The organism is Serratia nematodiphila DZ0503SBS1 (assembly GCF_000738675.1).
In the GTDB taxonomy this organism is placed as follows: domain Bacteria; phylum Pseudomonadota; class Gammaproteobacteria; order Enterobacterales; family Enterobacteriaceae; genus Serratia; species Serratia nematodiphila.
In genome coordinates, this window is record NZ_JPUX01000001.1 from 2,009,376 (window position 1) to 2,067,046 (window position 57,671).

The 57,671-nt window shown below is 58.4% G+C and carries 47 protein-coding genes, 1 tRNA gene and 3 rRNA genes (2 of these 51 cut by a window edge); 39 read left to right on the forward strand and 12 right to left on the reverse strand.

The genetic code is table 11. The features are described 5' to 3' along the window. The 4 genes in view from JL05_RS09175 to JL05_RS09190 are tightly spaced (at most 60 nt apart) and all read left to right on the forward strand, a layout consistent with a single transcriptional unit that may run on beyond the window. A protein-coding gene (locus tag JL05_RS09175) for an alpha-2-macroglobulin family protein (RefSeq protein ID WP_033632244.1) crosses the window boundary here: on the forward strand, window positions 1-887 show its end. It extends 5,089 nt beyond the left edge of the window; 887 of the gene's 5,976 nt are visible here — the last part of the coding sequence; the start codon falls outside the window, past its left edge; the stop codon is at window positions 885-887. Window positions 888-936: 49 nt separating this feature from the next. Next, window positions 937-3,285 carry a penicillin-binding protein 1C gene (gene pbpC, locus JL05_RS09180; protein WP_033632245.1) on the forward strand — a complete coding sequence of 783 codons (2,349 nt, stop codon included), beginning with the start codon at window positions 937-939 and terminating at the stop codon, window positions 3,283-3,285. A gap of 60 nt (window positions 3,286-3,345) precedes the next feature. Next, the gene (truC, locus tag JL05_RS09185) at window positions 3,346-4,116 is read left to right on the forward strand and encodes a tRNA pseudouridine(65) synthase TruC (protein ID WP_033633590.1); all 771 of its coding nucleotides are present in this window, start codon (window positions 3,346-3,348) and stop codon (window positions 4,114-4,116) included. Window positions 4,117-4,149: 33 nt separating this feature from the next. Beyond that, window positions 4,150-4,602: a flavodoxin gene (locus JL05_RS09190; protein WP_016929894.1), complete on the forward strand. Its 453-nt coding sequence runs from the start codon at window positions 4,150-4,152 to the stop codon at window positions 4,600-4,602. A gap of 57 nt (window positions 4,603-4,659) precedes the next feature. On the opposite strand, the gene JL05_RS09195 is transcribed toward JL05_RS09190, so the two are convergent. From JL05_RS09195 to map, 4 genes are all read right to left on the reverse strand, one after another. Continuing rightward, complete coding sequence (locus tag JL05_RS09195) at window positions 4,660-5,049, reverse strand: DUF3461 family protein (RefSeq protein WP_004931929.1); 390 nt, start codon at window positions 5,047-5,049, stop codon at window positions 4,660-4,662. A gap of 129 nt (window positions 5,050-5,178) precedes the next feature. Next, on the reverse strand, window positions 5,179-6,003 hold the full coding sequence (gene dapD, locus JL05_RS09200) for a 2,3,4,5-tetrahydropyridine-2,6-dicarboxylate N-succinyltransferase (RefSeq protein ID WP_004931932.1): 825 nt from the start codon (window positions 6,001-6,003) through the stop codon (window positions 5,179-5,181). Between the two features lie 42 nt (window positions 6,004-6,045). Continuing rightward, window positions 6,046-8,700: a bifunctional uridylyltransferase/uridylyl-removing protein GlnD gene (gene glnD / locus JL05_RS09205; RefSeq protein WP_033632246.1), complete on the reverse strand. Its 2,655-nt coding sequence runs from the start codon at window positions 8,698-8,700 to the stop codon at window positions 6,046-6,048. 73 nt (window positions 8,701-8,773) lie between these two features. Further along, window positions 8,774-9,568 carry a type I methionyl aminopeptidase gene (map, locus tag JL05_RS09210; protein WP_004931936.1) on the reverse strand — a complete coding sequence of 265 codons (795 nt, stop codon included), beginning with the start codon at window positions 9,566-9,568 and terminating at the stop codon, window positions 8,774-8,776. Window positions 9,569-9,913: 345 nt separating this feature from the next. Between map and rpsB the strand changes: the two genes are divergently transcribed. From rpsB to JL05_RS09335, 25 genes are all read left to right on the forward strand, one after another. Then, window positions 9,914-10,639, forward strand: coding sequence for a 30S ribosomal protein S2 (rpsB, locus tag JL05_RS09215; RefSeq protein ID WP_004931937.1), 726 nt, complete (start codon window positions 9,914-9,916; stop codon window positions 10,637-10,639). Window positions 10,640-10,768: 129 nt separating this feature from the next. Then, window positions 10,769-11,620 (forward strand): translation elongation factor Ts, encoded by an 852-nt coding sequence (tsf, locus tag JL05_RS09220; protein ID WP_033632247.1) that lies wholly within the window; start codon window positions 10,769-10,771, stop codon window positions 11,618-11,620. Window positions 11,621-11,768: 148 nt separating this feature from the next. Further along, window positions 11,769-12,494, forward strand: a complete 726-nt coding sequence (gene pyrH / locus JL05_RS09225; protein WP_004931940.1) for a UMP kinase — start codon at window positions 11,769-11,771, stop codon at window positions 12,492-12,494. A gap of 118 nt (window positions 12,495-12,612) precedes the next feature. After that, window positions 12,613-13,170, forward strand: a complete 558-nt coding sequence (gene frr / locus JL05_RS09230) for a ribosome recycling factor (protein WP_004931943.1) — start codon at window positions 12,613-12,615, stop codon at window positions 13,168-13,170. Between the two features lie 157 nt (window positions 13,171-13,327). Continuing rightward, window positions 13,328-14,524 (forward strand): 1-deoxy-D-xylulose-5-phosphate reductoisomerase, encoded by a 1,197-nt coding sequence (gene ispC / locus JL05_RS09235; RefSeq protein ID WP_033632248.1) that lies wholly within the window; start codon window positions 13,328-13,330, stop codon window positions 14,522-14,524. A gap of 277 nt (window positions 14,525-14,801) precedes the next feature. Next, window positions 14,802-15,560: a (2E,6E)-farnesyl-diphosphate-specific ditrans,polycis-undecaprenyl-diphosphate synthase gene (ispU, locus tag JL05_RS09240; protein ID WP_033632249.1), complete on the forward strand. Its 759-nt coding sequence runs from the start codon at window positions 14,802-14,804 to the stop codon at window positions 15,558-15,560. Window positions 15,561-15,569: 9 nt separating this feature from the next. Next, window positions 15,570-16,412 (forward strand): phosphatidate cytidylyltransferase, encoded by an 843-nt coding sequence (gene cdsA / locus JL05_RS09245; RefSeq protein ID WP_004931949.1) that lies wholly within the window; start codon window positions 15,570-15,572, stop codon window positions 16,410-16,412. A 27-nt stretch (window positions 16,413-16,439) separates the two neighbouring features. Then, on the forward strand, window positions 16,440-17,795 hold the full coding sequence (rseP, locus tag JL05_RS09250; protein WP_004931952.1) for a sigma E protease regulator RseP: 1,356 nt from the start codon (window positions 16,440-16,442) through the stop codon (window positions 17,793-17,795). A gap of 35 nt (window positions 17,796-17,830) precedes the next feature. Then, window positions 17,831-20,257, forward strand: a complete 2,427-nt coding sequence (gene bamA, locus JL05_RS09255; RefSeq protein ID WP_004931955.1) for an outer membrane protein assembly factor BamA — start codon at window positions 17,831-17,833, stop codon at window positions 20,255-20,257. Window positions 20,258-20,413: 156 nt separating this feature from the next. Next, on the forward strand, window positions 20,414-20,911 hold the full coding sequence (gene skp / locus JL05_RS09260; RefSeq protein ID WP_004931958.1) for a molecular chaperone Skp: 498 nt from the start codon (window positions 20,414-20,416) through the stop codon (window positions 20,909-20,911). 3 nt (window positions 20,912-20,914) lie between these two features. Beyond that, on the forward strand, window positions 20,915-21,937 hold the full coding sequence (gene lpxD / locus JL05_RS09265) for a UDP-3-O-(3-hydroxymyristoyl)glucosamine N-acyltransferase (protein WP_004931959.1): 1,023 nt from the start codon (window positions 20,915-20,917) through the stop codon (window positions 21,935-21,937). A 160-nt stretch (window positions 21,938-22,097) separates the two neighbouring features. Further along, on the forward strand, window positions 22,098-22,553 hold the full coding sequence (gene fabZ / locus JL05_RS09270) for a 3-hydroxyacyl-ACP dehydratase FabZ (RefSeq protein ID WP_004931962.1): 456 nt from the start codon (window positions 22,098-22,100) through the stop codon (window positions 22,551-22,553). A gap of 3 nt (window positions 22,554-22,556) precedes the next feature. After that, window positions 22,557-23,345 carry an acyl-ACP--UDP-N-acetylglucosamine O-acyltransferase gene (gene lpxA, locus JL05_RS09275; RefSeq protein WP_004931964.1) on the forward strand — a complete coding sequence of 263 codons (789 nt, stop codon included), beginning with the start codon at window positions 22,557-22,559 and terminating at the stop codon, window positions 23,343-23,345. Window positions 23,346-23,348: 3 nt separating this feature from the next. Next, complete coding sequence (gene lpxB / locus JL05_RS09280) at window positions 23,349-24,497, forward strand: lipid-A-disaccharide synthase (protein WP_033632250.1); 1,149 nt, start codon at window positions 23,349-23,351, stop codon at window positions 24,495-24,497. After that, window positions 24,494-25,087 (forward strand): ribonuclease HII, encoded by a 594-nt coding sequence (gene rnhB / locus JL05_RS09285; RefSeq protein WP_015378890.1) that lies wholly within the window; start codon window positions 24,494-24,496, stop codon window positions 25,085-25,087. The genes lpxB and rnhB overlap by 4 nt, the downstream gene beginning before the upstream one ends. Before the next feature lie 77 nt (window positions 25,088-25,164). Further along, entirely contained in the window at window positions 25,165-28,653 is a 3,489-nt protein-coding gene (gene dnaE, locus JL05_RS09290) for a DNA polymerase III subunit alpha (protein ID WP_004931970.1), read from the forward strand. A gap of 12 nt (window positions 28,654-28,665) precedes the next feature. Continuing rightward, the gene (gene accA, locus JL05_RS09295) at window positions 28,666-29,625 is read left to right on the forward strand and encodes an acetyl-CoA carboxylase carboxyl transferase subunit alpha (RefSeq protein ID WP_033632251.1); all 960 of its coding nucleotides are present in this window, start codon (window positions 28,666-28,668) and stop codon (window positions 29,623-29,625) included. A 111-nt stretch (window positions 29,626-29,736) separates the two neighbouring features. Continuing rightward, window positions 29,737-31,881: a lysine decarboxylase LdcC gene (locus tag JL05_RS09300; RefSeq protein WP_004931974.1), complete on the forward strand. Its 2,145-nt coding sequence runs from the start codon at window positions 29,737-29,739 to the stop codon at window positions 31,879-31,881. Between the two features lie 105 nt (window positions 31,882-31,986). Further along, window positions 31,987-32,376: a VOC family protein gene (locus tag JL05_RS09305; RefSeq protein ID WP_015378887.1), complete on the forward strand. Its 390-nt coding sequence runs from the start codon at window positions 31,987-31,989 to the stop codon at window positions 32,374-32,376. An 89-nt stretch (window positions 32,377-32,465) separates the two neighbouring features. Further along, window positions 32,466-34,022 carry a lysine decarboxylation/transport transcriptional activator CadC gene (gene cadC / locus JL05_RS09310; RefSeq protein ID WP_033632252.1) on the forward strand — a complete coding sequence of 519 codons (1,557 nt, stop codon included), beginning with the start codon at window positions 32,466-32,468 and terminating at the stop codon, window positions 34,020-34,022. A 370-nt stretch (window positions 34,023-34,392) separates the two neighbouring features. Then, complete coding sequence (gene cadB / locus JL05_RS09315; RefSeq protein WP_033632253.1) at window positions 34,393-35,736, forward strand: cadaverine/lysine antiporter; 1,344 nt, start codon at window positions 34,393-34,395, stop codon at window positions 35,734-35,736. A gap of 95 nt (window positions 35,737-35,831) precedes the next feature. Beyond that, complete coding sequence (gene cadA, locus JL05_RS09320) at window positions 35,832-37,970, forward strand: lysine decarboxylase CadA (protein ID WP_033632254.1); 2,139 nt, start codon at window positions 35,832-35,834, stop codon at window positions 37,968-37,970. Window positions 37,971-38,038: 68 nt separating this feature from the next. After that, window positions 38,039-39,490, forward strand: coding sequence for a dipeptide permease DtpD (gene dtpD / locus JL05_RS09325; RefSeq protein WP_033632255.1), 1,452 nt, complete (start codon window positions 38,039-38,041; stop codon window positions 39,488-39,490). A gap of 56 nt (window positions 39,491-39,546) precedes the next feature. Next, window positions 39,547-40,878, forward strand: coding sequence for a tRNA lysidine(34) synthetase TilS (gene tilS / locus JL05_RS09330; protein ID WP_033632256.1), 1,332 nt, complete (start codon window positions 39,547-39,549; stop codon window positions 40,876-40,878). Then, on the forward strand, window positions 40,878-41,192 hold the full coding sequence (locus tag JL05_RS09335; protein ID WP_033632257.1) for a c-type cytochrome: 315 nt from the start codon (window positions 40,878-40,880) through the stop codon (window positions 41,190-41,192). Before tilS ends, JL05_RS09335 begins: the two co-directional genes overlap by 1 nt. A gap of 50 nt (window positions 41,193-41,242) precedes the next feature. Here JL05_RS09335 and rof read toward each other — a convergent pair whose 3' ends face one another. Together rof and JL05_RS09345 are read right to left on the reverse strand one after the other, a co-directional pair. Next, the gene (rof, locus tag JL05_RS09340; RefSeq protein ID WP_004931991.1) at window positions 41,243-41,506 is read right to left on the reverse strand and encodes a Rho-binding antiterminator; all 264 of its coding nucleotides are present in this window, start codon (window positions 41,504-41,506) and stop codon (window positions 41,243-41,245) included. Then, entirely contained in the window at window positions 41,493-41,693 is a 201-nt protein-coding gene (locus JL05_RS09345; RefSeq protein ID WP_004931993.1) for a YaeP family protein, read from the reverse strand. Before JL05_RS09345 ends, rof begins: the two co-directional genes overlap by 14 nt. Window positions 41,694-41,907: 214 nt before the next feature. Here JL05_RS09345 and JL05_RS09350 point away from each other — a divergent pair, with 214 nt between their 5' ends. From JL05_RS09350 to nlpE, 3 genes are read left to right on the forward strand one after another with little or no spacing between them, the layout of a single operon-like run. Then, window positions 41,908-42,456 (forward strand): YaeQ family protein, encoded by a 549-nt coding sequence (locus JL05_RS09350; protein WP_004931995.1) that lies wholly within the window; start codon window positions 41,908-41,910, stop codon window positions 42,454-42,456. Between the two features lie 3 nt (window positions 42,457-42,459). After that, on the forward strand, window positions 42,460-42,873 hold the full coding sequence (arfB, locus tag JL05_RS09355; RefSeq protein ID WP_004931997.1) for an alternative ribosome rescue aminoacyl-tRNA hydrolase ArfB: 414 nt from the start codon (window positions 42,460-42,462) through the stop codon (window positions 42,871-42,873). Window positions 42,874-42,902: 29 nt separating this feature from the next. Beyond that, window positions 42,903-43,586 (forward strand): envelope stress response activation lipoprotein NlpE, encoded by a 684-nt coding sequence (nlpE, locus tag JL05_RS09360; protein ID WP_033632258.1) that lies wholly within the window; start codon window positions 42,903-42,905, stop codon window positions 43,584-43,586. Between the two features lie 61 nt (window positions 43,587-43,647). On the opposite strand, the gene proS is transcribed toward nlpE, so the two are convergent. The 6 genes from proS to metN form a co-directional block, all read right to left on the reverse strand. After that, window positions 43,648-45,366, reverse strand: coding sequence for a proline--tRNA ligase (proS, locus tag JL05_RS09365; RefSeq protein ID WP_033632259.1), 1,719 nt, complete (start codon window positions 45,364-45,366; stop codon window positions 43,648-43,650). A 120-nt stretch (window positions 45,367-45,486) separates the two neighbouring features. Further along, a complete protein-coding gene (gene tsaA / locus JL05_RS09370) occupies window positions 45,487-46,194 on the reverse strand; it encodes a tRNA (N6-threonylcarbamoyladenosine(37)-N6)-methyltransferase TrmO (RefSeq protein WP_033632260.1) in 708 nt (235 codons plus the stop codon). After that, window positions 46,191-46,595, reverse strand: coding sequence for an Rcs stress response system protein RcsF (rcsF, locus tag JL05_RS09375; RefSeq protein WP_004932006.1), 405 nt, complete (start codon window positions 46,593-46,595; stop codon window positions 46,191-46,193). Before rcsF ends, tsaA begins: the two co-directional genes overlap by 4 nt. A 114-nt stretch (window positions 46,596-46,709) precedes the next feature. Then, window positions 46,710-47,525: a MetQ/NlpA family lipoprotein gene (locus JL05_RS09380; protein ID WP_033632261.1), complete on the reverse strand. Its 816-nt coding sequence runs from the start codon at window positions 47,523-47,525 to the stop codon at window positions 46,710-46,712. 39 nt (window positions 47,526-47,564) lie between these two features. Beyond that, window positions 47,565-48,218, reverse strand: a complete 654-nt coding sequence (locus JL05_RS09385; protein WP_004932010.1) for a methionine ABC transporter permease MetI — start codon at window positions 48,216-48,218, stop codon at window positions 47,565-47,567. Continuing rightward, window positions 48,211-49,242, reverse strand: coding sequence for a methionine ABC transporter ATP-binding protein MetN (gene metN / locus JL05_RS09390; protein ID WP_016929862.1), 1,032 nt, complete (start codon window positions 49,240-49,242; stop codon window positions 48,211-48,213). Before metN ends, JL05_RS09385 begins: the two co-directional genes overlap by 8 nt. 188 nt (window positions 49,243-49,430) lie before the next feature. Here metN and gmhB point away from each other — a divergent pair, with 188 nt between their 5' ends. From gmhB to JL05_RS09425, 7 genes are all read left to right on the forward strand, one after another. Then, window positions 49,431-49,994, forward strand: coding sequence for a D-glycero-beta-D-manno-heptose 1,7-bisphosphate 7-phosphatase (gmhB, locus tag JL05_RS09395; RefSeq protein WP_015378880.1), 564 nt, complete (start codon window positions 49,431-49,433; stop codon window positions 49,992-49,994). A 392-nt stretch (window positions 49,995-50,386) separates the two neighbouring features. Beyond that, a 16S ribosomal RNA gene (locus JL05_RS09400) occupies window positions 50,387-51,928 on the forward strand. Between the two features lie 88 nt (window positions 51,929-52,016). Beyond that, window positions 52,017-52,092, forward strand: a tRNA-Glu gene (locus JL05_RS09405). Window positions 52,093-52,331: 239 nt separating this feature from the next. Then, window positions 52,332-55,238: ribosomal RNA gene (locus JL05_RS09410) — 23S ribosomal RNA — on the forward strand. 99 nt (window positions 55,239-55,337) lie between these two features. Beyond that, window positions 55,338-55,453: ribosomal RNA gene (gene rrf, locus JL05_RS09415) — 5S ribosomal RNA — on the forward strand. Together the 16S, 23S and 5S rRNA genes with 1 tRNA gene alongside form the textbook arrangement of a ribosomal RNA operon. Before the next feature lie 166 nt (window positions 55,454-55,619). Continuing rightward, the gene (gene tnpA / locus JL05_RS09420) at window positions 55,620-56,057 is read left to right on the forward strand and encodes an IS200/IS605 family transposase (RefSeq protein ID WP_033633558.1); all 438 of its coding nucleotides are present in this window, start codon (window positions 55,620-55,622) and stop codon (window positions 56,055-56,057) included. A 456-nt stretch (window positions 56,058-56,513) separates the two neighbouring features. After that, window positions 56,514-57,671 carry the 5' portion of an MFS family transporter gene (locus JL05_RS09425; protein ID WP_033632262.1) on the forward strand. Its footprint extends 153 nt past the window's final position, so 1,158 of the gene's 1,311 nt are visible here — the first part of the coding sequence; the start codon lies at window positions 56,514-56,516; the stop codon falls past the right edge of the window.

Sequence of the window (57,671 nt, forward strand, 5' to 3'; positions counted from 1 at the left end):
CGCAGAACTATTTCGATCCGCTGGTGCAGGATGCGACGCGGCTGTATTTGATTACCCGTCACTTCCCTGAGAAGGTGACGTCGATTCCGCCGCAGGTGCTGGAGAATATGGTCAAGGCACTGAAAGAAGAGCGTTACACCACCTACTCCTCTGCAATGAGCATCCTGGCGCTGGAAAGCTATTCGGCCCAGGTGGCGGCGCAATCCGCCAATGCGGACGCGTTAGGCATCGTGCAGGTGGGCAAAAGCGGCGGCGACCCGCAGCGCATCAGTGAGCTGCAGGGGCTGTTCGTTCAGGGGCAGTTCAATGCCGATGCCACCGCGGTGCGCTTCACCAACGGCGGCAGCGCGCCGGCCTGGTATGTGGTGACGCAGGCCGGTTACGATCTGAATGCGCCGCAAAAAGCGCTGTCGCGCGGGATTGAGATCGTCCGCGATTACACCGACGAACAGGGCAAGCCGGTGACGCAGGTGACACTGGGGCAGAAGATCAACGTCCATCTGAAGGTGCGCGCCAACTCGAAAGAGGGGCAGAGCAACCTGGCGATCGTCGATCTGCTGCCGGGCGGGTTCGAAGTGGTGCAGCAGACGCCGCCGGAGCCGGCCGACGCCGGCGAGGAGAGCGACGAGCATGGCGGCTGGCAGTCGCCGCTGGCCGCATCTGGCTCCACCTGGGCGCCGGACTACAGCGATATCCGTGAAGATCGGGTGATCATCTACGGCAGCGCCAGCACTGAGGTGCAGGAGTTCGTTTATCAAATCAAAGCCACCAATACCGGCAGCTTTATTGTTCCACCGGCCTACGGCGAAGCCATGTACGACCGTGAAGTGCAGGCCATGTCGGCCGGCGGCGGCAAGCTGGCGGTGGTGCCGGCGGGCAACGACTAGACCATATCCGGCGCCAGGCCAGCGTCTGGCGCCGGAATGCTGAGAACGTATGAAGATCCTGACCGGGCGCGTGCTGCAAAACGGCTTGATGGCGGTGTTTTTACTGGCGCTGCTGTTGACCGCAATTCGGCTGTGGCCGCATCCGCCCCTGTGGCAGGGGCTGCCGCAGTCTTCTGTTTATTACGACAGGCACGGCGCGCTGCTGCGCATTACGCTGGCCAACGACGATCGCTACCGGCTGTGGACCCCGCTGGAGCAAGTGTCGCCGCTGGCGGTGCGCGGCTTGCTGCTGCACGAAGATCGCTGGTTCTACTATAACCCCGGCTTTAACCCCGTCAGCCTGATGCGCGGTTTCTGGCGCAGCTATGTCGCCGGCGGCAAAATGCAGGGCGGTTCGACCATCAGCATGCAGCTGGCGCGCATGCGCTGGCATCTCAATACCCGTACGCCGGGCGGCAAGCTGCTGCAGGTGCTGCGTGCGGTGCAGCTGGAACTGAGCTACTCCAAGCGCGATATCCTGGAAGCCTATCTGAATTACGCGCCCTACGGCCGCAACATTGAAAGCATCGGCGCCGCCAGCCTGATCTATTTCGCCAAGTCGCCGCGGGAGTTGACTCTGCCGGAGGCGCTGACGCTGGCGGTGTTGCCGCAGTCACCCAGCTACCGTCTGGAGCCGAAAACCGGCGTGCTCGGCGCCGCATTGACGCAGGCGCGCAACCGTCTGTTCCTGCGCTGGCAACAGGTTTACCCTACCGACGCCAGCCAGCAAACGCTGTTCCGCCTGCCGTTGGCGCTGCGGCAGCCTGAACAAGTGCCTTATATCGCACCGCACTTTATCGAACAGCTGCGCCTGCAGACGCAGCAACTGGTACAGCGCGATACCCGCGTCGACACCACGCTGGACGCCGGGCTGCAGCGGCTGGTCGAACGACAGGTCAACGCCTTTATCGCCCGCAACCGCAGCCGCGGCATCCAAAACGCCGCGGTGCTGCTGGTGGACAGCCGCGATATGGGGGTGCGCGCGCTGGTGGGATCGGCGGACTATTACAGCCGTCCGATTCAGGGGCAGGTGAACGGCACCAACGCCAAGCGTTCGCCGGGATCGACGCTGAAGCCGTTCATCTACGCGCTGGGCATGGAGCAGGGCGTGCTGCATCCGATGACCATTCTTAAAGACGTGCCTTCGTCGTTCGGCGCCTATGCGCCGGAAAACTTCGATCGGCGCTTTCTCGGCCCGGTGACCGCCACCGACGCGTTAAATTTCAGCCGCAATATTCCGGCGGTCTATGTCGCTTCACAGCTGCGTCAGCCAACCTTTTATCAGTTCTTGCGCCTGACCGGCGTCGCCAATATGGCCAACGAGAGCCACTACGGACTGTCGCTGGTGTTGGGCGGCGGCGAGGTAACGGCGCAGGAATTGGCGAAGCTGTATGCGCTGCTGGCGAACCGCGGCGAGCTGCGGCCGCTTCGCATGCAGCTGAACCAGGCCGAATCGACGCCGGTACGGCTGCTGAGCGAGGAGGCCAGTTTCATCACGCTGGATATGCTGCGCCAGCACCGGCGGCCGGGCGATACGCTGGCGCAGCGTTCTTCGTCGCTGCCGGTGTACTGGAAGACCGGCACCTCATGGGGCTTTCGCGACGCCTGGAGCGTCGGGATTTTCGGCCCTTATGTGCTGGTGGTGTGGGAAGGCAACTTCGACGGGCGCGGCAACAATGCGTTGGTCGGCGCCGAGGCGGCCGCGCCGCTGTTCTTCAACATCATCGACAGCGTCAACGCCAGTTACCCCGGCCTGCGGGAACCGAAGCATCCGTTCCCCAAACGGCTGCGGCGGGTGGACATTTGTCTCGCCAGCGGCGATCTGCCGACGCCGTGGTGCCAGCAAAAGGGCAAGACCTGGTTCATTCCCGGCAAGTCGCCGATCAAGGTCGACAGCGTTTACCGGCCGGTGGTGCTGGATATTCACAGCGGTGAGGTCGTTTGCCCGCCGTATGATGCGGCGCAGACCCGCACCGAAATCTTTGAGTTCTGGCCTTCCGATCTGGCCAATGTGTTCGCTCAGGCCGGGTTGCCGAAGCGGGCGCCGCCGATCAATCGCTGCAAGGACAACGGCATCGCCGTCGGCGGCAGCGCGCCGCGCATCACTTCACCGCTGAAAAACACCACCTATACCCTGCGCCAGTCGCAGCAGGGACGGGACAAAATCGCCTTCAATGCGGTGACGGACGCCGACAGCAAGACGGTGTACTGGTTCGTCGACGATATCTATCTCGGCAGCAGCGCCAGCAAAAAGCCGATCGACTGGCGGCCGATCGACAACGGGCGCTACCGCATTCGGGCGGTGGACGAGCGCGGCCGCGCCGATACGCGGCTGGTGACCATCGAATGGGTGAACTAGCGTTGCGTCTCATGCCTGTTATACTCGCGCCCGAAACGGCTATTGACCTGGGAACGTGATGTGATTGAGATTTTGTATCAGGATGAACACCTGGTGGCGGTGAACAAGCCGTCGGGTTGGTTGGTGCACCGCAGTTGGCTGGATCGTCATGAAACCCGCTTTATGATGCAGACGGTGCGCGATCAGCTCGGGCAGCACGTTTTTACCGTGCACCGTCTCGATCGTCCGACCTCCGGCGTGCTGCTGATGGCGCTGTCCAGCGAGGTGGCGCGCCTGCTGTCGCAGCAGTTCGAACAACATCAGGTGCAGAAAACCTACCATGCGGTGGTGCGGGGTTACGTGCAGGAGGGGGCGACCCTCGATTATCCGCTGACGGCGGAGCTGGACAAAATCGCCGATAAACATGCCGATGCCGATAAGGGGCCGCAGCCGGCGGTAACGCATTACCGGCCGTTGGCGCAGGTGGAGATGCCGGTGGCCGTCGGCCGCTACGACAGCGCACGGTACAGCCTGGTGGAACTGCAGCCGGAAACCGGCCGCAAACATCAGCTGCGGCGCCATATGGCGCACCTGCGCCATCCGATCATCGGCGACAGCAAGCACGGCGATCTGCGGCAGAACCGCGGGATGGCGCAGCATTTCGGCTGCCCGCGCCTGATGCTGCACGCCAGCCATCTGCAGCTGACGCACCCGGTGACCGGCGAGCCGCTGCAGGTGACGGCGCGCTGGGACGAAGCCTGGCAAGGGGTGATGGCGCAGTTCGGCTGGGCGGGGGTATTCCCTGAACTTGCCGGGGTTGAGTTTAGCGCGGCTAACGGTCAGGATAGCTGACAATTTTTAAAGGTAATGAAGGGAGTAGGAGCCATGGCTCAGGTTGGTATCTTCGTGGGAACGGTCTACGGCAATTCGCTGCTGGTGGCGGAAGAGGCGCAAAATATCCTCAGCGAGCAGGGCCATGAGGTCAAACTGTTCGAAGAGGGCACGCTGGAGGCCTGGCAGTATTATCGTCAGCACTACGCGCTGGTGATCACCTCCACCACCGGGCAGGGCGATCTGCCGGACAGCATCGCGCCGCTGTTCCACGCTATCCGCGATCAGGTTGGCTATCAGCCGGAGCTGCGCTATGGGCTGATCGCCCTCGGCGACAGCAGCTATGACAACTTCTGCGGCGCCGGGCGCGCGTTCGACGCGCTGCTGCAGGAGCAGGGCGCCACCCGCGTTGGCGAAGTGCTGGAGATCGATGCGATGGAACAGCCGGAACCGGAAGTGGCCGCCTGCCCGTGGGTCGAGCAGTGGGGCACGCTGCTGCAATCGTAAAGTAAAAAGGCGCCGCAAAAGGGCGCCTTGGCGATGATGCGGGTCAACCGATCCGCATTATTTGCCGCGGGTGAGTTTTTCCAGATCGGCTTCGATCTCGGCAATCTTGTGCGACACTACGCCTTCGAGATGGCGCAGGTCGTCGAGGATTTTACGCTTCAGATCCACTTCCACCTGATCGCGCTGGCACAGCTGATCCAGCTCGTCGATCACGTAACGCAGGTTCGGGTTGATCTCGTGAATTTCCTTGTAGCCCTGGCCGGCGTTGTCCGCCACCACGGTTTTACGCTGGCGCGGATACTTGAACTTCACGCTCTTGGCGAAGAACTCGCCCTTGTCCTTGCGGAAATAGATCTTGAGGATGTCGTTGTTCGCCTCTTGACGCAGGCTATAGCGATCGACGTCTTCCGGTTGATTGATGCCCAAACTCTTCAAGTTATCGTACATACTGCGCCCTCTTTAGATGTGATCGTTATATTCCACGACTGCGATTATGGCGGAAAGCGAGATCTGCGACTGTGACTGCCAGCGAAACGCAGACAAAAAAATAGCGGGTGAATCACCCGCTATTTCAATTTAGTCGATAGTGCGCAATAACTCATTAATGCCGACTTTACCGCGCGTTTTGGCGTCGACCTTCTTGACGATCACCGCGCAGTACAGGCTGTAAGAACCGTCTTTCGACGGCAGGTTGCCGGAAACCACCACTGAACCCGCCGGCACGCGGCCGTAATGGATTTCGCCGGTCTCGCGGTCATAGATGCGGGTGCTCTGGCCGAGGTAGACGCCCATTGAAATCACCGAACCTTCTTCCACGATCACGCCTTCCACCACTTCGGAGCGCGCGCCGATAAAGCAGTTGTCTTCGATGATGGTCGGGTTGGCCTGCAGCGGCTCCAGCACGCCGCCGATGCCGACGCCGCCGGACAGGTGAACGTTTTTGCCGATCTGCGCGCAAGAACCGACGGTCGCCCAGGTGTCGACCATGGTGCCTTCGTCGACGTAGGCGCCGATGTTAACGTAAGACGGCATCAGCACGGTGTTGCGCGCGATGAACGCGCCCTGGCGCACGGTGGCCGGCGGCACGACGCGGAAACCTTCCTTCTGGAAGCGCGCTTCGTCGTAGTCGGCGAATTTCATCGGCACTTTGTCGTAGTAGCGGGTTTCCGCGCCGTCCATCACCTTGTTGTCGTTGATGCGGAAAGAGAGCAGCACGGCTTTCTTCAGCCACTGATGGGTGACCCATTGACCGTCGATCTTCTCGGCGACGCGCAGGGCGCCGCTGTCCAGCAGGCCGATCACCTGGTTTACCGCTTCGCGCGTTACGGTGTCTACGTTCGCCGGAGTGATGTCCGCACGGCGTTCGAAGGCGCTTTCAATAACGTTCTGTAATTGCTGCATGCTGTTCTCTTTCCTGATGTTGTCGGTAAAAAGTTACTTGTATCACATTTTATCGTTTGGGGTGAGGGCCTCTGTCAACCGTTGCTCCAACTTTCTGCGCGTTTCTTGGTCGAGCGCGCGCCGCTCGCCGTCGGCCAGGATAAACAAATCCTCGACCCGCTCGCCGATGGTGGAAATGCGCGCGCCGTGCAGCGACAGCCCCAGATCGGCGAACACTTCGCCCACCCGCGCCAGCAGGCCGGGTTGATCGAGCGCGGTCAGCTCCAGGTAGCTGCGGCGATCGGTGTGGGTCGGCAGGAAGGTGACCTCGGTCGGCACGCTGAAGTGGCGCAGCTTGGATGACGGCCGGCGCACGCGCGGCGGCTGGTACTCCCGCTGGGTGATGGCCTGCAACAGCGCCTGGCGGATCGCCGCGTGGCGATCCTGCGCCAGCGGGCTGCCGTCCGGCTCCAGCACGATAAAGGTGTCCATCGCCATACCGTCGCGGTTGGTGAAGATCTGCGCGTCGTGCACGCTCAGGTTGCGGCGATCCATCTCTCCGGCGACGGCGGCGAACAGGTAAGGGCGATCCGGGCTCCAGATGAAGATCTCGGTGCCGCCGCGCGTCGCCTGGCGGCTGACCAGCACCAGCGGCTGGGTGGAGTCGTGGGCCAGCAGGTGGCGGGCATGCCAGGCCAGCTGATTCGGCGAGTGGCGCAGGAAGTAATCGGCGCGGCAGCGGCTCCAGATGCGGTGCAGCGCCTCTTCGTCAATGTTGTCCATGCGCAGCAGCGCCAGCGCCTGCAGGCGATGGTGGCGCACGCGTTCGCGCAGATCCGGGCTGTTTTGCATGCCGCGGCGCAGCTGTTTTTCGGTGGCGAAATACAGCTCGCGCAACAGGCTCTGCTTCCAGCTGTTCCACAGGGTTTCGTTGGTGGCGCAGATATCCGCCACCGTCAGGCACACCAGATAGCGCAGGCGGGTTTCGCTCTGCACTTCGCTGCTGAACTGCTGGATCACCGTCGGATCCTGAATATCGCGGCGCTGCGCGGTGACCGACATCAGCAGGTGGCAGCGCACCAGCCAGGCCACCAGCTGGGTTTCTCGCGAGTTGAGGCCGTGCAGTTCGGCGAACTCCACCACGTCTTCCGCGCCGAGGATCGAGTGATCGCCGCCGCGCCCTTTGGCGATATCGTGGAACAAGGCCGCCAGCAGCAGCAGTTCCGGGTGCGGCAGGCGCGGGTACAGTTCCACGCACAGCGGATGGCGCGGCCGGGTTTGCGGATCGGCGAAGCTCTCCAGCTTCTGCAGCACGCGGATGGTGTGTTCGTCGACGGTATAGGCATGGAACAGGTCGAACTGCATCTGCCCGACGATCTTGCCCCACTGCGGCATATAGGCCCACAGCACGCTGTGACGGTGCATCGGCACCAGCGCGCGCGACACCGCGCCGGGGTGGCGCAGGATGGCCATAAACAGATCGCGCGCTTCCGGGATGGTGCACAGCGGCTGTTTCAGGTGGCGGCGCGCGTGGCGCAGCTGGCGCACGGTGGTGGAGTAAATGCCTTTGATCTCGCGGTTGCGCACCATCAGGTAGAACATGCGCATGATGGCTTGCGGCTCGCGGATGAACAGCGTTTCATCGCGCAGATCGATCAGATCGCCGCGCAGCTGGAAATCGTCGTTCAGCGGGCGCGGTTTTTCGGTGGCGTCCAGCGCCAGGATGGCTTCGTCGAACAGCTGCAGCAGCATGTGGTTCAGCTCGCTGACGCGGCGCGTCATGCGGTAGAAGTCTTTCATCATGCGCTCGACCGGCTCGTTGCCTTCGCCTTCATAGCGCAGCAGCTGCGCCACGCTGAGCTGACGATCGAACAGCAGACGGTTGTCGTAACGCGGCAGCACCAGATGCAGCGCGAAACGGATGCGCCACAGGAAGCTCTGGCATTCGTTCAGCTCGTTGCGTTCGGCCTGGGTGAGGAAACCGAAGCCGACCATTTCGTCCAGCGAGGTGGCGCCGAAGTGGCGACGCGCCACCCACAGCAGCGTGTGGATGTCACGCAGGCCGCCGGGGCTGCTTTTGATATCCGGTTCCAGGTTATAGCTGGTGCCGTGGTAGCGCTGATGACGCTCCTGTTGCTCGCTGATCTTGGCGTGGAAGAACTGCGGCGAAGGCCAAAAGCCGTCGCTGAAGATATGCTTCTGCATTTGCAGGAACAGCGCAACGTCGCCGCAGATCATGCGCGATTCGATCAGGTTGGTGGCCACGGTCAGATCCGCCAGCCCTTCCAGCAGGCACTCTTCCAGGGTGCGCACGCTGTGGCCCACTTCCAGCTTGAGATCCCACAGCAGGGTGATGAATTCGCCGACCCGCTGCGACTGTTGCTCCGTCAGCCGGCGCTGGCTGAGCACCAGCACGTCGATATCCGACAGCGGATGCAGCTCGCCGCGGCCGTAGCCGCCGACCGCCACCAGCGCGGTTTCCGGGATATCTTCAAAGCCGTAGAACGTCCACAGCCGGCGCAGCAGGCGATCGATGAAGTCGCTGCGCGCTGCCACCAGGCTTTCGGCGCTGGATCCGGCGTCGAACGCCGCCGCCAGCCACAGCTGGAAATGCTCCAGCCGCTGTTTCAGCAGCGGGCAGGTGAGCTCGTCGTCGCCGTAGACGCTGGGAGAGGCGGGCGGCATCGGCACGGCCGGTTGAAGGAGATTGTCAGACATAGTGCGCAGCCCATAAAAAAGGCCGGCATAAGCCGGCCTGGTGACATTCTGCACGCGGCGTGCGCCGCAGTGCTTACATCTCGTGCGTAATGATGTTGGGGATGGTGTCATCCTTGCGCAACGTCATTATCTCGCAGCCGTTATCAGTGACCACAATAGTATGCTCATACTGCGCCGACAAGCTGCGATCTTTGGTTTTTACCGTCCAGCCGTCTTTCATGGTGCGGATGCGGTAGTCGCCGGCGTTGACCATCGGTTCGATGGTGAAGGCCATGCCCGCCTGCAGCACCACGCCGCCGTCGTCCGCGTCATAGTGCAATACCTGCGGCTCTTCATGGAACACTTCGCCGATGCCGTGGCCGCAGTACTCGCGCACCACGGAGAATTTCTCGGCCTCGACGAATTGCTGGATGGCCTTGCCCAGGGTGCGCAGACGGATGCCCGGTTTGACCATCTTCAGCGCCAGATACAGGCTTTCCTGAGTGACGCGGCACAGGCGTTCGCCCAGAATGGTCGGTTTGCCGACGATGAACATCTTCGAGGTGTCGCCGTGGAAACCGTCTTTAATCACGGTCACGTCGATGTTGACGATGTCGCCGTCTTTCAGCGTTTTGTCGTCGCTCGGGATGCCGTGGCACACCACTTCGTTCACCGAGATGCACACGGATTTCGGGAAGCCGTGGTAGCCGAGGCAGGCGGAGATGGCCTGCTGCTCGTTGGTGATGTACTCGTGACAGATACGGTCCAGTTCGCCGGTGGTCACGCCAGGTTTGACGTGCGGCTCGATGATCTCCAGCACTTCGGCGGCCAGGCGGCCGGCCACGCGCATTTTTTGGATGTCATCAGGTGTTTTAATTGAGATTGCCATGAAATTCGTCCGCAGGTGTCGTTATCGTCGACAATAAGAAGCAGTGACTTATGGTATCAGCCCGGCCGGGGGCTGCCAAATTTCATTTCCTGACGCCCGGCGAAACGCAACAAAAGTTGGTGTCGGCGGCGGGTTTATGGTATAAAGCGCGCCGGCGATCCGCGACTTGGTTCTTGTGACCTGGCGGAAATCGGCCGAAAATACTTTAACTGCACTCATTTTGTGTAAATAACACACACGTATCGGCACATCCGCCGGGGTGCCCTGAGGTGACTTGTCGCCGCCAGGGTCGGCGTTATGGGATACGTGGAGGCATAACCCCAATTAATCTATAGAGGTTTAATCATGGCAACTGTTTCCATGCGCGACATGCTCAAGGCTGGTGTTCACTTTGGTCACCAGACCCGTTACTGGAACCCGAAAATGAAGCCTTTCATCTTCGGTGCTCGTAACAAGGTTCACATCATCAACCTGGAGCAGACCGTACCAATGTTCAACGCCGCTCTGGCTGAACTGACCAAGATCTCTTCCCGTAAAGGCAAGATCCTGTTCGTTGGTACCAAGCGCGCAGCAAGCGAAGCGGTAAAAGACGCTGCGAACAGCTGTGACCAGTTCTTCGTGAACCACCGCTGGTTGGGCGGTATGCTGACTAACTGGAAAACCGTTCGTCAGTCCATCAAGCGTTTGAAAGATCTGGAAATCCAGTCTCAAGACGGCACCCTGGACAAGCTGACCAAGAAAGAAGCGCTGATGCGCACTCGTGAACTGGCCAAGCTGGAAAACTCCCTGGGCGGTATCAAAGATATGGGCGGTCTGCCAGACGCACTGTTCGTTATCGATGCCGATCACGAGCACATCGCGATCAAAGAAGCCAACAACCTGGGTATCCCGGTATTCTCTATCGTTGATACCAACTCCAACCCAGACGGCGTTGACTTCATCATCCCTGGTAACGACGACGCAATCCGTGCAGTAAACCTGTACCTGACTGCTGTTGCTGCCGCTGTGCGTGAAGGTCGTTCTCAAGATCTGGCCGTTCAGGCGGAAGAAGGCTTCGTAGAAGCTGAATAATAAGGCAAGCTCGTCACTGAGCCCTTATTAACCAGGTATTGACATATGTTGGTTAGGGGGGCCTGTTAAGGCCCCCTTTGCTTATCTGAATGAGAACTGTCTCCACGCGAGATAACCGAGGAAAAAGAAATGGCTGATATTACCGCTGCCCTGGTAAAAGAACTGCGCGAGCGTACCGGCGCTGGCATGATGGATTGCAAGAAAGCGCTGGTTGAATCCAACGGCGACATCGAACTGGCAATCGAAAACATGCGTAAGTCCGGTGCGATCAAAGCCGCTAAAAAAGCAGGCAACGTGGCTGCTGACGGCGTGATCAAAACCAAGATCGAAGGCAACTACGGCATCATTCTGGAAGTTAACTGCCAGACTGACTTCGTAGCAAAAGACGCCGGTTTCCAGGCGTTCGCCGACAAAGTGCTGGATGCCGCTGTTGCTGGCAAAATCACTGACGTTGACGTGCTGAAAGCGCAGTTCGAAGAAGAGCGCGTAGCGCTGGTGGCAAAAATCGGCGAAAACATCAACATTCGTCGCGTTGCTTCCCTGGAAGGCGAAGTGCTGGGCAGCTACCTGCACGGCGCGCGTATCGGCGTTCTGGTTGCGGCTAAAGGCGCTGACGAAGAGCTGGTTAAGCAAATCGCAATGCACATTGCGGCGAGCAAGCCAGAGTTCGTGAAGCCAGAAGACGTGTCTGCTGAAGTGGTAGAAAAAGAGTACCAGGTTCAGCTGGACATCGCCATGCAGTCCGGCAAGCCGAAAGAAATCGCAGAGAAAATGGTTGAAGGCCGCATGAAGAAATTCACCGGCGAAGTTTCTCTGACCGGTCAGCCTTTCGTTATGGATCCGAGCAAATCCGTTGCTCAGGTGCTGAAAGAGCACAACGCTGACGTGACCAACTTCATTCGCTTCGAAGTGGGCGAAGGCATCGAGAAAGTCGAAACCGACTTCGCTGCTGAAGTTGCCGCGATGAGCAAACAGTCTTAATGACTGTCGATGGAACCGCCGTCTGGCGGTTCCATACTATCCAGCCAGAATTACACCGGTGGCAAGCCCTGCAGCGTGATACTCACCTCAGGCGCGTTTCATCGGCTGAAATCCCCAATACTAATACTGCTTCTTAGGACAGAACACCATGGCAACCAATGCAAAACCCGTATATCAGCGTATTCTGCTTAAACTGAGTGGCGAAGCCCTGCAAGGTGCAGAAGGTTTTGGTATCGACGCCAGCGTTTTGGATCGCATGGCTCAGGAAGTGAAAGAGCTGGTCGAACTGGGAATTCAGGTCGGTGTAGTTATTGGCGGCGGGAACCTGTTCCGCGGCGCGGGCCTGGCGCAAGCCGGCATGAACCGCGTAGTGGGCGACCACATGGGAATGCTGGCTACCGTGATGAACGGCCTGGCTATGCGTGATGCACTGCACCGTGCCTATGTGAACGCCCGCCTGATGTCGGCGATCCCGCTGAACGGCGTGTGTGACAATTACAGCTGGGCAGAGGCGATCAGCCTGCTGCGCAACAACCGCGTGGTGATCTTCTCCGCCGGTACCGGCAACCCGTTCTTCACCACCGATTCCGCCGCTTGCCTGCGCGGCATCGAGATCGAAGCGGACGTGGTGCTGAAAGCCACCAAAGTGGATGGCGTCTACTCCGCCGATCCGGTGAAAAACCCGGATGCGACTCTGTATGAACAATTAACCTATCAGGACGTGCTGGAGCGCGAGCTGAAAGTGATGGATCTGGCGGCGTTTACGCTGGCTCGCGATCACGGTCTGCCGATCCGCGTGTTCAACATGAACAAGCCTGGCGCGCTGCGCCGCGTGGTGATGGGTGAGAACGAAGGTACGCTGATCAGCAAATAAGGCTGTTCACACCCCTTTTCGGAGCGCGTGACGCCCGGCGCCGCGCGCTCTCCGAGTACGATTACGGGCTATACTTGAGTATCGCCTGCCAAGTAACCAGCTTCCAAGGGTTTGCAACGTGACTAATGAAATCAGAAAAGATGCTGATTCACGCATGGAAAAAAGCGTAGAAGCATTCAAAAACCAAATCAGCAAGATCCGCACCGGCCGCGCTTCGCCAAGCATTCTGGACGGCATCATGGTGGAATACTACGGTGCCGCTACGCCGCTGCGTCAACTGGCCAACGTGACCGTGGAAGACTCCCGCACGCTGAAAATCAACGTGTTCGACCGCAGCCTGAGCCAGGCCGTTGAGAAAGCGATCATGAGCTCCGATCTGGGCCTTAACCCGTCTTCCGCCGGTTCTGACATTCGCGTTCCGCTGCCTCCGCTGACCGAAGAACGCCGTAAGGATCTGATCAAGATCGTACGCGGCGAAGCCGAGCAGGGCCGCGTAGCGGTGCGTAACGTGCGTCGCGACGCCAACGACAAGGTCAAGGCGCTGCTGAAAGACAAAGAGATCAGCGAAGACGAAGAACGTCGTTCACAAGACGAGATTCAGAAAATGACCGACGCTTACATCAAGCTGGTCGACGCCGCGTTGGCGGAGAAAGAAAAAGAGCTGATGGATTTCTAATCAGCATCGCGCAGAAAAAAAGCGTCGCCTGGGCGGCGCTTTGTTTTTTGTGGCGCAGATCCCGTTTCATCGTACTGAAAGATCATGGACAAGCGCTGTCCAAGGTTCCACACTGGAGCACCTCCGATCTCATCAGACAGTTATTCAGAGTGAACTCATGAAGCAACTGACCATTCTTGGCTCGACCGGCTCGGTAGGGACCAGCACCCTGGCCGTGGTCAGGGCGAATCCCGAGCGTTTTGCGATCAAAGCGCTGGTGGCCGGCCGCAACGTCGCGGTTATGGCGCAGCAATGCATCGAATTCCGGCCCGCCTTCGCCGCGATGGCGGATGAAAGCGCCGCCCGCGAGCTGCGCGCCATTCTGGCGGAAAACGGCGTCGCTACCGAGGTATTGGCCGGGGAGCAAGCGGCCTGCGAACTGGCGGCTTTGGACGACGTCGATCAAGTGACGGCGGCTATCGTTGGCGCTGCGGGGCTGTTGCCGACGCTGGCGGCGATCCGCGCAGGCAAGCAGGTGCTGCTGGCCAACAAAGAGTCGCTGGTCACCTGCGGCCGCCTGTTTATGGACGCGGTGCGGCAAAGCCAGGCGCAACTGCTGCCGCTCGACAGCGAGCACAACGCGATTTTTCAGAGTTTGCCTGAGAGTATTCAGCGCCAGTTGGGATACTCTTTACTGGACAGTCATGGTGTTTCGCGCATCGTACTTACCGGCTCCGGCGGCCCGTTCCGCACCACGCCGCTGGAACAGTTCGCCGCGATGACGCCGGATCAAGCCTGCGCCCACCCGAACTGGTCGATGGGGCGCAAGATCTCGGTGGATTCCGCCACCATGATGAACAAAGGTCTGGAATACATTGAGGCCCGCTGGCTGTTTAACGCCTCGGCCGAGCAAATGGAAGTGATCCTGCACCCGCAGTCGGTGATTCACTCGATGGTGCGCTATGCCGACGGCAGCGTGCTGGCGCAGCTGGGTACGCCGGATATGCGCACGCCGATCGCCCACGCGATGGCGTATCCGCAGCGCGTGAACTCCGGCGTGGAAGCGCTGGACTTCTGCCGCATCGGTTCGCTGACCTTCGCTGAACCGGAACGCGAGCGTTATCCTTGCCTGTATTTGGCGATCGAAGCGTTCGAGGCCGGCCAGGCGGCGACCACCGCGCTGAACGCGGCCAATGAAATCGCCGTGGCGGCATTTTTGCAGCAGCAGATTCGTTTCACCGACATTGCGGCGGTCAACCGCCAGGTGGTGGAGCGTCTCGCGCTGCAGGAACCGACCTGCATCGAAGCGGTCTTAGACATTGACCGCCAGGCGCGCGCCGCCGCCGAGGAACGCGTTCGCGCGTTGTGCGGCTGATCACGGCGATTATCCGATTTTGCTCGTAATTCGCGCGTGCCGCCGCGGGGCCGTTTGTTCATGCCCCGCTGAGGTGGTATAGTCTGCGCCACCTGTCAGCGGTTATACCGTTGAATTATGGCTCGATTGGCGCCTTGTGCGCCAATGGCGACCCGGCTGCGTCGGGTATCGCGAGGGCAGGCTGAAAGCCGTGTCGGGCACACGGCTTTTTTTGCGCGTAAGGGTCTGATGTTCCGGAAAGGCAGTTATATTTCTATTGAGGAAATAAGTACGAGTTATGTCGTCCGCAAACCAACAAGAGGCTAATCCATCTTCCCCGGGGCCGCGCCATGTCGCCATTATCATGGACGGTAACGGACGCTGGGCCAAACGTCAGGGCAAGTTACGTGTCTTCGGTCATAAAGCAGGGGTGAAATCGGTTCGCCGCGCGGTCAGTTTTGCCGCCAGCCACCATTTAGATGCACTCACGCTTTATGCCTTCAGCAGCGAAAACTGGAACCGTCCGGTGCAGGAAGTATCCGCCCTGATGGAGCTTTTTGTCCGCGCTTTGGATAGTGAAGTAAAAAGCCTGCATAAACATAACGTCAGGTTGCGGGTAATCGGCGATATCAGCCGGTTCAGCGCGCGTTTGCAGGAGCGGATCCGCCGCTCTGAAACACTGACGGAAAATAACGATGGCCTGACGCTCAATATCGCTGCCAACTACGGCGGCCGTTGGGATATCATTCAGGGAGTAAGGGAACTGGCCGAGCAGGTACGGGGCGGGGAGTTGCACCCGGATCAGATCAGCGAGGAATTATTGAGCGAACGGGTTTGCATGAGCGACCTGGCGCCGGTGGATCTGGTTATCCGCACCGGTGGCGAGCATCGCATCAGTAACTTCCTGCTGTGGCAAATCGCCTATGCTGAACTTTACTTTACTGATGTGCTCTGGCCTGATTTCGATGAACTTGTCTTTGAAGGTGCGCTGAATGCATTTGCACAACGTGAGCGCCGCTTCGGGGGAACAACACCTATCGGCGCCGATGCGTCCTAGGGAGAACTTTTGCTGAAGTATCGCCTCATAACTGCTCTGATTTTAATCCCGATCGTTATCGCGGCGCTGTTCCTGTTGCCGCCGCTGGCCTTTGCTCTGGTAACGCTCGTCGTGTGCATGTTAGCAGCCTGGGAGTGGGGCCAACTGGCCGGTTTTACCTCCCGTTCGCAGCGCATCTGGCTGGCGATACTGTGCGGTTTTCTGCTGGCGCTGATGATGCTCAGCGTTCCCGCCTACCATCAATCCGTGCCGCAGGTAAGCGGCTCGCTGTGGCTATCGCTGGCCTGGTGGCTGGCGGCGCTGCTGCTGGTGCTGTTTTACCCCGGCTCGGCCGCCATCTGGCGCAATTCGCGCCCGCTGCGCCTGCTGTTTGGCCTGCTGACCATCGTGCCGTTCTTCTGGGGCATGCTGGCGCTGCGCCAGTTCGGCTATGAGCAAAACCCGTTTACCGGCGCCTGGTGGCTGCTGTACGTGATGCTGCTGGTGTGGGGCGCGGATTCCGGTGCCTATATGTTCGGCAAGCTGTTCGGCAAGCATAAGCTGGCGCCGAAGGTCTCGCCGGGTAAAACCTGGGAAGGGTTGATCGGCGGGCTGCTGACATCGGCGGTCATTTCCTGGCTGTTCGGCCGCTACGCGCCGCTGAACGTGGTGCCGACCACGCTGTTGGCCTGTTCGGTGATCGCCGCGCTGGCTTCGGTGCTGGGCGATTTGACCGAAAGCATGTTCAAACGCGAAGCGGGCATCAAGGACAGCGGTCATTTGATTCCCGGCCACGGCGGCATACTGGATCGTATCGACAGCCTGACCGCGGCGGTGCCGGTGTTTGCCTGCCTGATGCTGTTGGTGTTTTAATCCGTCAATGACGGAAAGTGAGGGATGATGGTCAGCGTGCTTTGGAACCTGGTGGCGTTTCTGATTGCGCTCGGTATTTTGATTACCGTGCACGAGTTCGGACACTTTTGGGTTGCCCGTCGTTGCGGCGTGCGCGTTGAACGCTTCTCCATCGGCTTCGGCCGGGCGCTGTGGCGCCGCACCGATCGCCAGGGCACCGAGTACGTCATCGCTTTGATTCCGCTCGGTGGCTACGTGAAGATGCTGGACGAGCGCGTGGAGTCGGTGGCGCCGGAAATGCGCCATCAGGCCTTTAACAACAAAACCGTCTGGCAGCGCGCGGCCATCATCAGCGCCGGCCCCATCGCCAACTTCCTGTTTGCTATCCTTGCCTATTGGCTGGTGTTCATCATCGGCGTGCCGAGTTTCCGCCCGGTGATCGGCGAAATCGCGCCGCAATCCATCGCCGCCAAGGCCGAAATTTCGTCTGGCATGGAACTAAAGTCGGTTGACGGCATCGAAACGCCTGATTGGGAGTCAGTTCGTCTGGCGCTGGTGGCGAAGATTGGCGATGCGCAAACCGAAGTCGGCGTCGCGCCGTTCGGTTCTTCGCAGGTGGTGACCAAAACCCTGGATTTGCGCCAGTGGAACTTTGAACCGGACAAGCAGGATCCCGTTGTCGCGCTGGGCATTATGCCGCGCGGCCCGCAGATCGAATCCGTGTTGGCGGAAGTACAGCCTAACTCGGCGGCGCAAAAGGCGGGTTTACAAGCGGGGGACAGGATCGTTAAAGTCGATGGTCAGCCGTTGGGTCGTTGGCAGACGCTGGTGAAGCGTATCCACGATGGCCCGGGGCAACCGCTGGCTTTGGAGATTGAAAGAAACGGCGCCCCCTTGTCTTTGACGCTGATACCGGATACAAAGCCGGTGGGAAAAGACAAATCGGTGGGGTTTGCAGGCATCATTCCAAAAGTGCTGCCGCTGCCGGACGAGTATAAAACGATTCGCCAGTATGGACCGTTCCCGGCGCTGTATCAGGCCGGCGACAAGACCTGGCAGCTGATGCGGCTGACGGTCAACATGCTGGGCAAATTAATAACCGGTGATGTAAAGCTGAACAACCTGAGTGGCCCGATCTCGATTGCACAGGGAGCTGGGGCGTCAGCCGGAGTCGGGTTCGTGTATTATCTGATGTTCCTGGCGTTGATTAGCGTCAACCTGGGTATCATCAACCTGTTCCCATTACCGGTGTTAGATGGTGGGCATCTCCTCTTCCTGGCGATAGAAAAGCTGAAGGGTGGGCCGGTTTCCGAGCGAGTACAGGACTACAGCTACCGCATAGGTTCGATCGTGCTGGTGTTGTTGATGGGTCTTGCACTTTTCAATGATTTTTCCCGCCTCTAGGGGCGGGGATAGGTTAGGAAGAACGCATAACAACGATGGCGATGAAAAAGTTGCTCATAGCGTCGCTGCTGTTTGGCAGCGCCACCGTATACGGTGCAGACGGGTTCGTAGTGAAAGACATTCATTTCGAAGGCCTGCAGCGAGTCGCCGTCGGTGCGGCGTTACTCAACATGCCGGTTCGCGTCGGCGATACCGTCACTGACGATGACATCAGTAATACCATCCGTGCCTTGTTTGCCACCGGCAACTTCGAGGACGTGCGCGTGCTGCGCGATGGTAATACCTTGATCGTTCAGGTGAAGGAACGTCCTACCATCGCCAGCATCACTTTCTCCGGCAACAAGTCGGTGAAGGATGACATGCTCAAGCAGAACCTGGAAGCCTCCGGCGTCCGGGTGGGCGAGGCGCTCGACCGCACCACGATCTCCAGCATTGAAAAAGGGCTGGAAGACTTCTACTACAGCGTCGGTAAATACAGCGCCTCGGTGAAAGCCGTAGTCACGCCGTTGCCGCGCAACCGTGTCGACCTGAAGCTGGTGTTCACGGAAGGGGTCTCCGCCAAGATTCAACAAATCAACATCGTCGGCAACCATGCCTTCACCAACGACGAACTGATCTCACGCTTCCAACTGCGTGACGAAGTGCCATGGTGGAACCTGGTCGGCGATCGCAAATACCAGAAGCAAAAACTGGCGGGCGATCTCGAAACCCTGCGCAGCTTCTATCTGGATCGCGGCTATGCTCGCTTCAACATCGATTCTACCCAGGTGAGCCTGACGCCGGATAAAAAAGGCATCTACATCACCATCAACATCACCGAAGGCGAGCAGTACAAGCTTTCCGATGTTGTCGTGAACGGCAATCTGGCCGGCCACTCGGCGGAAGTCGCTCAGATCACCAAAATCGAGCCAGGCGAGCTGTACAACGGCAGCAAGGTGACCAAAATGGAAGACAACATCAAAACGATGTTGGGCCGTTATGGTTACGCCTACCCGCGCGTTGGCACTCAGCCTGAGATCAACGACGCGGATAAAACCGTCAAACTGCACGTCAACGTTGACGCGGGCAACCGCTTCTACGTGCGTCGCATCAAGTTCGAAGGCAACGACACCAGCAAGGATTCCGTACTGCGTCGCGAAATGCGCCAGATGGAAGGCGCCTGGCTCGGCAACGAGCAGGTCGAGCAGGGCAAAGAGCGTCTGAACCGTCTGGGCTACTTCGAAACGGTTGACGTGGAAACCCAGCGCGTGCCGGGCACCGCCGATCAGGTCGATGTGACCTACAAGGTGAAAGAACGCAACACCGGTACCTTCAACTTCGGCGTCGGTTACGGCACCGAGAGCGGCGTCAGCTTCCAGGCGGGCGTGCAGCAGGATAACTGGTTGGGGACCGGGTACTCGGTCGGCATCAGCGGCACCAAGAACGACTATCAGACCTATACCGAACTGTCGGTCACCAACCCGTACTTCACCGTTGACGGTGTGAGCCTGGGCGGCCGCATCTTCTACAACGACTTTAAGGCGGATGACGCGGATCTGTCGGACTATACCAACAAGAGTTACGGTATCGACGGCACGCTGGGCTTCCCGATCAACGAAAACAACTCGTTGCGTACCGGCCTGGGCTACGTCCACAACGGCCTGTCGAACATGCAGCCGCAGATCGCCATGTGGCGTTACCTCGACTCGATGGGCGTGGATGCGAATAAAACCGACCGCGCCAGCTACTCGACCGACGACTTTACGCTGAACCTGGGCTGGACCTACAACAACCTGGACCGCGGCTACTTCCCGACCTCGGGTAACCGCACCACGTTGAACGGCAAGGTCACCATTCCGGGCTCGGACAACGAATACTACAAGGTGACGTTGGACAGCGTACAGTACGTGCCGATCAACGACGATCGCACCTGGGTGCTGTTGGGCCGTGGCCGTCTGGGGTACGCGGATGGGTTGGGCGGCAAGGAAATGCCGTTCTACGAGAACTTCTACGCCGGTGGTTCGAGCACCGTGCGCGGCTTCCAGTCCAACACCATTGGTCCGAAGGCGGTGTACTACAACTCCAACTCGTACCAGTGTCAGTTCAACGCCGGCAGCACGACCTCGCGTCAGAGCATCTGTAGCTCGGATGACGCGGTGGGCGGTAACGCCATGGCGGTCGCCAGCCTGGAGCTGATCACCCCGACGCCGTTCATCAGCGAGAAATACGCCAACTCGGTGCGGACCTCGCTGTTCATCGATGCCGGTACCGTGTGGGATACCAAGTGGAAGAATACCGACGAAACGCTGATGTACGGCGTGCCGGACTACAGCAAGGCCAGCAATATTCGTTCTTCCGCCGGTATCGCGCTGCAGTGGATGTCGCCATTGGGGCCATTGGTGTTCTCTTACGCCAACCCGATCAAGAAATACGAAGGCGACAAGTCCGAACAGTTCCAGTTTAACATCGGTAAGACCTGGTAACGGGTCTCGCCTCTGGGCATAACAGTTATTAAGAATCGCAATGGCCAGGCGCCCGCCGGCAGAGGGAGATGATTCTCATTGTTTGGTGGGACAAGTCTGGCAAATTGTGTACTTCAGTGTCATATGACACAAATGGGTGATGGTAAGGAGTTTATAGTGAAAAAGTGGTTGTGTGCCGCAGGCCTCGGTTTAGCAATGGCTGCTTCAGCTGGCGTTCAGGCAGCAGATAAGATCGCTGTCGTTAACGTCTCCAGCATTTTCCAACAGCTGCCGGCCCGCGAAGCGGTCGCTAAACAGCTGGAAAACGAGTTTAAAGGCCGTGCAAGCGAACTCCAGAACATGGAACGTAGCCTGCAGACCAAAATGCAACGTCTGCAGCGTGACGGCGCTACCATGAAAGCCAGCGACCGCAGCAAGTTGGAAAAAGACGTGATGGCGCAACGCGAGCAGTTCTCTCAGAAAGCCCAGGCTTTCGAGCAGGACAACCGCCGTCGCCAGATGGAAGAACGTAACAAGATCCTGAGCCGCATTCAGGACGCGGTGAAATCTGTCGCCAGCAAAGGCGGTTATGACGTGGTGATCGACGCCAACGCCGTTGCCTATGCAGACTCTTCCAAAGATATCACTGCTGACGTGCTGAAACAGGTTAAATAACACATGCTTTCAATTCGACTGGCTGATTTAGCGCAGCAGTTGGATGCACAATTGCACGGTGATGGCGATCTCGTCATCACCGGCATTGCTTCTATGCATTCGGCACAGCCTGGCCAAATCACGTTTTTGTCAAACAGCCGCTATCAAGAGCAGCTGTCTTCCTGCCAGGCAAGCGCCGTGGTGCTTACCGAAGCGGATTTACCACACTGCCGTGCTGCGGCGCTGGTGGTTAAAAACCCTTATCTGACCTACGCGCGCATGGCGCAACTGATGGACACTACGCCGGCACCGGCGCAGGATATCGCGCCAAGCGCGGTGATCTCGCCTGAAGCGCAGCTGGGGCAGAACGTCGCCATTGGGGCGAACGCGGTGATTGAGTCGGGTGCGGTGCTTGGCGATAACGTGGTTATCGGCCCGGGTTGCTTCATCGGCAAACACGCACGCATCGGCGCGGGAACGCGTCTGTGGGCGAATGTCACAATTTATCATGCGGTTGAAATCGGCCAGCGCTGCCTGATCCAGTCCGGCACCGTGATCGGCGCGGACGGTTTCGGCTATGCGAACGAGCGCGGCGAATGGATCAAAATCCCTCAGTTGGGCACGGTGATTATCGGCGATCGCGTCGAAATCGGCGCTTGCACCACTATTGACCGCGGCGCTTTGGATAACACCCAAATCGGGAATGGTGTTATCATCGACAACCAATGTCAGATTGCACATAACGTCGTGATTGGCGACAATACCGCCGTCGCCGGCGGTGTGATCATGGCTGGCAGCCTGAAAATCGGCCGCTACTGCCAGATCGGCGGTGCCAGCGTGATCAACGGTCACATGGAGATTGCCGACAAGGTTGTTGTTACCGGAATGGGAATGGTTATGCGACCAATCACCGAACCTGGGGTATACTCTTCGGGCATTCCGTTGCAGCCTAACAAGGTTTGGCGTAAAACCGCTGCGTTGGTGATGAATATCGATGAGATCAGCAAGCGCTTGAAAGCTGTCGAACGTAAAGTCGGAAAAGACTAATCATTGCCGCCCGCCCTGGCGGGTACAAAACGAAACGCGTTGGTCGTGAGACCAAAAGCGCAAAGAGATGTTAATTTGCGGCCTGCATGATGATCTCCTTTTGGGGTCAGCGCAGGCCGTGTTGTTGATGCCATCAGTTTTTAGAGACAGGAAGAGTATTTTGACTACTGACACTCATACTCTGGATATTGCAGAAATTTTGGATCTGCTTCCTCACCGTTACCCGTTCTTGCTGGTCGACCGCGTCCTCGAGTTTGAAGAGCACAAATATCTGCGTGCGGTGAAGAACGTATCGGTGAATGAACCGTTTTTCCAGGGCCATTTCCCTGGCAAACCGATTTTCCCAGGCGTATTGATCCTGGAAGCCATGGCGCAGGCCACCGGTATCCTGGCGTTTAAAAGCGTCGGCAAACTGGAGCCGGGCGAGCTGTATTACTTCGCCGGTATCGACGAAGCACGCTTCAAGCGCCCTGTGGTGCCAGGCGATCAGATGGTCATGGAAGTCACCTTCGAGAAAACGCGCCGCGGTCTGACTCGCTTCAAAGGCGTGGCGACCGTTGACGGTAAAATTGTCTGCGAAGCAACCATGATGTGTGCCCGCAGCCGGGAGGCTTAATCCGTGATTGACCAAACCGCCTTTATCCATCCTAGCGCGATAGTCGAAGAAGGCGCCGTGATCGGCGCCAACGTGCATATCGGCCCTTTCTGCTACGTCGGCTCTCAGGTGGAAATCGGCGCCGGCACGGTGCTGAAATCCCACGTGGTGGTGAATGGCATTACCAAGATTGGCTGCGATAATCAGATTTATCAGTTCGCCTCTATCGGCGAAGTGAATCAGGATCTGAAATACGCGGGCGAACCGACGCGCGTTGAAGTGGGCGATCGCAACCGCATCCGCGAAAGCGTGACCATTCATCGCGGCACCGCGCAGGGTACCGGCCTGACTAAAGTGGGCAACGACAACCTGCTGATGGTCAACGTGCACGTCGCCCACGATTGCGTGGTTGGCAATGCTTGCGTACTGGCCAACAACGCCACGCTGGCGGGGCATGTGGAAATCGACGATCACGCCATCATCGGCGGCATGACGGCGATCCACCAGTTCTGCATTATCGGCGCGCATGTGATGGTAGGCGGTTGTTCCGGTGTCGCTCAGGACGTGCCTCCTTTCGTCATCGCTCAGGGCAACCACGCTACGCCGTTCGGCGTCAACGCGGTCGGCCTGAAGCGCCGCGGTTTTGACAAGGATGAAATGCAGGCAATCCGCAACGCCTACAAAATCCTGTATCGCAGCGAGAAAACGCTGGATGAAGCGAAAGCGGAAATCGAAGCCCTGGCCAAAGAACAGCCGGTGGTGCAGCAATACCTCGATTTCTTCACCCGTTCCACCCGTGGCATCATTCGCTGAGTTATGTCGAATCGTCCATTGACTATCGGACTGGTCGCCGGAGAAACCTCCGGTGACATTCTCGGGGCCGGCTTGATCCGTGCGCTCAAGGCGCAGATCCCCGACGCGCGTTTCGTAGGCGTCGCCGGCCCGTTGATGCAGGCCGAAGGCTGCGAAGCCTGGTACGAAATGGAAGAGCTGGCGGTCATGGGCGTGGTGGAAGTGCTCGAGCGTTTGCCACGCCTGTTGAAGATCCGCAAGGATCTTACCCGCCGCTTCGGTGAGCTGCGGCCGGACGTGTTTGTCGGCATCGACGCGCCGGACTTCAACATCACGCTGGAAGGCCGCCTCAAGCAGCGCGGTATCCGCACCATCCACTACGTCAGCCCTTCCGTGTGGGCCTGGCGGCAAAAGCGCGTTTTCAAAATAGGCAAAGCCACCGATCTGGTGCTGGCCTTTCTCCCTTTCGAAAAAGCGTTTTACGATCGTTTCAACGTGCCTTGCCGGTTTATTGGCCACACCATGGCGGACGCCATGCCGTTGCAGCCCGACCGGCTGGCGGCGCGCGCTCAGCTTGGCATCGCTCCGCAGGCGCGCTGTCTGGCCTTGCTGCCGGGTAGCCGCGGCGCCGAAGTCGAGATGCTGAGCGCCGATTTCCTCAAAACCGCGCAGCTGCTGCGCACCCGTTATCCCGAGCTGGAAGTGGTGGTGCCGCTGGTCAACGCCAAACGGCGCGAGCAGTTTGAGCGCATCAAGGCCGAGGTTGCGCCGGATTTGACCGTACACCTGCTGAATGGGCAGGGGCGCGAAGCGATGATCGCCAGCGATGCGGCGCTGCTGGCATCCGGTACGGCGGCGCTGGAGTGCATGCTGGCCAAGTGCCCGATGGTGGTGGGCTATCGCATGAAACCGTTCACTTTCTGGCTGGCGCAGAAGCTGGTAAAAACGCCTTACGTTTCGCTGCCGAATCTGCTGGCGGGGCGCGAGATCGTCACCGAGCTGTTGCAGCATGACTGCGTGCCGGACAAACTGGCCGCCGCCGTGATGCCGCTGCTGGAAGAGAGCCCGGAAACCGAAGCGTTGAAACACACTTTCCTTACCTTGCACCAAAGCATCCGTTGCGGTGCGGACGAACAGGCCGCTCAGGCTGTGTTGGAGCTGGCGAAAGCATGATTGAACCCTTTATCTATCCCGCTGCCACGCTGATTGCCGGTGTGGACGAAGTGGGCCGCGGCCCGTTGGTCGGCGCGGTGGTCACCGCCGCCGTGATCCTCGATCCGGCGCAGCCGATCGTCGGTCTGGCGGACTCCAAGAAACTCAGTGAAAAACGCCGCCTGGCGCTGTATGACGAAATCGTCGCCAAGGCGCTCTCCTGGAGCCTGGGGCGCGCCGAACCGGCGGAAATCGACCAACTGAACATTTTGCACGCCACCATGTTGGCGATGCAGCGCGCGGTGGCCGGGTTGCATATCGCGCCGGACATGGTTTTAATCGACGGTAACCGTTGCCCGAGCTTGCCGATGCGTTCGCAGGCGGTGGTGAAGGGCGATAGCCGCGTGGCGGAGATCAGCGCGGCGTCCATTCTGGCGAAGGTCACGCGCGATCGCGAAATGGCCGAGTTGGACAGCGAGTACCCGGACTACGGTTTCGCGCAGCATAAAGGCTACCCGACCGCCTTCCACCTGGAGCGGCTGGCCGCGCTGGGCGCCACCGAGCATCATCGTCGCAGCTTCGCGCCGGTGAAAAGAGCGCTGGCGCTGTAGCCTGCGAGCCTGACCGGCTCGACGATAGCATTAACCCGGGCTCAGCACGCTGAGCCCCTTCAATCAGGTATCTGGAGATGGCCGAACCTCGTTTTATTCACCTGCGCGTCCACAGTGACTACTCCATGATTGATGGATTGGCCAAGACGGCGCCGCTGGTGAAAAGAGCCGCCGCGTTAGCCATGCCTGCACTGGCAATCACCGATTTCACCAACCTGTGCGGGCTGGTGAAATTCTACGGCAGCGCGCACGGCGCCGGGATCAAACCGATCATCGGCGCGGATTTCCATGTGCAAAGCGAAGAGCTGGGCGATGAACTGGCTCAGTTGACGGTGCTGGCCAGCAACAACGAAGGCTACCAGAACCTGACGCTGCTGATTTCCCGCGCCTATCAGCGTGGCTACGGCGCCGCCGGCCCGACCATCGATCGCGACTGGCTGATTGAACATCGCGAAGGGCTGATCCTGCTCTCCGGTGCGCGTCAGGGCGACGTCGGCAAGTTTCTGCTGCGCGGCAACCAGGCGCAGGTGGATCAGTGTCTTGATTTCTACCAGCAGCATTTCCCGGACTGTTACTATCTGGAACTGATCCGCACCGGCCGTCAGGACGAAGAGAACTACCTGCATGCGGCGGTGGCGCTGGCCACTGAGCGCGGCTTGCCGGTGGTGGCCACCAACGACGTGCGTTTCCTGGTGGAAGATGACTTCGACGCCCATGAGATTCGCGTCGCCATACACGACGGCTTTACGCTGGACGACCCTAAGCGGCCGCGTAACTACAGCCCGCAACAGTACATGCGCAGCGAAGACGAGATGTGCGAGCTGTTCGCCGACATCCCGGAAGCGCTGCTGAACAGCGTCGAAATCGCCAAACGCTGTAACGTCACCATTCGCCTCGGCGAGTACTTCCTGCCGCAGTTCCCGACCGGCGATATGAGCACCGAGGACTTCCTGGTGCTCAAATCGAAAGAGGGGCTGGAAGAGCGTCTGGAGTTCCTGTTCCCCGATCCTGAAGTGCGCGCGCAGCGCCGCCCGGAATATGACGAGCGTCTGGACGTAGAGCTGAAGGTGATCAACCAGATGGGCTTCCCCGGCTACTTCCTGATCGTGATGGAGTTTATCCAGTGGTCGAAGGACAACAACGTGCCGGTGGGCCCGGGGCGCGGCTCCGGCGCCGGTTCGCTGGTGGCCTATGCGTTGAAAATCACCGACCTCGATCCGCTGGAGTTCGATCTGCTGTTCGAACGCTTCCTGAACCCGGAACGTGTCTCAATGCCCGACTTCGACGTCGACTTCTGCATGGAGAAGCGTGACCAGGTGATCGAGCACGTGGCGGAGATGTACGGCCGCGAAGCGGTATCGCAGATCATCACCTTCGGCACCATGGCGGCGAAAGCGGTTATCCGCGACGTGGGCCGCGTGCTGGGGCACCCGTACGGCTTCGTCGATCGCATTTCCAAGCTGGTGCCGCCGGATCCGGGCATGACGCTGGAGAAAGCCTTCGCCGCCGAACCGCAGCTGCCGGAAATTTACGAGGCCGACGAAGAGGTCAAGGCGCTGATCGACATGGCGCGCAAGCTGGAAGGGGTGACGCGTAACGCCGGTAAACACGCCGGGGGCGTGGTGATCGCGCCGACCAAGATCACCGACTTCGCGCCGCTGTACTGCGATGCCGAAGGGAACCACCCGGTGACCCAGTTCGACAAGAACGACGTGGAATACGCCGGGCTGGTGAAGTTCGACTTCCTCGGTCTGCGCACCCTGACCATCATCGACTGGGCGCTGGAGATGATCAACGCCCGGCGCGCCAAGACCGGGCTGGAACCGATCGACATCGCCGCCATCCCGCTCGATGACAAGAAAAGTTTCGACATGCTGCAGCGCTCGGAAACCACGGCGGTGTTCCAGCTTGAATCGCGCGGCATGAAAGATTTGATCAAACGTCTGAAGCCCGACTGCTTCGAAGACATGATCGCACTGGTGGCGCTATTCCGTCCGGGGCCGCTGCAGTCGGGCATGGTGGATAACTTCATCGACCGCAAACACGGCCGTGAAGAGATCTCCTACCCGGACATTCAGTGGCAGCACGAGTCGCTCAAGCCGGTGCTGGAGCCGACCTACGGCATCATCCTGTATCAGGAACAGGTGATGCAGATTGCCCAGGTGCTGGCCGGTTATACGCTGGGCGGAGCGGACATGCTGCGCCGTGCGATGGGTAAAAAGAACCCGGTCGAAATGGCCAAGCAGCGCGGCGGCTTTGAAGACGGCGCCAAAGCGCGCGGCATCGACGGCGAACTGTCGGTGAAAATCTTCGACCTGGTGGAGAAATTCGCCGGTTATGGCTTCAACAAATCGCACTCCGCCGCCTATGCACTGGTGTCGTACCAGACGCTGTGGCTGAAGGCCCACTACCCGGCCGAGTTTATGGCGGCGGTGATGACCGCCGATATGGACAACACCGACAAAGTGGTGGGTCTGGTGGACGAATGCTGGCGCATGGGGCTGAAGATCCTGCCGCCGGACATCAACAGCGGCCTGTATCACTTCCACGTCAACGACGACGGCGAGATCGTTTACGGCATCGGCGCCATCAAGGGCGTAGGGGAAGGGCCAATCGAGGCGATCATCGAGGCGCGCAACAGCGGCGAACAAGGTTACTTCAAAGACCTGTTCGATCTCTGCGCGCGCTCCGACATCAAGAAACTGAACCGCCGCATTCTGGAAAAACTGATCATGTCCGGGGCGTTCGATCGCCTTGGGCCGCATCGCGCCGCGCTGATGAATTCGCTCGGCGACGCGTTGAAAGCGGCGGATCAGCATGCGAAAGCCGAAGCTATCGGCCAGGTGGATATGTTTGGCGTGCTGGCGGAAGCGCCGGAGCAGGTGGAGCAATCCTACGCCAATATCGCGCCCTGGCCGGAGCAGGTGGTGCTGGACGGTGAACGGGAGACGCTGGGGCTGTACCTGACCGGCCACCCGATCACCCAGTACCTGAAGGAGATCGAACGTTACGCCGGTGGCCAGCGTTTGAAAGACATGCACCCGACGGATCGGGGCAAAATGACTACCGCCGTCGGGTTGGTGGTCGCCGCGCGGGTGATGGTGACCAAGCGCGGCAACCGCATCGGCATCTGCACGCTGGATGACCGTTCGGGCCGTCTGGAAGTGATGTTATTCACCGAAGCGTTAGAAAAATACCAGCATTTGTTGGAAAAAGACCGTATCCTTATCGCCAGTGGACAGGTCAGCTTTGATGACTTTAGCGGCGGGCTTAAAATGATGGCCCGCGAGGTAATGGACATCAGTGAAGCCCGGGAAAAATACGCTCGCGGGCTTGCTATCTCGCTGACTGACAGGCAAATTGATGACCAGCTTTTGAACCGTCTCCGTCAGTCGTTGGAACCCCATCGATCGGGGACGATTCCAGTGCATCTCTACTATCAACGGGAAGATGCGCGAGCCAAGCTGCGTTTTGGCGCAACCTGGCGCGTGACGCCCACCGACCGCTTGTTGATCGACTTGCGGACGTTGGTAGGCAATGAGCAGGTGGACTTGGAATTTGACTAAAATAGGAATGCTATGAGTCTGAATTTTCTTGATTTTGAACAGCCGATTGCAGAGCTGGAAGCGAAAATTGACTCGCTGACTGCAGTCAGCCGTCAAGACGAAAAATTAGATATTAATCTGGACGAAGAGGTTCAGCGCCTGCGTGAAAAGAGCGTTGAGCTGACGCGCAAGATTTTTGCCGATCTTGGGGCTTGGCAAATTGCCCAATTGGCACGCCACCCGCGCCGTCCTTATACCCTGGATTATATCAAACACATCTTTACCGACTTCGAAGAGTTGGCGGGCGATCGCGCTTACGCTGACGACAAAGCGATCGTCGGGGGGATTGCGCGTCTGGATGGCCGCCCGGTGATGATCATCGGGCACCAGAAAGGCCGTGAAACCAAAGAGAAGATCCGCCGCAACTTCGGCATGCCGGCGCCGGAAGGCTACCGCAAGGCGCTGCGCCTGATGGAAATGGCCGCACGCTTCAAGATGCCGATCATCACCTTTATTGATACCCCGGGCGCTTATCCGGGCGTGGGCGCGGAAGAACGCGGCCAGTCGGAAGCTATCGCGCGCAACCTGCGTGAGATGTCGCGTCTGAACGTGCCGGTCATCTGCACCGTCATCGGCGAAGGCGGCTCCGGCGGCGCGCTGGCGATCGGCGTGGGCGACAAGGTGAACATGCTGCAGTACAGCACCTACTCGGTGATTTCGCCGGAAGGCTGTGCTTCCATCCTGTGGAAGAGCGCCGATAAGGCCCCGCTGGCGGCAGAAGCGATGGGCATCACCGCACCGCGTCTGAAAGAGCTGAAGCTGATCGACTCGGTGATCCCGGAGCCGCTGGGTTCCGCGCACCGCGACGTGCCGGCGATGGCCGCCACGCTGAAAGCGCAGCTGCTGGCCGATCTGAAAGATCTGGATGGTCTGAACGACGAAGAGTTGCTCAACCGCCGTTACCAGCGTCTGATGAACTACGGCTACTGCTGAGTTCTGTGCTTCGCTGCAAGAAACCGCCTCCGGGCGGTTTTTTTTTGGCTACACACCGCCGGATTTTCGTGGTGTTATAGAGACTTGGCCGTTAACTGACAGGAGCTGCCGATGAATATCATCGCCATCATGGGCCCGACGGGCGTCTACTACAAAGATGAGCCGATTCGCGAGCTCCACGCTGCGCTGGCCGCCATGGGATTCCAGCTGGTGTACCCCAAAAACAGCGGTGACCTGCTGAAGCTGATCGAAGCCAACGCCCGCATCTGCGGGGTGATCTTCGACTGGGACGACTACAGCCTGGAGCTGTGCAGCGAGATCAACGAGCTGAACGAATACCTGCCGCTGTACGCCTTTATCAATACCCACTCCACCTTCGACGTCAGCCTGCATGAAATGCGCATGGTGCTCTATTTCTTCGAGTACGGCCTGAACGCGGCGGACGACATCGCGCAGCGCATCCAGCAGTACACCGCGGAATACATCGACACCATTACGCCGCCGCTGACCAAGGCGCTGTTCAACTATGTGCGCGAAGGCAAGTACACCTTCTGCACGCCGGGCCACATGGCCGGCACCGCGTTTCAAAAAAGCCCGGTGGGCTGCCTGTTCTATGACTTCTTTGGCGCCAATACCCTGAAGGCCGACATCTCGATTTCGGTTACCGAGCTCGGTTCGCTGCTGGATCACACCGGGCCGCACCTGGAGGCCGAAGAGTATATCGCGCGCACCTTCAACGCCGAGCAGAGCTATCTGGTCACCAACGGCACCTCCACCGCCAACAAGATCGTCGGCATGTATTCGGCGCCGGCGGGCAGCACGGTACTGATCGACCGCAACTGCCACAAATCGCTGTGCCACCTGCTGATGATGAGCGATATCGTGCCGATCTATCTGCGCCCGCTGCGCAACGCCTACGGCATCCTCGGCGGGATCCCGCAGCGCGAATTCACGCGTGAGAGCATCGCCGCCCGGGTGCAGGCGACGCCGAACGCCACCTGGCCGGTGCATGCGGTGATCACCAACTCCACCTATGACGGCCTGTTGTACAACACCGACTACATTAAGCAGACGCTGGAGGTGCCGTCGATCCACTTCGACTCCGCCTGGGTGCCTTACACCAACTTCCATCCGATTTACGACGGCAAGAGCGGCATGAGTGGCGAGCGGGTGCCCGGCAAGGTTTTCTACGAAACCCAATCTACCCACAAGCTGCTGGCCGCCTTCTCGCAGGCCTCGATGATTCATATCAAGGGCGACTACGATGAGAGCACCTTCAACGAAGCCTACATGATGCACACCACCACTTCGCCGCACTACGGCATCGTGGCGTCGATGGAGACCGCCGCCGCCATGCTGCGCGGCAACCCGGGGCGCCGTTTGATCAACCGTTCGGTGGAACGCGCGCTGCATTTTCGCCGTGAAGTGCAGCGGCTGCGCGAGGAAAGCGACAGCTGGTTCTTCGATATCTGGCAGCCGGAAGAGATCGATGAGGCGCAGTGCTGGCCGCTGGATCCGGACGATAACTGGCACGGTTTCGGCCAGACCGATCGCGATCATATGTACCTCGATCCGATCAAGGTAACGATCCTGACGCCGGGCATGAATGAGCTGGGCGCGCTGGAAGAAGAGGGGATCCCGGCGGCGCTGGTGGCGAAGTACCTCGACGAACGCGGCATCGTGGTGGAGAAGACCGGGCCGTACAACCTGCTGTTCCTGTTCAGCATCGGCATCGATAAAACCAAGGCGATGAGCCTGCTGCGCGGCCTGACCGACTTCAAGCGCGCCTACGATCTCAACCTGCGGGTGAAGAACATGCTGCCGGATCTGTACGCCGAAGATCCGGATTTCTATCGCCATATGCGCATCCAGGATCTGGCCGCCGGCATTCATCGCCTGATCCGCCAACACGATCTGCCAGGCCTGATGCAGCGGGCGTTCGACGTGCTGCCGGAAATGAAGCTGACGCCGCACCAGATGTTCCAGGAACAGGTGCGCGGCAATGTCGAAACCTGCGAGCTGGATCAGCTGGTGGGCAAGGTGGCGGCCAATATGATCCTGCCTTATCCGCCGGGCGTGCCGTTGGTGATGCCGGGGGAAATGATCACCGAAGAGAGCCGGGCGGTGCTCGATTTCCTGCTGATGCTATGCTCGATCGGTGAGCGCTATCCCGGTTTTGAAACCGATATCCACGGCGCCAAACTGACGGAAGACGGGTGCTATCTGGTGAAGGTGCTGAAAGCCCCGCAGCCATAAGGCCATAACGCGCCCGGCGGTTTGAAGATAAGCCGGGCTTTTTCATTGACGGCATCGCCGCCGCCGGATACCGTGCCCCATCAGAATGAACAGGAGAGGGTTTCTATGCTGGCATTACGTCAGGTGCATCACATCGCGATCATTGGCGCGGACTACGCCGCCAGCAAGCGTTTTTACTGCGACATTCTCGGGTTTACCCTGCTGAGCGAAGTCTACCGTGAGGAGCGCGGCTCCTGGAAAGCGGATCTTGCGCTCAACGGGCAATACACCATCGAGCTGTTTTCTTTCCCCTCGCCGCCGGCTCGCGTCAGCCGCCCGGAGGCCTGCGGCCTGCGCCATCTGGCGTTCAGCGTCGACGACATCGATCAGGCTATCGCTCATCTGCAGGCGGCCGGCGTTGCCTGCGAACCGGTGCGTGTCGATCCCTACACCCAATCCCGCTTTACCTTTTTCAGCGATCCCGATGGTTTACCGTTAGAATTATACGAGAGTTAACGGCTTAATCGCCTCCCGGCGGCCACAGCCGGGGGCGGTTATGCTATGATCGCGCCCTTGCCCTACATGCCTACAGAGTTATTTCCGCCATGCAAGAGCCTGCTTTTCGCGTCGGGGAGTGGCTGGTTACTCCTGCCGACAACACCATCAGCCGCGATGGTCGCCAGAAAACGCTGGAACCGCGCCTGATCGACATGCTGTGCTATTTCGCCCGGCACCCCGACGTGGTGCTGAGCCGCGACGAGCTGATCGACAACGTCTGGAAGCGCAATATCGTCACCAACCACGTGGTGACCCAATGTATTTCAGAGCTGCGCAAGTACCTGAAAGACGGCGACAGCGACAGCCCGGAATACATTATCACCGTGCCCAAGCGCGGGTATAAGCTGGCGACGTCGGTGATCTGGTGTGAAGAAGGGGAGACACAACCCGCGATTGCACCGGCGCCGCAGATCGCGGTGATCATGCATGAGCCGGAAGACGGCCGCGATGATGAAGAAGATACGCCCTACGTGCCGCCGCGCCGGGCAAGCGTGCCGGCTGCTGCGCCCGGCGAAAATAAGCCGCATTTTTATCGCCGCTCGACGTTCTGGGTGTGGCTGGCGTTTCTGAGTGCGCTAAGCGTCTGCGTGGCGTTTGTCGGCATCGCCACGCTGTCGCAGCGCGTGCCGGTATCGACCATGCCGGTGCTGCTCAACCCGCGCGATATCGATATCCGCATTCAGGGCGGCGAGAGCTGCAGCAACTGGATGCCGCAGCTCTCTTATGTGGTGGGCGTCAGCGAGCTGATTACCGATTCGTTGAACACTTACTCTACCTTCCTGGTGCACGACCAGACCAACTACAACTATTCCGGCCCCAGCAACTCGGGCAAGTCGCTGTATATCGAGTTCGTCAATCAGCGCCACTACCGCGCCCAGCAGTGTTTCCTCTCCGTGCGGCTGGTGGATAACGCCGACAGTTCGATCATGTTGGACAAGCGTTACTTCATCACCGCCGATAACCAGCTGAAGATCCAGACCGACTTCCTCGCCAGCCTGTCCGCGGCGCTGAAGCAGCCTTGGCCGCCACAGCTGGAGCAGCGTCTGGCGCAGTTGCTGCCGGACAACGGGCCGTTGCTGCAGCGTTTCTACCAGGCGCATCAGTTGCTGATCCGCGGTGACGCCGATTCGTTGACCCGCGCCAGCGCCCAGCTGAGCGAGCTGATTAACAGCGCGCCGAACTTCCGCTATCTGCTGGCTGAAAAAGCGTTGGTGGATCTGCTGCGCAATTCTTATCAACCGTTCGACAGCCAGACATTGGCGCAATTGCGGGCCGATATCAGCCATCTGGCGACGATCCCCGAATTGAAGAACACGCCGATCATGCAGCAAGTTCTGGCGGTAGATGCCTTGACGCAGGGGCGCATTGACGAAGCGCACCGGGCGATCGATCTGGGGATTGAGCTGCAAATGTCGTGGCTGAACTATGTGCTGTTGGGCAAGGTGTATGAAATGCAGGGGCAGAATCATTTGGCGGCCGACTCTTATATTACCGCCTTCAATCTTCGCCCCGGTGAGGATACCTTGCATTGGATCACCAATGGCGTATTCCAGACGTCATTGACCAACGTGGTGCCTTATTTAAATAACTATCAGCGCCAATAATTAACCCAATATCACGCCGCCCTTATTCTTCGGGGATCATGGCGGCGTTATTTATTGGTGAAGTCATGTTGCGTGAATGTATTATTTTGCTGCGCGATATTATCTCTTTTTTGCCATTTGTTATGCGTTATTAACCTTGCCATCTTTTTGTTTTTAAATGATGTTTATCTTTTCTTTAGCCTGTCTTTTTATCTTGATGTGTTAATGAAAAACCTCAGGTTATCATTTGTATGATCATGAGCGTAATCTCACTTTATCTTTAGGACTTTATTCCCCCCGATGGTTAGCATCCTGACTATCAAGCTGGCTCATTAAAATCTTTTATTTATGGGCGTGGCTTATAAGAAACGTAAATCAGGAGAAACTGACCATGGCTTCACCCAAGAAAATAGGGCTTATTGCCTGCACCGGCGTGGTCGCCGGTAATATGATGGGGAGCGGGATTGCCTTATTGCCCGCCAACCTGGCGAGTCTCGGATCCATCGCCATTTGGGGATGGGTGATCTCGATTATCGGGGCGATGTCGCTGGCTTATGTGTATGCCCGCCTCGCCACCAAAAACCCACAGCAGGGCGGCCCTATCGCCTACGCCGGTGAAATTTCCCCGGCCTTCGGTTTCCAGACCGGCGTGCTTTATTACCATGCCAACTGGATCGGTAACCTGGCCATCGGCATTACCGCCGTTTCTTATCTCTCCACCTTCTTCCCGGCGCTGAATAACCCGGTGCCCGCCGGCATCGCCTGTATCGCCATCGTGTGGGTCTTCACCTTCGTGAACATGCTGGGCGGAACCTGGGTCAGCCGTTTGACCACCCTGGGCCTGGTGCTGGTGCTGATCCCGGTGATCGTGACCGCCATCCTTGGCTGGCACTGGTTTGACGCCGCCACCTACCAGGCTAACTGGAACACCTCCGGCACCACCGACAGCCATGCGGTCATCAAAAGTATCCTGCTGTGCCTGTGGGCGTTCATCGGCGTGGAATCCGCGGCGGTCAGCACCGGCATGGTGAAAAACCCGAAACGCACCGTACCGCTGGCGACCATGCTCGGCACCGGTCTGGCGGGCATCATCTATATCGCCGCCACCCAGGTGATCAGCGGTATGTTCCCGGCGTCTGAAATGGCCGCCAGCGGCGCGCCGTTCGCCATCAGCGCCTCGGCGATTATGGGCAACTGGGCGGCACCGATGGTTTCCGCCTTCACCGCCTTCGCCTGCCTGACGTCACTGGGTTCGTGGATGATGCTGGTCGGCCAGGCCGGGGTGCGCGCCGCCAACGACGGCAACTTCCCGAAAGTGTACGGCGAGCTGGATAAAAACGGCATTCCGAAGAAAGGCCTGCTGCTTGCTGGCTGCAAAATGACCGCGCTGATGGTGCTGATCACCCTGATGAGCTCCGCCGGCGGCAAAGCCTCCGACCTGTTCGGTGAGCTGACCGGTATCGCGGTGCTGCTGACCATGCTGCCTTACTTCTACTCCTGCGTAGACCTGATCCGCTTTGAAGGGGTCAACGTGCGCAACCTGCTGAGCCTGATCGCTTCAGTGTGCGGCTGCGGCTTCTGCTTCATCGCGCTGATGGGCGCCAACTCTTTCGAACTGTCCGGCACCTTTATCATCAGCCTGATTATCCTGATGTTCTACGCCCGGAAAATGAATACCCGTCAAGCTGCCAACGCCGCGGCGGTTGATGAAAACACCACGGCCAAAGCGCACTGATTCGCGTCCGCTGACCGACTGAATTTACCCAGCCCCTTTCTTTCCGACCTGTCAGCCGCGACGGGAAGGGGCTTGCTTTGCCAGGAGAAATGCATATGAACGTTATCGCCATCATGAATCACATGGGTGTCTACTTTAAAGAAGAGCCTATCCGTGAACTGCATCAGGCGCTGGAAAGTCTGGATTTCCGCATCGTTTACCCTAACGATCGCGAAGACCTGCTGAAACTGATCGAGAACAACGCCCGCTTGTGCGGGGTGATCTTCGACTGGGACAAATACAACCTGGAGCTGTGCGAAGAGATCAGCCAACTGAACGAGTACATGCCGCTGTACGCATTCGCCAACACCTATTCGACGCTTGACGTCAGCCTGAACGATCTGCGCATGCAGGTGCGCTTCTTCGAATATGCGCTCGGCGCGGCAACCGACATCGCCGCCAAGATCAAACAGAATACCGACGAATATATCGACACCATCCTGCCACCGCTGACCAAGGCGCTGTTCAAATACGTGCGCGAAGGCAAATACACCTTCTGTACGCCGGGCCACATGGGCGGCACCGCGTTCCAGAAAAGCCCGGTGGGCAGCCTGTTCTACGATTTCTTCGGCCCGAATACCATGAAGTCGGATATCTCGATTTCGGTGTCCGAGCTGGGATCGCTGCTGGATCACTCCGGCCCGCACAAAGAGGCGGAAGAGTATATTTCTCGCGTGTTCAACGCCGAACGCAGCTACATGGTCACCAACGGCACCTCCACCGCCAACAAGATCGTCGGCATGTATTCGGCGCCGGCGGGCAGCACGGTGCTGATTGACCGCAACTGCCACAAGTCGCTGACTCACCTGATGATGATGAGCGACATCACGCCGATCTACTTCCGCCCGACCCGCAATGCTTACGGCATCCTCGGCGGCATCCCGCAGAGCGAGTTCCAGCGCGCCACCATCGCCAAACGCGTGAAGGACACTCCGAACGCCACCTGGCCGGTGCACGCGGTGATCACCAACTCCACCTATGACGGCCTGCTGTACAACACCGACTTTATCAAGAACACTCTGGACGTGAAGTCTATCCACTTCGATTCCGCCTGGGTGCCTTACACCAACTTCCATCCGATCTATAAAGGCAAGTGCGGCATGAGCGGCGGCCGCGTGGAGGGCAAGGTGATCTATGAAACCCAGTCCACCCACAAACTGCTGGCGGCCTTCTCGCAGGCGTCGATGATCCACGTGAAGGGCGACATCAACGAAGAGACCTTCAACGAAGCCTACATGATGCACACCACCACTTCGCCGCACTACGGCATTGTGGCCTCGACCGAAACCGCTGCGGCGATGATGAAAGGCAACGCCGGCAAGCGCCTGATCCACGGCTCTATCGAACGCGCGATCAAGTTCCGTAAAGAGATCAAACGCCTGAAAGTCGAATCCGACGGCTGGTTCTTCGACGTCTGGCAGCCGGAGCACATCGATGAGCCGGAGTGCTGGCCGCTGCGCTCCGACAGCGCCTGGCACGGTTTCAAGAACATCGACAATGAACACATGTATCTGGACCCAATCAAGGTCACCATTCTGACGCCGGGGATGAGCAAGGAAGGCGAGATGCAGCCGTTCGGCATCCCGGCCAGCATCGTGGCGAAATACCTCGACGAGCACGGCATCATCGTCGAGAAAACCGGGCCGTACAACCTGCTGTTCCTGTTCAGCATCGGCATCGATAAAACCAAGGCGCTCAGCCTGCTGCGCGCGATGACCGACTTCAAACGCTCGTTCGACCTGAACCTGCGGGTGAAAAACATGCTGCCTTCGCTGTATCAGGAAGCGCCTGATTTCTATGAAAACATGCGCATTCAGGATCTGGCACAGAACATTCACCGCCTGGTGGAGCAACACAACCTGCCGGACCTGATGTACCGCGCATTCGAAGTGCTGCCAACCATGGTGATGAACCCGTACCAGGCGTTCCAGAAAGAGCTGCACGGCGAAGTGGAAGAGGTCTATCTGGAAGAGATGGTCGGTAAGGTCAACGCCAACATGATCCTCCCATACCCACCGGGCGTGCCGCTGGTGATGCCGGGCGAGATGCTGACCGAAGAGAGCCGGCCGGTGCTGGAGTTCCTGCAGATGCTGTGCGAAATCGGTGCGCATTATCCGGGCTTTGAAACCGACATTCACGGCGCCTACCGTCAGGCGGACGGACGTTATCGGGTGAAAGTGCTGAAGGCGAAATAACCGCAGCCAAAAACAGGGGAGGCGCTCGCGCTTCCCCTTTGTCGTTCACCGACTGATGGGAGACCACCATGAAAACACCCTCACAGCCGCGCGCAATCTACTATGTCGTAGCGATACAAATTTGGGAATATTTCAGCTTTTACGGCATGCGTGCGTTACTGATCCTCTATCTGACCCACCAACTCGGCTATACCGACAGCCACGCCATCGATCTCTACAGCGCTTACGCTTCGTTAGTTTACGTCACTCCAATTTTGGGCGGCTGGCTCGCCGACCGCCTGCTGGGCAACCGCGTCGCGGTGATCGCCGGCGCGGCGCTGATGACCCTGGGGCATATCGTGCTTGGCCTGAGCGCGGTCTCCGCCCAGTCGCTCTATCTGGCGCTGGCGATTATCATCTGCGGTTACGGCCTGTTCAAATCCAATATCAGCTGCCTGCTGGGCGAGTTGTATCCGGCGCAGGACTCGCGCCGCGAAGGGGGCTTCTCGCTGCTGTACGCCGCCGGCAACGTCGGTTCCATTTTGGCGCCGATCGCCTGTGGGTTGGCGGCCGAGCGCTATGGCTGGCACGTCGGCTTTGCGTTGGCCGGGATCGGCATGTTCGCCGGTCTGGTGATTTTTCTGCTTGGCGGACGCCATTTCCGCCACACCCGCGGCGTCAATGTGCCGCTGATGCGCGCCAAAAGCCTGGGCCTGCCGCACTGGGGATGGCTGCTGGCGGCGCTGCTGGCGTCGCCGCTGTTCTTCACGCTGCTGTTTGAACGCGACTGGGCCGGCTATTTGCTCGGGTTGGTGTGCGTGGCGGCGGTGGCGCTGGTGGCGCGCATTATGCTGCGCGCGGACGCCGGCCAGCGGCGGGGGCTGTGGCAGATCATCGTACTGATGCTGCTGGGCACGCTGTTCTGGGCTTTTGCCCAGCAGGGCGGCAGCTCCATCAGCCTGTTTATCGATCACTTCGTCGACCGGCGCTGGTTCGGCTGGACGGTGCCGACCGCGCTGTTCCAGTCGGTTAACGCCTGCGCGGTGATGCTGGGCGGCGTGGCGCTGGCCTGGCTGGCGAGCGGCGGTGGCGCGGGCGACCGGACGCTGCGCATCTGGTGCAAGTTCGCCTTCGGCCTGTTGCTGATCGGCGTCGGCTTTATGCTGATGGCGCTCAATACGCGGCTGCACGGGCCGGGTTCTATGGGGCTGATGATCGCCGGCCTGGCGGTGATGGGCTTCGCCGAACTGTTTATCGATCCGGTGGCGATGGCGCAGATCACCCGGCTGAATATCCCCGGCGCCACCGGCGTGTTGACCGGTATCTATATGCTGGCGACCGGTTCGATCGCCAACTATCTGGCGGGCATCATCGCCAATCAGACCGCCGAAGACCACATCGAGGGGGCGGCGATGCAGGCGTATGGCCGCATTTTCGCCCAGATCGGCTGGGGGGCGGCCGGGTGCGCGCTGGCGGTGATCGCGGTGCTGGGCGGCTGGTGGCTGCTGACGCGACGCCAGGCCCGGACGGTTAATGCTTGATTGATGGCGGTAGGCGGGGTTAACGTGCAGCTATGTAGAAGTGACAAAGCCTACCGATGGATACTGATCAATTAACGACGCAGGTAGCGGACCAGCTGGGCGCGCAGCAGCGGCTGCTGGTGGCGTTCAGCGGCGGCCTGGATTCCAGCGTGCTGCTGCATCTGCTGGCGACGTTGCGCCGCCAGCGTCCGGCGCTGCAGCTGCGTGCGCTGCACGTGCATCATGGCCTGAGCGCCTTTGCCGACCGTTGGGTTGAGCATTGCCGCCGCCAGTGCGCCGACTGGCGGGTGCCGCTGACGGTGACGCACGTGCAGGTGGATGCCCGCCAGGGCGGCATCGAAGCGGCGGCGCGTGCGGCGCGCTATGCCGCCTTCAGCGCAGCATTGGCGGAGGGAGAAGCGCTGCTTACCGCTCAACACCTTGACGATCAAAGCGAAACTTTCCTGTTGGCGCTCAAGCGCGGCAGCGGGCCGGCGGGGTTGTCGGCGATGGCGGCGCGCGCCACGCTGGGCGAGCACTTGCTGTTGCGGCCGTTGCTGGGCTGCTCGCGTCAAACGCTGGAAAGCTACGCGCAGCGCCACGCCTTAAGCTGGATAGATGACGACAGCAATCAGGACACGCGCTTCGATCGCAATTTCCTGCGTTTGCAGGTTTTGCCGCTGCTCAATCAGCGCTGGCCGCACTTCGCTTCGGCGGTGGCGCGCAGCGCCAGCCTGTGCGCCGAGCAGGAGCAGCTGCTGGACGAACTGCTGGCGGAACCGCTGCAAAGCCTGTTGGCGGCGGATCGCTCATTGGCGATCGACGGCCTGACTGACTGTTCGCCGGTACGGCGTTTCGCCTTGTTGCGGCGTTGGATCGCGTTGTTTAACGTCACTATGCCGGCGCGTGAGCAGCTACAGCGCCTGTGGGAGGAGGTGGCACTCAGCCGGGAAGACGCCGAACCGCAGCTGCAGCTCGGCGCCTATCAGATCCGCCGTTTCCGTGGCCGACTGCACCTGCTGCCGCCGCTGGCGGCGCTGCGCGGTGTGCATCTGCTCTGGCGGCCTGACGAGCCGCTGACGTTGCCGGACGGGCTGGGGCGCCTGATCGCCGGTGAGGGCGATCTGGCGCTGCGCGCGCCGCTGTCATCGCAGCGGATCAGCATTCGTTTCGGCGGCGTGCAGGGCGCCGTGCGCATCGTGGGGCGCGCCCATTCGCGGCCGATAAAAAAACTGTGGCAGGAGCTGGGGATCCCTCCCTGGCAGCGTGATCGCATCCCGTTGATTTATTATGATGAGCAGTTGATCGCTGCCTTGGGCGCATTCGTCTGTGAGGCGGGGCAGGTGGCGGAAGGCGAACGCCCGTGGCGGCTGCGCTGGGAAAAAAATCATAATCGTGAGGAGCAATGATGAAGTTTGTGGGGATCACGCTGTTGGCCGCCGGCCTGTTCAGCCTGCCGGCGTTGGCGGCGGGGGATGCGGCCGCCGGTCAGGCGAAAGCCGCCGCCTGTGCGTCGTGCCACGGCGCGCAGGGCAAGGTGACGGTGCCGATGTACCCGAATCTGGCCGGACAGAACGCCATGTACCTGCAGCATGCGCTGCAGGCGTATAGGAAAGGGGAGCGCAACGGCGGCCAGGCCGAGGTGATGAAGGCCTATGTGTCGGGGCTGTCGGATAACGACATCGCCGATCTGGCGGCTTACTATGCCAGCCTGAAGCCGTAAATGACGAGGGCAGCCGTCGGGCTGCCCTGTTGGGATGGGGTTACCGCTGCTCAGTCCGACAGACTGACGACCACGGTACCGATTTCCGGATGACTGAAACTGCTGATATGGTCCAGACGCAGGTCGCGCTGCTGGCCGTTCTGTTCGATGGTCAGATACTCAACGCGTTTCTTTTGCAGCAGGTCGATCGCCTTGGCCTCGATCACTTCTCCGTCGCGTAACTCCAGCTTCAGAATAAGTTTATGCTGACAGGCGAGTTCCAGGTTGTCGTAGTCATCGCAATTGATGGGTTGGTACTCATCATTCATCAACATAGTCGCTCACCAATAAGTTAGCGGCGGCAAAGGCCGCCTGTTCCCTAACGGAGGACGGTAGCGCGTCGTTCGCTGCGACATCGTCCAATGCCTTTAACGCACAAGCCAGCGCATCAGGCACGTAGCCAAGATCTCCACTGCCAATCTCGGCGTAAGTACGGCGTACTAACTCACAGTATTGTTGCACAGTTTCCTCCCTTAAGAACCTCTGCATCATCAAGACCGCTCTCGCGATGAGGCGCAGGCTCTCGGAGTTTTATCCTATCCTAGACGACTATAGCACAGCTGTTATGGAGTTATCAGCACCTCGACACGCCTTTCGTTCTGCGCCGAACCGGGCTGCGCTGGCGGCGTTCGCCCCTGATCAAGTACACTGTCGCCGAATAATAACGAGGTCACCCATGGCGCTGAAAGCAACCATTTATAAAGCCGCGGTCAATATCGCTGATATGGATCGTCACTTCTATCACGACGCCACGCTGACGCTGGCGCAACACCCGTCCGAAAATGAACAGCGCATGATGCTGCGCCTGTTGGCCTGGATCTGCCATGCCGACGAGCGGCTGGTGTTCACCAAAGGGCTGAGCGCCGACGATGAGCCGGAGATCTGGCAGCGCAACGACCATAACGGGCTGGAAATGTGGATCGAGATGGGGTTGCCCGACGAGAAGCGCATTCGCAAGGCCTGCAACCAGTCGCCGCGCGTGGTGCTGTACGCCTACGGCGAGCGCGCCGCGCACGTGTGGTGGCAGGGAATGCAGGGCAAGGTGGCCGGTTACAAGAACCTGAGCGTGCGTTTCCTCGATGACGAGCAGCTGGCGCGGCTGACGGCGCTGGCCAGCCGCACCATGACGCTGCAGGCGACGCTGCAGGAGGGAACTATTTGGCTGTCCGATGCTCAGAATAGTCTGGAAATCCAGTTTGCCGAGTGGCAGCGGGCGCAGGTGTGACCGGTGCTGGAACTGTCAAGAAACGTCGCCATACCGGATAATGAGCTGGAATTGACGGCGATCCGCGCGCAGGGCGCGGGCGGCCAGCACGTGAACAAAACCTCAACGGCGATCCATTTGCGCTTTGACATCCGGGCATCCAGCCTGCCAGAGTATTATAAGGAAAGGCTGCTGGCGCTGAATCACCATTTAATTACCGCCGATGGTGTGGTGATTATCAAGGCGCAAGAGTATCGCAGTCAGGAATTGAATCGCGAAGCGGCGTTGGCCAGGCTGGTCGCGTTGATTCAGCAGGCGATGGTGGTGGAAAAAACGCGCAAGGCGACCAAGCCGACGAAAGGAGCGAAACTGCGTCGTTTGGAAGGCAAGACGCGTAAAGGCGCCACCAAGGCGCTGCGCGGCAAGGTTCGCACTTAGGAATACATGAACACAGTAGGAGAATAACTGTGAAGAAAATTACGATAGCCCTGTTCTTGGCGGCAGGTGCACTCTCGTTGTTGGGATGCAATAATCATTATCAGCCGAAGGAACAACCGCTGCAGGCGATGCCGCAGAGTTATCAAGGGGTGTTGCCTTGCGCTGATTGCGGCGGCCTGGATACGGCGCTGTTCCTGGATGAAGACGGCACCTTCGTGCTGCAGGAAACCTATCGCGGCAGCAAAGACGGCGATCAGACCTTTGCCGACTACGGCAAATGGGCGCGCACCGCGGATAAGCTGGTGCTGACCGATAGCACCGGCGAGAAACGCTACTTCCGTCCGGTGGGCAAGAGCCTGGAGATGCTGGATCGCAGCGGCGCGCCGATCGAGTCCAAGCTGAATTACCGTCTGGAGCCGGTTGAAAAACCGTTGCCTAAAACCCCGATGGCGATGAAAGGCAGCTACAGCTATATGGCCGACGCGGCGGTGTTCAAAGATTGCGCCACCGGCATCACTTTCCCGGTGGATAACAACATCGCGCTGGAGCAAGGTTACGCTAAGGCCAATAAGACTGCCGGCGAGCCGGTGTTCCTGACCTTCAACGCGCACTTCAGCGTGCAGCCGTCGATGGAAGAGGGGCAGATTGAAAAAGCGGTGGTGCCGGACGGCAAGATCGCGTTCGACCGTAGTAAAAGCTGCAGCAGCAAGTAACGCGTTTCGGATATAAAAAAACCCGCCTAGGCGGGTTTTTTTATTCTCTGGCGATCGACGCTTAGCGTTTGATCTGGCCCAGCAGGAAATCAACGATTTCGCCGGTTTTGATCATCTGCTTCTCGCCGATGCGGCGGTTCTTGTACTCGATCTCTTCGTTGTCGAGGTTACGATCGCCGATAACGATAGAGTGCGGCACGCCGATCAGTTCCATATCCGCGAACATCACGCCCGGACGCTCTTTGCGGTCATCGAGGATCACGTCGATGCCGTGGGAACGCAGGGTGTTGTACAGCTCTTCCGCCAGCGCCTGCACGCGGAATGACTTGTGCATGTTCATCGGCAGGATCGCCACCTGGAATGGCGCGATGGCGTCCGGCCAGATGATGCCGCGTTCGTCGTGGTTCTGCTCGATGGCGGCGGCCACGACGCGCGTCACCCCGATGCCGTAGCAACCCATGGTCAGCACCTGGTTGCGGCCGTCTTCACCCTGCACGGTCGCTTTCATCGCTTCCGAGTACTTGGTGCCGAGCTGGAAGATATGGCCCACTTCGATGCCGCGTTTGATCAGCAGCGTCCCCTGACCGTCCGGGCTGGCGTCGCCTTCCACCACGTTACGGATATCGGCCACCTGCGGCAGCGGCAGATCGCGCTCCCAGTTGATGCCGAAGTAGTGTTTGCCGTCAACGTTGGCGCCGGCGCCGAAATCGCTCATCGCCGCTACGCTGCGATCGGCTACCACCGGCATCGGCAGCTTGACTGGGCCAAGCGAGCCTGGGCCGGCGCCGACGATGGCGCGGATCTCTTCTTCGGTGGCGAAGGTCAGCGGCGCGGCAACCTGCGCCAGCTTCTCGGCCTTGATTTCGTTCAGTTCGTGATCGCCGCGCACCAGCAGGGCGACCAGTTTATGGCCGCTCTCTTCGGTGGCGCGCACCATCAGCGTCTTCACGGTTTTTTCCACCGGCAGCTGGAATTGCTCGACCAGCTCGGCGATGGTTTTGGCGTTCGGCGTATCCACCAGGCGCAGCTCTTCGCTGGCTGCAGCGCGCGGCTCTGCCGGCGCGACAGCTTCCGCCAGCTCGATGTTGGCGGCGAAATCGGAACCGGTGGAGAACACGATATCGTCTTCACCGCTCTGCGCCAGCACCTGGAATTCGTGCGAGGCGCTGCCGCCGATCGAGCCGGTATCCGCCTGCACCGGGCGGAAATCCAGGCCCATGCGGCTGAAGATTTTGCTGTACGCTTCGTACATTGCGTCGTAAGTCTCCTGCAGAGACTCCTGTGAGGTGTGGAAGGAGTAAGCATCCTTCATCAGGAACTCACGGGAACGCATCACGCCGAAACGCGGGCGCACTTCATCACGGAACTTGGTCTGGATCTGGAAGAAGTTCAGCGGCAGCTGCTTGTACGAGCTGATCTCGTTGCGGATCAGATCGGTGATCACTTCTTCATGCGTCGGGCCCAGTACGAACGGACGATCGCCGCGGTCGACGAAGCGCAGCAGCTCGGGGCCGTATTGCTCCCAACGGCCGCTTTCCTGCCACAGATCGGCAGGCTGAACCACCGGCATGGACACTTCGATCGCGTTAGCATTGTTCATTTCTTCGCGAACGATGTTTTCAACCTTTTTCAGAACGCGCAGGCCGGTCGGCAGCCAGGTGTAAAGACCGGAGGCCAGCTTGCGGATCATCCCGGCGCGCAGCATCAGCTGGTGGCTGATCACTTCGGCGTCGGCAGGTGTCTCCTTCAAAGTGGAGAGCAGATATTGGCTAGTACGCATGGTGTTTTGGTTCCGTTAGAACTGCAAATTGCATCGGGCTGCCAGAGTGGCGGCCAAAAGTGACAAAAGTGGTTTAGTTTACCAGCGCGAGCGGGTCGCCAAAAGAGAGGCGGCGGAATTTTAACGCGGGTCGAGCGCCAACACTTCGGTGCGGCCGTCCACGACGCGCCAGCGCACGTTGAAATCCAACAGCCAGACGGCGTAATCCCGTTCGACGTCCTCTCCTTTACGATAGGCGGGACGGGGATCTTGCGCCAGCACCTGGCTGATAAAACGCCTTAATTGCGGGTAGCGCGCCTGATGTTGCTGCAGCTGTTGCTCGGCCTGCGGTGCGAAACGCACCGGCATATCGCCGGCGGGCGCGGCCTGGGCAAAGCCGGCGCGGGCCTGCGGCTGGCTCTCGGCGAACGGCAGATAAGGCTTGATGTCCACCACCGGGGTGCCGTCGACCAGGTCGAGGCTGCCCAGTTCCAGCGCCACTTCACCGTTTTTCACCCGCACGCCCTTCAGCTCAATGAGCGACATGCCGAGCGGGTTGGGGCGGAAGGTGGAGCGGGTGGCGAACACGCCCATGCGGGCATTGCCGCCTAAACGCGGCGGACGCACCGTCGGGCGCCAGCCGCCTTCCATGGTTTGATGGAAAATGAACATCACCCACAGATGGCTGAAATCGCTGAGGCCGCGCACCGCTTCCGCCTGGTTGTAAGGCGGCAGCAGCAGCAGTTCGCCGCCGCCGTCTTCGACCAGCCCCGGCTGGCGGGGCACGGCGAATTTTTCTTTATACGGCGAGCGGATCACGCCGATCTGCTCGAAAACGAATTCGGTCATTTGGAGGAGACGTTAAGCGCCGAGCCCTGACAAACGGCCTGTTGATAGCAACCGGCGACGCCGCTGACAATCTGGCAGTCGTGCAGCAGCACGGCGTTGGCCTTCATGTAAGACGCACGGATTTGCATGCGTTTACGGGCGGTAGCCAGATTCGGTGGAGAGTCTTGCACGGTGGTTTGGCACGATTCGCCGGACACTTCACCCAGATCGCGGAACGGTTTACCCACGAGTTCTTCTGCACTTTTGTACAGTTTTACCGGTGCGGGGCGGGCGGCCGGCGTAGTTTTGGCCGGAGCGGTGGTAGTCGGCTTGCTGGTGCTGCTTGTTGAGGACGGCGCGATACGCTGCGATGAACATCCGGCCAGCGCGAGCGCTAACAAACAGAGAGGTAAAACACGCATTGAGATTCCTCTGCCTTAATGAAAGTGGCGCTATTGAAGCAAGCTATGGCGGAAATAACAAGACGGGCCTTGGCCCGTCTTGCAATTATAGGAATAAAATGGGTGAATAAGCGCTTACCAGCCTTTCACCGCGCCGCCGTTGAAGATTTTGTTGGCGGCCGCGTCAACGTCGTCAGACTGATAGGCCTGAACGAATTTCTTCACGTTTTCCGCATCTTTGTTATCTTCGCGCGCAACCAGCAGGTTGACGTAAGGCGAGTCTTTATCTTCCACGAACAGACCGTCTTTCGCCGGCGTCAGGCCGATCTGGCTGGCGTAGGTGGTGTTGATCACCGCCAGCGCGATCTGCTGATCGTCCAGAGAGCGCGGCAGCTGAGGCGCTTCCAGCTCAACCAGCTTCAGGTTTTTCGGGTTCTCGGTCACGTCCAGCACGGTCGGCAGCAGGCCAACGCCGTCTTTCAGCTTGATCAGACCAACTTTCTGCAGCAGCAGCAGCGAACGGCCCAGGTTGGTCGGATCGTTAGGCAGCGCGATCTGCGAACCTTCTTTCAGCTCGTCCAGCGATTTGATTTTCTTGGAGTAACCGGCGATCGGGTAAACGAAGGTGTTGCCGACCGGCACCAGCTTGTAACCGCGGTCTTTGATCTGCTGATCCAGATAAGGCTTGTGCTGGAAGGCGTTCAGATCGATATCGCCTTTGCTCAGCGCTTCGTTAGGCAGCACGTAGTCGTTGAAGGTGACCAGTTCAACGTCCAGACCGTACTTCTCTTTCGCCACTTTCTGCGCCACTTCAGCCACTTGCTGCTCAGCGCCGACGATCACGCCGACCTTGATGTGGTTCGGATTCTTTTCATCCTGGCCACAGCCCGCCAGAGCCAGCGTGCCGATCAGTGCGCCAATTGCCGCGATGGATTTAAATTTTAACGACATATCCCTTCCTCATTAGACTCGCATTAACATGCGGTGAAACTATTTATGGGTAACGGCTTTGACGATGCGATCGCCGCAGAATTGGATCAGATAAACCAAAACTACCAGTAATACTAATACGGTATTCATCACTGTGGCGTTATAACCGATATAACCGTATTGGTAACCGATTTGGCCCAGGCCGCCGGCGCCGACCGCGCCGCCCATGGCGGAGTAGCCCACCAGGGTGATCAGGGTGATGGTCGCGGCGTTGACCAAGCCCGGCAGGGCTTCCGGCAGCAACACTTTCTTGATGATCTGCATCGGCGTGGCGCCCATGGCGCGCGCGGCTTCCACCAGGCCGGACGGGATCTCCAGCAGGGCGTTTTCCACCATGCGCGCGATAAACGGCGCGGCGCCTACCGTCAACGGCACGATGGCCGCCTGCAGGCCGATCGAGGTGCCGACGATCATGCGGGTAAACGGAATCATCCAAACCAGCAGGATAATGAACGGAATGGAACGGAAGATGTTCACCAGCCCGGACAGGATCTTATACAGCGAATTGTTGGCGATGATCTGCCCCGGGCGGGTGACATACAGCAGCACGCCTACCGGCAGGCCGAGCACGAAACCGAAGAAGCCGGAGACAAAGGTCATCATGACGGTTTCCCACACGCCACGCGCCATCAACCACATCATTGCCTCAGACATAACCCAGAACCTCTACTTTTACCTGATTTTCTTGCAGGAACTTAATCGTCGCCAGCGCGTCTTCGTCGCTGCCGTGCAGCTCCGCCAGCATCACGCCGAATTTCACGCCGCCGGCATAATCCATCTGGGCGCTGATAATGTTGTTGTTCACGTTGAAGCGGCGAGCGGCTTCAGACAGCAGCGGCGCATCGACCGACTGACCGGTGAACTCCAGGCGCAGCAGCGGCTGGCGGTCGCCCTGACGCTCCGGCGACAGGCGCGCGGCGTAGTCGTCCGGGATATCCAGATGCAGCGTGGACTGAATGAACTGCTGGGCCAGCGGGGTTTTCGGGTGTGAGAACACTTCGCTGACGCTGTCTTTTTCGATCAGCTGCCCCTGGCTGATGACCGCGACCTGGTCGCAGATGCGTTTCACCACGTCCATTTCGTGGGTGATCAGCAGAATGGTCAGGCCCAGGCGGCGGTTGATGTCTTTCAGCAGCTCCAGGATGGAGCGGGTGGTGGCCGGATCCAACGCGCTGGTGGCTTCGTCGCACAGCAGCACTTTGGGATTGCTGGCCAGCGCACGGGCGATCGCCACGCGCTGTTTCTGGCCGCCGGACAGATTGGCCGGATAGGCGTCGTGTTTGTCCGCCAGGCCGACCAGCTCCAGCAGTTCGGTCACGCGCTTTTTGATCTCGGCGCGCGACGTATTGTCCAGCTCCAGCGGCAGCGCCACGTTGCCGAACACCGTGCGGGAAGAGAGCAGGTTGAAGTGCTGGAAGATCATGCCGATTTGGCGACGGGCGCGCGTCAGTTCGCTTTCCGACAGAGACGTCAGATCCTGGCCATCGACCAGCACCTGGCCGGAGGTAGGGCGCTCAAGCATGTTGGCGCAGCGGATCAGCGTGCTTTTGCCGGCGCCGGAAGAGCCGATAACGCCATAGATTTGCCCGGCAGGGACGTGAAGGGTCACGTCAGAGAGCGCGGTAATGGTGCGCGAACCCTGCTGGAACACTTTAGTGATGTTAGAAAGTTTAATCATATTCTTCTTATTTTAGCGTGGTTGCCCGTGGCTAGATAAAAGTAAACCTCGGCGTGGAACCAAGGTATGGATCAGATGTTAAGGCGTCTAGACGTCTAAGTCAACGGCCAGCGACGTTCTCCGGCGTTCTCAGTGCGGGGTAAAACATGCGATACTGTCAGCGTATTCAGCCCCTCAGGAGCAAAGCGGTGACACAAAGCGTTCCAGCAATTTTTCTCGATCGTGACGGTACGATTAACGTTGATCATGGTTATGTCCATGAAATCGACAATTTCCACTTTATTGACGGCGTGATTGACGCCTGTCGCGAACTCAAAAAGATGGGGTTCGCGCTGGTGATGGTGACCAACCAGTCGGGCATTGCGCGCGGCAAGTTCAGCGAAGACCAGTTTATGTACCTGACCGAGTGGATGGACTGGTCGCTGGCCGATCGCGACGTCGACTTCGACGGCATCTATTTCTGCCCGCATCATCCGGAGGCGGTAGTGGAAGAGTATCGTCAGGTCTGTGACTGCCGTAAACCGCAGCCGGGCATGCTGCTGCAAGCGCAGCAGGAATTGAACATCGATATGGCCGCTTCTTATATGGTGGGCGATAAACCGGAAGATATGCAGGCGGCGATCGCGGCCGGCGTCGGCACCAAGGTGCTGGTGCGTACCGGCAAGCCGGTGACGGAGCAGGGTGAAAAGCTGGCCGATTGGGTGCTAAATAGCCTGGCGGACCTGCCGGCAGCCATCAAAAAGCGGGTTTAATAGGCGTTACGCATGAATAGTGAGCGGTCAGATAAAAAATGCATATTATCGCTTGTCATTCTGAACCGGCTCCCTATAATGCGCCTCCATCGACACGGCGCAAGTGATTCACTTCACACAGCGGCCGGGAAGAAAGAGAAAAAATCCTGAAAATTAGGGTTGACTCTGAAAGAGGAAAGCGTAATATACGCCACCTCGAGTTAGCAAGCGAAAGCGCCTAACTCACTGCTCTTTAACAATTTATCAGACAATCTGTGTGGGCACTCCACAAGACGATATCCAGCATCTTCGGATGCAAAAAAATATCAAGTCTTGAAGAGTGACTAACTGAAGTAAAATTCATGCAGTAAATCTTTGAGCATCGCTTCTCGAGTGGAAGCAAATCAAGCTTTTAATTGAAGAGTTTGATCATGGCTCAGATTGAACGCTGGCGGCAGGCTTAACACATGCAAGTCGAGCGGTAGCACAGGGGAGCTTGCTCCCCGGGTGACGAGCGGCGGACGGGTGAGTAATGTCTGGGAAACTGCCTGATGGAGGGGGATAACTACTGGAAACGGTAGCTAATACCGCATAACGTCGCAAGACCAAAGAGGGGGACCTTCGGGCCTCTTGCCATCAGATGTGCCCAGATGGGATTAGCTAGTAGGTGGGGTAATGGCTCACCTAGGCGACGATCCCTAGCTGGTCTGAGAGGATGACCAGCCACACTGGAACTGAGACACGGTCCAGACTCCTACGGGAGGCAGCAGTGGGGAATATTGCACAATGGGCGCAAGCCTGATGCAGCCATGCCGCGTGTGTGAAGAAGGCCTTCGGGTTGTAAAGCACTTTCAGCGAGGAGGAAGGTGGTGAACTTAATACGTTCATCAATTGACGTTACTCGCAGAAGAAGCACCGGCTAACTCCGTGCCAGCAGCCGCGGTAATACGGAGGGTGCAAGCGTTAATCGGAATTACTGGGCGTAAAGCGCACGCAGGCGGTTTGTTAAGTCAGATGTGAAATCCCCGGGCTCAACCTGGGAACTGCATTTGAAACTGGCAAGCTAGAGTCTCGTAGAGGGGGGTAGAATTCCAGGTGTAGCGGTGAAATGCGTAGAGATCTGGAGGAATACCGGTGGCGAAGGCGGCCCCCTGGACGAAGACTGACGCTCAGGTGCGAAAGCGTGGGGAGCAAACAGGATTAGATACCCTGGTAGTCCACGCTGTAAACGATGTCGATTTGGAGGTTGTGCCCTTGAGGCGTGGCTTCCGGAGCTAACGCGTTAAATCGACCGCCTGGGGAGTACGGCCGCAAGGTTAAAACTCAAATGAATTGACGGGGGCCCGCACAAGCGGTGGAGCATGTGGTTTAATTCGATGCAACGCGAAGAACCTTACCTACTCTTGACATCCAGAGAACTTTCCAGAGATGGATTGGTGCCTTCGGGAACTCTGAGACAGGTGCTGCATGGCTGTCGTCAGCTCGTGTTGTGAAATGTTGGGTTAAGTCCCGCAACGAGCGCAACCCTTATCCTTTGTTGCCAGCGGTTCGGCCGGGAACTCAAAGGAGACTGCCAGTGATAAACTGGAGGAAGGTGGGGATGACGTCAAGTCATCATGGCCCTTACGAGTAGGGCTACACACGTGCTACAATGGCGTATACAAAGAGAAGCGACCTCGCGAGAGCAAGCGGACCTCATAAAGTACGTCGTAGTCCGGATTGGAGTCTGCAACTCGACTCCATGAAGTCGGAATCGCTAGTAATCGTAGATCAGAATGCTACGGTGAATACGTTCCCGGGCCTTGTACACACCGCCCGTCACACCATGGGAGTGGGTTGCAAAAGAAGTAGGTAGCTTAACCTTCGGGAGGGCGCTTACCACTTTGTGATTCATGACTGGGGTGAAGTCGTAACAAGGTAACCGTAGGGGAACCTGCGGTTGGATCACCTCCTTACCTAAAGATATTAGTTCGCGTGGCGTGCTCACACAGATTGTCTGATGAAAAAGTAACGAGCAAAAGCGTCATAAAAGTACGGTGTCGTGTCCCCTTCGTCTAGAGGCCTAGGACACCGCCCTTTCACGGCGGTAACAGGGGTTCGAATCCCCTAGGGGACGCCAAGCTTCCGACCCACCCGGTGAAAGCGGCGGTCTAAAGTATCTGACGATACACCATATCTTAAAGATGACTTCCGAGTCATGTTTAAGATATTGCTCTTTAACAATCTGGAACAAGCTGAAAATTGAAACATGACGGCTGAAATTTATCCCTCCGTAGAAGTAGTGGGATGAAGAGTAACCTGTCATAGAGTCTCTCAAATGTTTGCAGCGCGAACGATGGAAACATCTTCGGGTTGTGAGGTTAAGTGACTAAGCGTACACGGTGGATGCCTAGGCAGTCAGAGGCGATGAAGGGCGTGCTAATCTGCGAAAAGCGTCGGTAAGGTGATATGAACCGTTATAACCGGCGATACCCGAATGGGGAAACCCAGTGTGTTTCGACACATTATCATGTCATGAATACATAGTGGCATGAGGCGAACCGGGGGAACTGAAACATCTAAGTACCCCGAGGAAAAGAAATCAACCGAGATTCCCCCAGTAGCGGCGAGCGAACGGGGAGGAGCCCAGAACCTGAATCGGCTTGTGTGTTAGTGGAAGCGTCTGGAAAGTCGCGCAGCAAAGGGTGATAGCCCCGTACACTAAAATGCACAGGTCGTGAGTTCGATGAGTAGGGCGGGACACGTGACATCCTGTCTGAATATGGGGGGACCATCCTCCAAGGCTAAATACTCCTGACTGACCGATAGTGAACCAGTACCGTGAGGGAAAGGCGAAAAGAACCCCGGCGAGGGGAGTGAAATAGAACCTGAAACCGTGTACGTACAAGCAGTGGGAGCACCTTCGTGGTGTGACTGCGTACCTTTTGTATAATGGGTCAGCGACTTATATTTTGTAGCAAGGTTAACCGTATAGGGGAGCCGTAGGGAAACCGAGTCTTAACTGGGCGACTAGTTGCAAGGTATAGACCCGAAACCCGGTGATCTAGCCATGGGCAGGTTGAAGGTTGGGTAACACTAACTGGAGGACCGAACCGACTAATGTTGAAAAATTAGCGGATGACTTGTGGCTGGGGGTGAAAGGCCAATCAAACCGGGAGATAGCTGGTTCTCCCCGAAAGCTATTTAGGTAGCGCCTCGTGAACTCATCTTCGGGGGTAGAGCACTGTTTCGGCTAGGGGGCCATCCCGGCTTACCAAACCGATGCAAACTCCGAATACCGAAGAATGTTATCACGGGAGACACACGGCGGGTGCTAACGTCCGTCGTGAAGAGGGAAACAACCCAGACCGCCAGCTAAGGTCCCAAAGTCATGGTTAAGTGGGAAACGATGTGGGAAGGCATAGACAGCCAGGATGTTGGCTTAGAAGCAGCCATCATTTAAAGAAAGCGTAATAGCTCACTGGTCGAGTCGGCCTGCGCGGAAGATGTAACGGGGCTAAACCATGCACCGAAGCTGCGGCAGCGACGCTTAGCGTTGTTGGGTAGGGGAGCGTTCTGTAAGCCGTTGAAGGTGGCCTGTGAGGGTTGCTGGAGGTATCAGAAGTGCGAATGCTGACATAAGTAACGATAAAGCGGGTGAAAAGCCCGCTCGCCGGAAGACCAAGGGTTCCTGTCCAACGTTAATCGGGGCAGGGTGAGTCGACCCCTAAGGCGAGGCTGAAAAGCGTAGTCGATGGGAAACAGGTTAATATTCCTGTACTTGGTGTTACTGCGAAGGGGGGACGGAGAAGGCTAGGCTAGCCGGGCGACGGTTGTCCCGGTTTAAGCGTGTAGGGGGTGTGACCTGGTAAATCCGGTTGCATGTTAACCCTGAGGCGTGATGACGATGCACTACGGTGCAGAAGTAGTTGATGCCCTGCTTCCAGGAAAATCCTCTAAGCTCCAGGTAACATTAAATCGTACCCCAAACCGACACAGGTGGTCAGGTAGAGAATACCAAGGCGCTTGAGAGAACTCGGGTGAAGGAACTAGGCAAAATGGTGCCGTAACTTCGGGAGAAGGCACGCTGGCATGTAGGTGAAGTCCCTTGCGGATGGAGCTGAAGCCAGTCGAAGATACCAGCTGGCTGCAACTGTTTAATAAAAACACAGCACTGTGCAAACACGAAAGTGGACGTATACGGTGTGACGCCTGCCCGGTGCTGGAAGGTTAATTGATGGGGTCAGCCGCAAGGCGAAGCTCTTGATCGAAGCCCCAGTAAACGGCGGCCGTAACTATAACGGTCCTAAGGTAGCGAAATTCCTTGTCGGGTAAGTTCCGACCTGCACGAATGGCGTAATGATGGCCAGGCTGTCTCCACCCGAGACTCAGTGAAATTGAACTCGCTGTGAAGATGCAGTGTACCCGCGGCAAGACGGAAAGACCCCGTGAACCTTTACTATAGCTTGACACTGAACATTGAGCCTTGATGTGTAGGATAGGTGGGAGGCTTTGAAGCGTGGACGCCAGTCTGCGTGGAGCCATCCTTGAAATACCACCCTTTAATGTTTGATGTTCTAACTCGGCCCCGTGATCCGGGGTGAGGACAGTGTCTGGTGGGTAGTTTGACTGGGGCGGTCTCCTCCCAAAGAGTAACGGAGGAGCACGAAGGTTAGCTAATCACGGTCGGACATCGTGAGGTTAGTGCAAAGGCATAAGCTAGCTTGACTGCGAGAGTGACGGCTCGAGCAGGTACGAAAGTAGGTCTTAGTGATCCGGTGGTTCTGAATGGAAGGGCCATCGCTCAACGGATAAAAGGTACTCCGGGGATAACAGGCTGATACCGCCCAAGAGTTCATATCGACGGCGGTGTTTGGCACCTCGATGTCGGCTCATCACATCCTGGGGCTGAAGTAGGTCCCAAGGGTATGGCTGTTCGCCATTTAAAGTGGTACGCGAGCTGGGTTTAGAACGTCGTGAGACAGTTCGGTCCCTATCTGCCGTGGGCGTTGGAAGATTGAGAGGGGTTGCTCCTAGTACGAGAGGACCGGAGTGAACGCACCACTGGTGTTCGGGTTGTCATGCCAATGGCATTGCCCGGTAGCTAAGTGCGGAAAAGATAAGCGCTGAAAGCATCTAAGCGCGAAACTTGCCTCAAGATGAGTCTTCCCTGGGCCTTCAAGGCCCCTGAAGGAACGTTTAAGACTAAGACGTTGATAGGCTGGGTGTGTAAGTGCAGCGATGCATTGAGCTAACCAGTACTAATGATCCGTGAGGCTTAACCTTACAACACCGAAGGTGTTTTTAGAGAGATTTTCAGCGAAGTTCCGAGATTGGTTCTGATGGCGACACGAGAGTGAAGCGGTTGGAATGAAACAGAATTTGCCTGGCGGCAATAGCGCGGTGGTCCCACCTGACCCCATGCCGAACTCAGAAGTGAAACGCCGTAGCGCCGATGGTAGTGTGGGGTCTCCCCATGCGAGAGTAGGACACTGCCAGGCATCAAATAAAACAACAAGCCTCATGCGAAAGCATGGGGCTTTTTGTTGTAAGCCTTAAACCACCTCCTAAGGAGGTGGTGATTGAACCTGTGAGGCTCTAGCCTGAAGGAAACCCATGCCGGAATATTCCAGCTTACTCACCACAAGTAAGAAGGAAATCACCAACATGGGTTTATACAGGAGTTCATCACATGTGTTCTGGCGTTGCAAATACCACCTGGTTTGGACGCCAAAGTATCGATTTAAAATCCTCCGCGACAAGGTGGGCAAAGAGCTCTACCGAACAATTTATATCCTCTGCAACATGAAGGACTGTGAAGTTCTTGAGCTAAATATTCAGCCAGATCATGTGCATCTGGTCGTGATAGTCCCCCCGAAGCTATCGATTTCGACGTTGATGGGCGTCCTGAAAGGACGCAGTGCAATCCGGCTTTACAATCGTTTCCCACATATACGAAAGAAGTTGTGGGGCAATCATTTTTGGGCAAGGGGATACTTTGTCGATACGGTAGGGGTAAACGAAGAAATTATCAGGCGATACGTGAAGTATCAGGATAAGAAGGACCAAGAGATCGAACAGCAGATGGAGCTGTTGCAGGATTAACTCGAAAATGGCCCCCTTTTAGGGGGCGTCGTGTAAAGCCACCTCCTCAGGAGGTGGTCTTTTACTTTGTCTGTTATCTGGCGTTCTGCCCGAGCATGGGCATCCTGATACGAATGGTGTAGGACAAATCCGCCGGGAGCGGATTTGAACGTTGCGAAGCAACGGCCCGAAGGGGGGGCGGGCAGGACGCCCGCCATAAACTGCCAGGCATCAAATAAAGCCGAAAGCCCTCAGGGCTTTTTGCTATGGGAAGAATGGAAAATCCCCGTTGTAACCCGCTTCAGCTTTCATCGTACTGTTTAATATTCATCACAAAACCAACGCATTGTTTCTCTGAATGTCAGATATTCTTCGTCCGCTATTAAGTTTGGTTGTTAACTTATAAATAACAATAAAGTAACAACCAGGGCGGCAGGAAGCCGAATTTCATCATTGCTATGGCTCGGAGAAAATATCATGACAGAAACAACCTCGGCTCTTGGGGATGAGCACGGCGTCGAACAGGGGGCGCTGGATAACAAGAAACGCATTTTCGCTATCGTCGGAGCTTCATCAGGCAATCTGGTGGAGTGGTTTGATTTTTACGTTTACTCCTTCTGTTCCATTTACTTTGCCGCCTCGTTCTTTCCGGCGGGCAACAGCACCACGCAGCTGTTGCAAACCGCCGGGGTATTCGCCGCCGGCTTCTTTATGCGGCCGATCGGCGGCTGGCTGTTCGGCTATATTGCCGACAAGCATGGCAGAAAAAACTCCATGCTGCTTTCAGTCTGCATGATGTGCGCCGGATCGCTGGTGATCGCCTGCCTGCCGACGTATGAATCGATCGGCAGCTGGGCGCCGGCGCTGCTGCTGATCGCTCGATTGTTCCAGGGATTGTCGGTGGGCGGCGAGTATGGCACCAGCGCCACCTATATGAGCGAGGTGGCGATCAAGGGCCGACGAGGCTTTTACGCCTCGTTTCAGTACGTGACGCTGATCGGCGGGCAACTGCTGGCGCTGCTGGTCTTGGTGATCCTGCAGCAGATATTGCCCGCTGAAGAGCTGAAGGCCTGGGGATGGCGTATTCCGTTTGCCCTGGGGGCCGTGTTGGCGGTGGTGGCACTGTACCTGCGCCGCTCGCTGAATGAAACCTCCGATGCGAAGACGCGTAACCACAAAGATGCCGGTTCGCTGACGGGGTTGTGGAAAAATCGCAAGGCGTTCCTGATGGTGCTGGGTTTTACCGCCGCCGGTTCACTGACCTTTTACACCTTCACCACCTACATGCAGAAATACCTGGTGAACACCGCCGGTATGGACGCCAAGCTGGCCAGCGCCATCATGACCGTTGCGCTATTCGTCTTTATGCTGCTGCAGCCTGCAGTAGGCGCGTTTTCGGACAAAATCGGCCGTCGCAGCTCGATGCTGATCTTCTCAGCCTTCGCCACGGTGTTGACGGTGCCGATCCTGTTTGCCTTGAAAGAAGTGACCAACCCCTTTATGGCGTTCGGTCTGATCGTGTTGGCGTTGTTCGTTGTCAGCTTTTACACCGCGATCAGCGGGCTGCTTAAAGCCGAGATGTTCCCGCCAGAGGTGCGCGCGTTAGGGGTAGGCTTGTCTTATGCGGTGGCGAAC

Coding starts and splice junctions, on each gene's coding strand:
- pbpC (WP_033632245.1), top strand. CDS start 937: ATGAAGATCCTGACCGGGCGCGTGCTGCAAAACGGCTTGATGGCGGTG.
- JL05_RS09190 (WP_016929894.1), top strand. CDS start 4,150: ATGGCTCAGGTTGGTATCTTCGTGGGAACGGTCTACGGCAATTCGCTG.
- JL05_RS09195 (WP_004931929.1), bottom strand. CDS start 5,049: ATGTACGATAACTTGAAGAGTTTGGGCATCAATCAACCGGAAGACGTC.
- dapD (WP_004931932.1), bottom strand. CDS start 6,003: ATGCAGCAATTACAGAACGTTATTGAAAGCGCCTTCGAACGCCGTGCG.
- glnD (WP_033632246.1), bottom strand. CDS start 8,700: ATGTCTGACAATCTCCTTCAACCGGCCGTGCCGATGCCGCCCGCCTCT.
- map (WP_004931936.1), bottom strand. CDS start 9,568: ATGGCAATCTCAATTAAAACACCTGATGACATCCAAAAAATGCGCGTG.
- rpsB (WP_004931937.1), top strand. CDS start 9,914: ATGGCAACTGTTTCCATGCGCGACATGCTCAAGGCTGGTGTTCACTTT.
- tsf (WP_033632247.1), top strand. CDS start 10,769: ATGGCTGATATTACCGCTGCCCTGGTAAAAGAACTGCGCGAGCGTACC.
- pyrH (WP_004931940.1), top strand. CDS start 11,769: ATGGCAACCAATGCAAAACCCGTATATCAGCGTATTCTGCTTAAACTG.
- ispC (WP_033632248.1), top strand. CDS start 13,328: ATGAAGCAACTGACCATTCTTGGCTCGACCGGCTCGGTAGGGACCAGC.
- ispU (WP_033632249.1), top strand. CDS start 14,802: ATGTCGTCCGCAAACCAACAAGAGGCTAATCCATCTTCCCCGGGGCCG.
- rseP (WP_004931952.1), top strand. CDS start 16,440: ATGGTCAGCGTGCTTTGGAACCTGGTGGCGTTTCTGATTGCGCTCGGT.
- bamA (WP_004931955.1), top strand. CDS start 17,831: ATGGCGATGAAAAAGTTGCTCATAGCGTCGCTGCTGTTTGGCAGCGCC.
- lpxD (WP_004931959.1), top strand. CDS start 20,915: ATGCTTTCAATTCGACTGGCTGATTTAGCGCAGCAGTTGGATGCACAA.
- lpxB (WP_033632250.1), top strand. CDS start 23,349: ATGTCGAATCGTCCATTGACTATCGGACTGGTCGCCGGAGAAACCTCC.
- rnhB (WP_015378890.1), top strand. CDS start 24,494: ATGATTGAACCCTTTATCTATCCCGCTGCCACGCTGATTGCCGGTGTG.
- dnaE (WP_004931970.1), top strand. CDS start 25,165: ATGGCCGAACCTCGTTTTATTCACCTGCGCGTCCACAGTGACTACTCC.
- accA (WP_033632251.1), top strand. CDS start 28,666: ATGAGTCTGAATTTTCTTGATTTTGAACAGCCGATTGCAGAGCTGGAA.
- JL05_RS09300 (WP_004931974.1), top strand. CDS start 29,737: ATGAATATCATCGCCATCATGGGCCCGACGGGCGTCTACTACAAAGAT.
- JL05_RS09305 (WP_015378887.1), top strand. CDS start 31,987: ATGCTGGCATTACGTCAGGTGCATCACATCGCGATCATTGGCGCGGAC.
- cadC (WP_033632252.1), top strand. CDS start 32,466: ATGCAAGAGCCTGCTTTTCGCGTCGGGGAGTGGCTGGTTACTCCTGCC.
- cadB (WP_033632253.1), top strand. CDS start 34,393: ATGGCTTCACCCAAGAAAATAGGGCTTATTGCCTGCACCGGCGTGGTC.
- cadA (WP_033632254.1), top strand. CDS start 35,832: ATGAACGTTATCGCCATCATGAATCACATGGGTGTCTACTTTAAAGAA.
- dtpD (WP_033632255.1), top strand. CDS start 38,039: ATGAAAACACCCTCACAGCCGCGCGCAATCTACTATGTCGTAGCGATA.
- tilS (WP_033632256.1), top strand. CDS start 39,547: ATGGATACTGATCAATTAACGACGCAGGTAGCGGACCAGCTGGGCGCG.
- JL05_RS09335 (WP_033632257.1), top strand. CDS start 40,878: ATGAAGTTTGTGGGGATCACGCTGTTGGCCGCCGGCCTGTTCAGCCTG.
- rof (WP_004931991.1), bottom strand. CDS start 41,506: ATGTTGATGAATGATGAGTACCAACCCATCAATTGCGATGACTACGAC.
- JL05_RS09350 (WP_004931995.1), top strand. CDS start 41,908: ATGGCGCTGAAAGCAACCATTTATAAAGCCGCGGTCAATATCGCTGAT.
- proS (WP_033632259.1), bottom strand. CDS start 45,366: ATGCGTACTAGCCAATATCTGCTCTCCACTTTGAAGGAGACACCTGCC.
- tsaA (WP_033632260.1), bottom strand. CDS start 46,194: ATGACCGAATTCGTTTTCGAGCAGATCGGCGTGATCCGCTCGCCGTAT.
- rcsF (WP_004932006.1), bottom strand. CDS start 46,595: ATGCGTGTTTTACCTCTCTGTTTGTTAGCGCTCGCGCTGGCCGGATGT.
- JL05_RS09380 (WP_033632261.1), bottom strand. CDS start 47,525: ATGTCGTTAAAATTTAAATCCATCGCGGCAATTGGCGCACTGATCGGC.
- JL05_RS09385 (WP_004932010.1), bottom strand. CDS start 48,218: ATGTCTGAGGCAATGATGTGGTTGATGGCGCGTGGCGTGTGGGAAACC.
- metN (WP_016929862.1), bottom strand. CDS start 49,242: ATGATTAAACTTTCTAACATCACTAAAGTGTTCCAGCAGGGTTCGCGC.
- tnpA (WP_033633558.1), top strand. CDS start 55,620: ATGGGTTTATACAGGAGTTCATCACATGTGTTCTGGCGTTGCAAATAC.